The organism is Acinetobacter sp. CWB-G5, from assembly GCF_019209785.1.
Lineage (GTDB): Bacteria > Pseudomonadota > Gammaproteobacteria > Pseudomonadales > Moraxellaceae > Acinetobacter > Acinetobacter johnsonii.
In genome coordinates, this window is record NZ_JAHUTF010000016.1 from 1 (window position 1) to 54,075 (window position 54,075).

Annotated in this window: 55 protein-coding genes; 10 read left to right on the top strand and 45 right to left on the bottom strand. The window is 41.7% G+C overall.

All coding sequences use genetic code 11. The features are described from left to right. The 5 genes from KVY11_RS15645 to KVY11_RS15665 form a co-directional block, all read right to left on the bottom strand. The coding region (locus KVY11_RS15645) for a GTP-binding protein (protein ID WP_228151030.1) at nt 1-122 on the bottom strand (122 nt) is incomplete at its 3' end. A gap of 93 nt (nt 123-215) precedes the next feature. Next, nucleotides 216-2,351, bottom strand: coding sequence for an elongation factor G (gene fusA / locus KVY11_RS15650; RefSeq protein WP_010326001.1), 2,136 nt, complete (start codon nt 2,349-2,351; stop codon nt 216-218). A 130-nt stretch (nt 2,352-2,481) separates the two neighbouring features. After that, nucleotides 2,482-2,952, bottom strand: coding sequence for a 30S ribosomal protein S7 (rpsG, locus tag KVY11_RS15655; protein WP_004694929.1), 471 nt, complete (start codon nt 2,950-2,952; stop codon nt 2,482-2,484). 177 nt (nt 2,953-3,129) lie between these two features. Continuing rightward, on the bottom strand, nt 3,130-3,504 hold the full coding sequence (gene rpsL / locus KVY11_RS15660) for a 30S ribosomal protein S12 (protein ID WP_002050319.1): 375 nt from the start codon (nt 3,502-3,504) through the stop codon (nt 3,130-3,132). Nucleotides 3,505-3,658: 154 nt separating this feature from the next. Further along, entirely contained in the window at nt 3,659-5,116 is a 1,458-nt protein-coding gene (locus KVY11_RS15665; protein ID WP_218289463.1) for an EcsC family protein, read from the bottom strand. A 278-nt stretch (nt 5,117-5,394) separates the two neighbouring features. Between KVY11_RS15665 and KVY11_RS15670 the strand changes: the two genes are divergently transcribed. Beyond that, the gene (locus tag KVY11_RS15670) at nt 5,395-6,624 is read left to right on the top strand and encodes a beta-ketoacyl synthase N-terminal-like domain-containing protein (RefSeq protein WP_004694933.1); all 1,230 of its coding nucleotides are present in this window, start codon (nt 5,395-5,397) and stop codon (nt 6,622-6,624) included. A 23-nt stretch (nt 6,625-6,647) separates the two neighbouring features. Continuing rightward, nucleotides 6,648-7,100 carry a CopD family protein gene (locus tag KVY11_RS15675; protein ID WP_005011820.1) on the top strand — a complete coding sequence of 151 codons (453 nt, stop codon included), beginning with the start codon at nt 6,648-6,650 and terminating at the stop codon, nt 7,098-7,100. 81 nt (nt 7,101-7,181) lie between these two features. On the opposite strand, the gene KVY11_RS15680 is transcribed toward KVY11_RS15675, so the two are convergent. From KVY11_RS15680 to KVY11_RS15700, 5 genes are all read right to left on the bottom strand, one after another. After that, nucleotides 7,182-8,288 (bottom strand): acyltransferase, encoded by a 1,107-nt coding sequence (locus KVY11_RS15680; protein WP_218289464.1) that lies wholly within the window; start codon nt 8,286-8,288, stop codon nt 7,182-7,184. Nucleotides 8,289-8,471: 183 nt separating this feature from the next. Further along, nucleotides 8,472-9,914 carry an amino acid permease gene (locus tag KVY11_RS15685; protein ID WP_004984251.1) on the bottom strand — a complete coding sequence of 481 codons (1,443 nt, stop codon included), beginning with the start codon at nt 9,912-9,914 and terminating at the stop codon, nt 8,472-8,474. 141 nt (nt 9,915-10,055) lie between these two features. Beyond that, nucleotides 10,056-10,415 carry a RidA family protein gene (locus tag KVY11_RS15690; RefSeq protein WP_004694941.1) on the bottom strand — a complete coding sequence of 120 codons (360 nt, stop codon included), beginning with the start codon at nt 10,413-10,415 and terminating at the stop codon, nt 10,056-10,058. A gap of 37 nt (nt 10,416-10,452) precedes the next feature. Then, on the bottom strand, nt 10,453-11,550 hold the full coding sequence (alr, locus tag KVY11_RS15695; RefSeq protein WP_218289465.1) for an alanine racemase: 1,098 nt from the start codon (nt 11,548-11,550) through the stop codon (nt 10,453-10,455). A 36-nt stretch (nt 11,551-11,586) separates the two neighbouring features. Further along, a complete protein-coding gene (locus tag KVY11_RS15700; protein WP_004694945.1) occupies nt 11,587-12,846 on the bottom strand; it encodes a D-amino acid dehydrogenase in 1,260 nt (419 codons plus the stop codon). Between the two features lie 137 nt (nt 12,847-12,983). Between KVY11_RS15700 and KVY11_RS15705 the strand changes: the two genes are divergently transcribed. Together KVY11_RS15705 and KVY11_RS15710 are read left to right on the top strand one after the other, a co-directional pair. Further along, entirely contained in the window at nt 12,984-13,448 is a 465-nt protein-coding gene (locus KVY11_RS15705) for an Lrp/AsnC ligand binding domain-containing protein (RefSeq protein ID WP_004694947.1), read from the top strand. Nucleotides 13,449-13,532: 84 nt separating this feature from the next. Then, nucleotides 13,533-14,276, top strand: coding sequence for a sporulation protein (locus KVY11_RS15710; protein ID WP_218289466.1), 744 nt, complete (start codon nt 13,533-13,535; stop codon nt 14,274-14,276). A 97-nt stretch (nt 14,277-14,373) separates the two neighbouring features. Here KVY11_RS15710 and KVY11_RS15715 read toward each other — a convergent pair whose 3' ends face one another. Continuing rightward, on the bottom strand, nt 14,374-15,018 hold the full coding sequence (locus tag KVY11_RS15715) for an HAD-IA family hydrolase (RefSeq protein WP_218289467.1): 645 nt from the start codon (nt 15,016-15,018) through the stop codon (nt 14,374-14,376). Between the two features lie 93 nt (nt 15,019-15,111). Between KVY11_RS15715 and KVY11_RS15720 the strand changes: the two genes are divergently transcribed. Beyond that, nucleotides 15,112-15,879, top strand: a complete 768-nt coding sequence (locus KVY11_RS15720; protein WP_183175853.1) for a hydroxymethylpyrimidine/phosphomethylpyrimidine kinase — start codon at nt 15,112-15,114, stop codon at nt 15,877-15,879. A 21-nt stretch (nt 15,880-15,900) separates the two neighbouring features. Here the strand turns inward: KVY11_RS15720 and KVY11_RS15725 are convergent, their stop codons facing one another. The 9 genes from KVY11_RS15725 to rpe all read right to left on the bottom strand — a co-directional run bounded on the left by KVY11_RS15725 (nt 15,901) and on the right by rpe (nt 23,327). After that, nucleotides 15,901-16,986, bottom strand: coding sequence for an energy transducer TonB (locus KVY11_RS15725; protein ID WP_218289468.1), 1,086 nt, complete (start codon nt 16,984-16,986; stop codon nt 15,901-15,903). Between the two features lie 166 nt (nt 16,987-17,152). Next, a complete protein-coding gene (locus tag KVY11_RS15730) occupies nt 17,153-17,647 on the bottom strand; it encodes a methylated-DNA--[protein]-cysteine S-methyltransferase (RefSeq protein WP_218289469.1) in 495 nt (164 codons plus the stop codon). A 33-nt stretch (nt 17,648-17,680) separates the two neighbouring features. Continuing rightward, nucleotides 17,681-17,998, bottom strand: a complete 318-nt coding sequence (gene sugE, locus KVY11_RS15735; protein WP_218289470.1) for a quaternary ammonium compound efflux SMR transporter SugE — start codon at nt 17,996-17,998, stop codon at nt 17,681-17,683. A gap of 82 nt (nt 17,999-18,080) precedes the next feature. Further along, nucleotides 18,081-18,398, bottom strand: a complete 318-nt coding sequence (gene sugE, locus KVY11_RS15740; RefSeq protein WP_005400191.1) for a quaternary ammonium compound efflux SMR transporter SugE — start codon at nt 18,396-18,398, stop codon at nt 18,081-18,083. A 233-nt stretch (nt 18,399-18,631) separates the two neighbouring features. Beyond that, nucleotides 18,632-19,558 (bottom strand): copper resistance protein B, encoded by a 927-nt coding sequence (locus KVY11_RS15745; RefSeq protein ID WP_218289471.1) that lies wholly within the window; start codon nt 19,556-19,558, stop codon nt 18,632-18,634. After that, nucleotides 19,545-19,838, bottom strand: coding sequence for a hypothetical protein (locus tag KVY11_RS15750; protein ID WP_218289472.1), 294 nt, complete (start codon nt 19,836-19,838; stop codon nt 19,545-19,547). The genes KVY11_RS15745 and KVY11_RS15750 overlap by 14 nt, the downstream gene beginning before the upstream one ends. After that, nucleotides 19,825-21,693, bottom strand: coding sequence for a copper resistance system multicopper oxidase (locus KVY11_RS15755; RefSeq protein ID WP_218289473.1), 1,869 nt, complete (start codon nt 21,691-21,693; stop codon nt 19,825-19,827). The genes KVY11_RS15750 and KVY11_RS15755 overlap by 14 nt, the downstream gene beginning before the upstream one ends. 45 nt (nt 21,694-21,738) lie before the next feature. Further along, nucleotides 21,739-22,209, bottom strand: coding sequence for a hypothetical protein (locus KVY11_RS15760; RefSeq protein WP_218289474.1), 471 nt, complete (start codon nt 22,207-22,209; stop codon nt 21,739-21,741). A 431-nt stretch (nt 22,210-22,640) separates the two neighbouring features. Beyond that, complete coding sequence (gene rpe / locus KVY11_RS15765; protein ID WP_004694978.1) at nt 22,641-23,327, bottom strand: ribulose-phosphate 3-epimerase; 687 nt, start codon at nt 23,325-23,327, stop codon at nt 22,641-22,643. Nucleotides 23,328-23,505: 178 nt separating this feature from the next. Between rpe and KVY11_RS15770 the strand changes: the two genes are divergently transcribed. Further along, on the top strand, nt 23,506-23,781 hold the full coding sequence (locus KVY11_RS15770) for a DUF2218 domain-containing protein (protein WP_004984216.1): 276 nt from the start codon (nt 23,506-23,508) through the stop codon (nt 23,779-23,781). Between the two features lie 17 nt (nt 23,782-23,798). Here the strand turns inward: KVY11_RS15770 and KVY11_RS15775 are convergent, their stop codons facing one another. From KVY11_RS15775 to KVY11_RS15815, 9 genes are all read right to left on the bottom strand, one after another. Then, nucleotides 23,799-24,854, bottom strand: coding sequence for a M48 family metallopeptidase (locus KVY11_RS15775; protein ID WP_218289475.1), 1,056 nt, complete (start codon nt 24,852-24,854; stop codon nt 23,799-23,801). A gap of 10 nt (nt 24,855-24,864) precedes the next feature. Continuing rightward, on the bottom strand, nt 24,865-25,974 hold the full coding sequence (locus KVY11_RS15780; protein ID WP_218289476.1) for a YjgN family protein: 1,110 nt from the start codon (nt 25,972-25,974) through the stop codon (nt 24,865-24,867). Between the two features lie 126 nt (nt 25,975-26,100). Beyond that, the gene (fghA, locus tag KVY11_RS15785) at nt 26,101-26,937 is read right to left on the bottom strand and encodes an S-formylglutathione hydrolase (RefSeq protein WP_010325981.1); all 837 of its coding nucleotides are present in this window, start codon (nt 26,935-26,937) and stop codon (nt 26,101-26,103) included. A 23-nt stretch (nt 26,938-26,960) separates the two neighbouring features. Further along, entirely contained in the window at nt 26,961-28,337 is a 1,377-nt protein-coding gene (locus KVY11_RS15790) for a C13 family peptidase (RefSeq protein ID WP_218289477.1), read from the bottom strand. Nucleotides 28,338-28,460: 123 nt separating this feature from the next. After that, nucleotides 28,461-29,279, bottom strand: a complete 819-nt coding sequence (locus KVY11_RS15795) for a class I SAM-dependent methyltransferase (RefSeq protein ID WP_371315999.1) — start codon at nt 29,277-29,279, stop codon at nt 28,461-28,463. Then, on the bottom strand, nt 29,273-30,097 hold the full coding sequence (locus KVY11_RS15800; protein ID WP_005400203.1) for an undecaprenyl-diphosphate phosphatase: 825 nt from the start codon (nt 30,095-30,097) through the stop codon (nt 29,273-29,275). The genes KVY11_RS15795 and KVY11_RS15800 overlap by 7 nt, the downstream gene beginning before the upstream one ends. A 12-nt stretch (nt 30,098-30,109) precedes the next feature. Further along, nucleotides 30,110-30,775 (bottom strand): tRNA (adenosine(37)-N6)-threonylcarbamoyltransferase complex dimerization subunit type 1 TsaB, encoded by a 666-nt coding sequence (gene tsaB / locus KVY11_RS15805; protein ID WP_218289479.1) that lies wholly within the window; start codon nt 30,773-30,775, stop codon nt 30,110-30,112. A 129-nt stretch (nt 30,776-30,904) separates the two neighbouring features. After that, nucleotides 30,905-31,435 carry a gamma carbonic anhydrase family protein gene (locus KVY11_RS15810; protein WP_218289480.1) on the bottom strand — a complete coding sequence of 177 codons (531 nt, stop codon included), beginning with the start codon at nt 31,433-31,435 and terminating at the stop codon, nt 30,905-30,907. A gap of 23 nt (nt 31,436-31,458) precedes the next feature. Continuing rightward, the gene (locus KVY11_RS15815) at nt 31,459-32,061 is read right to left on the bottom strand and encodes a CoA pyrophosphatase (RefSeq protein ID WP_183176127.1); all 603 of its coding nucleotides are present in this window, start codon (nt 32,059-32,061) and stop codon (nt 31,459-31,461) included. Nucleotides 32,062-32,184: 123 nt separating this feature from the next. Here KVY11_RS15815 and KVY11_RS15820 point away from each other — a divergent pair, with 123 nt between their 5' ends. After that, the gene (locus KVY11_RS15820; protein ID WP_010325974.1) at nt 32,185-32,733 is read left to right on the top strand and encodes an NUDIX hydrolase; all 549 of its coding nucleotides are present in this window, start codon (nt 32,185-32,187) and stop codon (nt 32,731-32,733) included. Nucleotides 32,734-32,793: 60 nt separating this feature from the next. Here KVY11_RS15820 and KVY11_RS15825 read toward each other — a convergent pair whose 3' ends face one another. From KVY11_RS15825 to KVY11_RS15850, 6 genes are all read right to left on the bottom strand, one after another. Then, entirely contained in the window at nt 32,794-34,713 is a 1,920-nt protein-coding gene (locus KVY11_RS15825) for a flagellar protein FilF (protein ID WP_218289481.1), read from the bottom strand. 19 nt (nt 34,714-34,732) lie between these two features. Next, entirely contained in the window at nt 34,733-35,950 is a 1,218-nt protein-coding gene (gene filE, locus KVY11_RS15830; RefSeq protein WP_218289482.1) for a putative pilus assembly protein FilE, read from the bottom strand. Nucleotides 35,951-35,979: 29 nt separating this feature from the next. After that, entirely contained in the window at nt 35,980-37,644 is a 1,665-nt protein-coding gene (locus KVY11_RS15835) for an OmpP1/FadL family transporter (protein WP_004984191.1), read from the bottom strand. Between the two features lie 13 nt (nt 37,645-37,657). Beyond that, nucleotides 37,658-38,791 carry a hypothetical protein gene (locus KVY11_RS15840; protein ID WP_371316000.1) on the bottom strand — a complete coding sequence of 378 codons (1,134 nt, stop codon included), beginning with the start codon at nt 38,789-38,791 and terminating at the stop codon, nt 37,658-37,660. Nucleotides 38,792-38,851: 60 nt separating this feature from the next. Then, complete coding sequence (locus tag KVY11_RS15845) at nt 38,852-39,685, bottom strand: C39 family peptidase (protein WP_004695004.1); 834 nt, start codon at nt 39,683-39,685, stop codon at nt 38,852-38,854. A 186-nt stretch (nt 39,686-39,871) separates the two neighbouring features. After that, nucleotides 39,872-40,828, bottom strand: a complete 957-nt coding sequence (locus tag KVY11_RS15850; RefSeq protein ID WP_168159413.1) for a DUF6160 family protein — start codon at nt 40,826-40,828, stop codon at nt 39,872-39,874. Between the two features lie 254 nt (nt 40,829-41,082). Between KVY11_RS15850 and pabB the strand changes: the two genes are divergently transcribed. Beyond that, nucleotides 41,083-42,432, top strand: coding sequence for an aminodeoxychorismate synthase component I (gene pabB / locus KVY11_RS15855; protein ID WP_218289484.1), 1,350 nt, complete (start codon nt 41,083-41,085; stop codon nt 42,430-42,432). A gap of 71 nt (nt 42,433-42,503) precedes the next feature. Here pabB and hisC read toward each other — a convergent pair whose 3' ends face one another. Both hisC and hisD read right to left on the bottom strand, forming a co-directional pair. Then, nucleotides 42,504-43,595, bottom strand: coding sequence for a histidinol-phosphate transaminase (gene hisC, locus KVY11_RS15860; protein WP_218289485.1), 1,092 nt, complete (start codon nt 43,593-43,595; stop codon nt 42,504-42,506). 174 nt (nt 43,596-43,769) lie between these two features. Then, on the bottom strand, nt 43,770-45,071 hold the full coding sequence (hisD, locus tag KVY11_RS15865; RefSeq protein ID WP_218289492.1) for a histidinol dehydrogenase: 1,302 nt from the start codon (nt 45,069-45,071) through the stop codon (nt 43,770-43,772). A 175-nt stretch (nt 45,072-45,246) separates the two neighbouring features. Between hisD and KVY11_RS15870 the strand changes: the two genes are divergently transcribed. Next, nucleotides 45,247-45,591 (top strand): nuclear transport factor 2 family protein, encoded by a 345-nt coding sequence (locus KVY11_RS15870; RefSeq protein WP_218289486.1) that lies wholly within the window; start codon nt 45,247-45,249, stop codon nt 45,589-45,591. A 74-nt stretch (nt 45,592-45,665) separates the two neighbouring features. On the opposite strand, the gene hisG is transcribed toward KVY11_RS15870, so the two are convergent. The 5 genes from hisG to KVY11_RS15895 form a co-directional block, all read right to left on the bottom strand. Beyond that, on the bottom strand, nt 45,666-46,367 hold the full coding sequence (hisG, locus tag KVY11_RS15875) for an ATP phosphoribosyltransferase (protein WP_004984172.1): 702 nt from the start codon (nt 46,365-46,367) through the stop codon (nt 45,666-45,668). Then, on the bottom strand, nt 46,364-47,623 hold the full coding sequence (murA, locus tag KVY11_RS15880; RefSeq protein WP_218289487.1) for a UDP-N-acetylglucosamine 1-carboxyvinyltransferase: 1,260 nt from the start codon (nt 47,621-47,623) through the stop codon (nt 46,364-46,366). The genes hisG and murA overlap by 4 nt, the downstream gene beginning before the upstream one ends. 6 nt (nt 47,624-47,629) lie before the next feature. Next, nucleotides 47,630-47,881 carry a BolA family iron metabolism protein IbaG gene (gene ibaG / locus KVY11_RS15885; protein WP_004695019.1) on the bottom strand — a complete coding sequence of 84 codons (252 nt, stop codon included), beginning with the start codon at nt 47,879-47,881 and terminating at the stop codon, nt 47,630-47,632. Nucleotides 47,882-48,018: 137 nt separating this feature from the next. Beyond that, nucleotides 48,019-48,351, bottom strand: coding sequence for a ribosome hibernation-promoting factor, HPF/YfiA family (gene hpf / locus KVY11_RS15890; protein ID WP_004695021.1), 333 nt, complete (start codon nt 48,349-48,351; stop codon nt 48,019-48,021). Nucleotides 48,352-48,522: 171 nt separating this feature from the next. Continuing rightward, a complete protein-coding gene (locus KVY11_RS15895; RefSeq protein ID WP_005400217.1) occupies nt 48,523-49,977 on the bottom strand; it encodes an RNA polymerase factor sigma-54 in 1,455 nt (484 codons plus the stop codon). Between the two features lie 326 nt (nt 49,978-50,303). Here KVY11_RS15895 and KVY11_RS15900 point away from each other — a divergent pair, with 326 nt between their 5' ends. After that, nucleotides 50,304-50,858, top strand: coding sequence for a DJ-1/PfpI family protein (locus tag KVY11_RS15900; protein WP_218289488.1), 555 nt, complete (start codon nt 50,304-50,306; stop codon nt 50,856-50,858). A gap of 58 nt (nt 50,859-50,916) precedes the next feature. Here the strand turns inward: KVY11_RS15900 and KVY11_RS15905 are convergent, their stop codons facing one another. From KVY11_RS15905 to KVY11_RS15915, 3 genes are all read right to left on the bottom strand, one after another. Further along, on the bottom strand, nt 50,917-51,228 hold the full coding sequence (locus tag KVY11_RS15905) for an ankyrin repeat domain-containing protein (RefSeq protein WP_218289489.1): 312 nt from the start codon (nt 51,226-51,228) through the stop codon (nt 50,917-50,919). A 61-nt stretch (nt 51,229-51,289) separates the two neighbouring features. Then, a complete protein-coding gene (locus KVY11_RS15910; protein WP_218289490.1) occupies nt 51,290-52,105 on the bottom strand; it encodes a hypothetical protein in 816 nt (271 codons plus the stop codon). A gap of 84 nt (nt 52,106-52,189) precedes the next feature. Continuing rightward, complete coding sequence (locus KVY11_RS15915) at nt 52,190-53,539, bottom strand: aromatic acid/H+ symport family MFS transporter (protein WP_218289491.1); 1,350 nt, start codon at nt 53,537-53,539, stop codon at nt 52,190-52,192. Between the last annotated feature and the right edge of the window lie 536 nt (nt 53,540-54,075).

Below are 54,075 nucleotides of genomic sequence, written 5' to 3' on the forward strand. Positions count from 1 at the left end.
CCGAATTTCTTCGCACATACAGTTGCAATTGCAGCTGTTAAAGTTGTTTTACCATGGTCAACGTGACCGATTGTGCCCACGTTAACGTGTGGCTTATTACGTTCAAACTTAGCCTTAGCCATGAGATCTTCCTTTTTAAACTACTCATGCAGGATCACTGCATGAGCACTTGGTTTTTAACTATGAATTAGTTTGGGCTTATAGTAATCGAAAGATTACTCGTCGTCACCTTTTTTACCGCCAGACTGGAATTTAGAAATGATGCCTTCAGCCACGTTACGTGGAGTTTCAGCATATTTAGCAAATTCCATAGAGTATGTTGCACGGCCTTGAGACATAGAACGCATTTGAGTCGCGTAACCAAACATCTCTGCAAGTGGAACTTCAGCTTTAATTGCTTTAGTACCGCCAGGCAAGTCATCCATACCTTGAACCATACCACGACGACGGTTTAAGTCACCCATGATATCGCCCATGTAGTCTTCTGGAGTTTCTACTTCAACTTTCATGATCGGTTCAAGCAAGATAGGATCTGCTTTCATGAAACCGTCACGGAATGCGTAAGAACCTGCCATCTTGAACGATAATTCGTCCGAATCGACATCGTGGTAAGAACCGTCAAACAATGTAGCCTTGATGCCTACAACTGGGTAACCAGCAAGGACACCATTCTTCATACGCTCTTGGATACCTTTATCCACAGCACCGAAGAATTCTTTAGGAACTACACCACCAACAACTTCTTCAGCGAACTCGTAGTCTTTACCAGCATCAGCATCCATTGGCTCTAAACGTACGTATACGTGACCAAATTTACCTTTACCACCAGTTTGACGAACGAATTTACCTTCTTGTTCAACTGACTTTTTGATCGTTTCACGGTAAGAAACCATTGGTTTACCAATGTTTGCTTCAACACCGAATTCACGCTTCATACGGTCAACAATAATGTCAAGGTGAAGTTCACCCATACCAGCGATGATTGTTTGACCTGACTCTTCATCAGTACGAACGCGGAATGATGGATCTTCCTTAGCCAAACGACCTAAAGCAATTGACATTTTTTCTTGGTCAGCTTTAGTTTTTGGTTCAACAGCCAATGCAATTACTGGCTCTGGGAATTCCATACGCTCAAGTGTGATGACATTTTTCTCATCACAAAGTGTATCACCTGTAGTTACGTCTTTAAGACCTACACACGCAGCGATATCACCCGCACGAATTTCTTCAACGTCTTGACGATCGTTCGCGTGCATTTGCACGATACGGCCGATACGTTCACGTTTAGATTTAACTGGGTTATAAACAGAATCACCTTGTTTAAGAACACCAGAGTAAACACGTACGAAAGTTAAGTTACCTACGAATTTATCGTTCATGATTTTGAACGCAAGTGCAGAGAACGGAGCTTCGTCAGATGCTTCACGAATCGCTTTAGTTTCAGCTTTATCGTCAAGAACACCTTCAATCGCTTTAACTTCTGTAGGCGATGGTAAGAATTCAATTACTGCGTCCAACATACGTTGAACACCTTTGTTTTTGAATGCTGTACCACAAAGCATTGGTTGAATTTGACAAGCCAAAGTTTGAACACGTAGACCATTAACGATATCTTCTTTAGAAAGATCGCCTTCTTCTAGGTATTTGTCCATTAGCTCTTCAGAAGCTTCAGCAGCAGCTTCAACCATGTTTACACGCCATTCTTCAGCAGTAGCTTGAAGTTCAGCCGGGATTTCACCGTATTCAAACTTCATACCTTGTGAAGCTTCGTCCCAAATGATCGCTTTCATTTCGATCAAGTCGATTACGCCTTGGAAGTTTTCTTCAGCGCCAACAGGGATTACTACAGGTACTGGAGATGCACCTAAACGTGTCTTCATTTGTTCAACAACACGGAAGAAGTTGGCACCAGTACGGTCCATCTTGTTCACGAATGCTAAACGAGGCACTTGGTATTTGTTCGCTTGACGCCATACAGTTTCAGACTGAGGTTGTACACCACCTACAGCACAGTAAACCATACACGCACCATCAAGAACACGCATAGAACGTTCAACTTCAATTGTGAAGTCAACGTGTCCCGGTGTATCAATTACGTTGATACGGTGTTCAGGGAACTGTTTAGACATACCTGACCAGAATGTAGTCGTAGCAGCAGAAGTAATGGTAATACCACGTTCTTGCTCTTGCTCCATCCAGTCCATTGTTGCTGCACCATCGTGTACTTCACCAATTTTGTGAGATACACCTGTGTAGAACAAAATACGTTCTGTAGTCGTGGTTTTACCAGCATCAATGTGCGCAGAAATACCAATGTTACGATAACGAGAAATTGGGGTTTGACGAGCCATGATTTCTTGCATTCCTAAATTTTGTTGTTTAAAACAGGCGCTTTAAGCTGACGAACAGCTTAAAGCGATTCGATGACAGTTTGGCGTAAGCCAAGCTATCACCCTCCTGAATAGGGGCTGTTTTAGTCGCTTAGAAGCGGTAGTGAGAGAATGCTTTGTTGGCTTCAGCCATACGATGCACGTCATCACGTTTTTTAACCGCTGCGCCTTTACCTTCAGCTGCATCAAGCAACTCACCAGCAAGACGTAAAGCCATAGTTTTTTCAGAACGCTTAGCAGCAGCATCTACTAACCAACGCATAGCTAGAGCAGTACGACGGGATGGGCGTACTTCCATAGGTACTTGATAAGTAGCACCACCAACACGGCGTGCTTTTACTTCAACCATAGGACGAACTTTTTCAAGAGTAGTCTCGAAAAATTCAACTGGGTCTACTTTGTTTTTTTCTTGAACGCGGTCTAAAGCACCGTAAACGATACTTTCAGCAATAGATTTTTTACCATCTTGCATTACGTGGTTCATGAATTTAGCGATTGTTTGGCTGCTGAACTTAGGATCCGGAAGGATTTCACGAGCAGCAACTACGCGACGTCTTGGCATTTTAAACTACCTATATATATGACACTTCAGGTTAATCCAGCCGTAGCACAAAGTGTCATGTGCTTTCGCTGGCCTTACTACACGTCGCTTGAATTTCACAAAATTAATGCAGAAATCAGACAAGCGAGACGATAAAGGATTGCAGTTCTAGCGAACTAAGAAGTTAATCTCGAAAGATTATTTCTTAGGACGTTTAGTACCGTATTTAGAACGAGACTGGTTACGATCTTTCACACCAGCACAGTCTAAAGAACCACGAACGGTATGGTAACGTACACCTGGTAAGTCTTTAACACGACCACCACGGATAAGAACAACACTGTGCTCTTGTAGGTTGTGGCCTTCACCACCGATGTAGCTAGAAACTTCAAAGCCAGAAGTTAAACGCACACGGCAAACTTTACGCATTGCTGAGTTAGGTTTTTTAGGTGTAGTTGTGTAAACACGTGTACAAACACCACGACGTTGTGGACAAGCCTTCAACGCAGGAACTTTAGATTTTTCAACTAAAGTCGTACGACCCTTACGGATCAACTGATTTGTTGTTGCCATTTGGCAATTCTCCCGTTAATAAAAAACCCAAAAAAAGACGACTTTTTGAGGGCATGCAATTGTAAGCTAAGACGTAAAAATGGTCAACATTTCAAACTACATGTAATGTTGACCAAATCAGGGCTTTTACAAATTTCTATCTATTTTAAAGGGTTTATTTTTTACTTGGTGCATTTCGTCTTTTTGTAACCTTTTTTTCCGTCGGCTCTACCGCAGATTTTGCTGTGACTTTTGAAGCAGTATTAAGTTCATTTGGTGCTAAAGACTCATTATTATTCTGTGTAGCCTCCTCAGCCTCATCCACTGGATATAAATCTGCAAGATCTTCTTCCACGTGTAGGGCTGGTTGCTGCGGTGCGACAGCATCATGGGGTTCAACCATTTGATCTGCGAGCTGTTCCAGCCCTTGTTGAACACGTTCTTCGGTTGCGACAGGCTCTGTGACTTTGTCGGACTTTTTCTGAACTTTTACTTTAGCAATACTTTGATGACCATTTAACTCTACTTCAGCTCCAAGCTTCAAATCTGGGCTATAGGTCTCTGATGTACTGCGCTGTGACAGCAGTCTTGGCGAGGCTTTCACCAAAAGCTCAAGTGAGCGTTCATATGCAGTTAAAGCACTCAGGCTGGTATCTTTTTGTTGAATGATATATTGACGGGCTTGTGAAAAAACCAGTTGTGCTTTTTGGTGTACATCATCAACAAGGCGCCAACTATAAGCTGCACTCACCCCTGCACTGGCAATTGGTGTGAGTTTTGCTAACTTATTCAGTAGCGATAGGTTAACAATCGACTGCCCCCATTTCAGCTGACCATCGGCATTGGTCAACCATTTCTTTAAGGCTTCAATATCATTGCTTGAACCTAAAAGCTGTTGTAACTGAGAGACATCATGGGTTTGCAAGGTACTTGAAATGGCTTTTATCGCCATCAACAAAGTTTGTTTTTCCGCAATCAGCCCAAGATCAATCTGTTTAAAAATAAACTGTACGATGTCTTGATCGGATTCTTTACTTAAGTCAAAACCATAAGAACGCCCCACTTGGTAGATCATACGTAACGACATCACTAAAGAAGCAGGGACATCTACGGTTGAACCCACAAAGCCCGTTGCTCCAGTCAGTGCGCCCTGAAGAATAGCAATGATCTTATTTTGTTCAGACAATGCCTGACTAATCCGTTTTGAACGGTCGACATCTTGGGTCAACATCTCTAAATCACGCACGCCCGCTTCATCTAAAACGGCATCGACCGAGCTCATACTCGAGCTAAATTGATTAAGCTGGCTAAAAAAATAATCTGCGGCTTTATCGGAAAGTTGTGGCGACACAAAATGCGCGACTCGATTTGCGTTGACATAATGACGTCCCAATAAATGCCGTGATACTGTCGGCAGATGGTCTCTTAAGACTTGCTGCGGATTTTCATAACGCTTATTTTTCGATTTTGTTTTTGTGCTTGCACTATCACCAGTTGTAGCATTGGTCAGTGCTGAGACCGTATCTGGGCTCACTTGGTTTAATATGTTTAAACCTGTATGGCTGAGCTTTTTAGCCACTCCGAAGGCATTTGAAAAGAAACCACTGCGCTGTTTATTGTTTGAATCCGCCATTCCGTACCCCGTGCTTTATAATCTTTCATTTCTAGCTAAATACTAGGTGTAGTACGCATTTATCTCAATAAGAATATGTGTCTTTTAGTAAAGTTGAAATGCCCTGCTCCCGATTTTAAGACAAGTCAAATTGGCATAGGATTTGCCATAAGAATTAAAAATTCTTTCTGCTATTATGATCTGCATTGAAAACATAAGAGTTGCAATTGGCTTAGAAATAAATTGTTGATTCATCTTTAAGCGTAACTCTGCAAAACCACCATATAAGGGATCTTTAAATGAAACGTGTAGTAATCACTGGCATGGGTATCAACTCATGTATCGGTAATACTTTGGAAGAAGTTACTCATGCATTACAAAACGGGATTTCTGGGACACGTTTTAACCCAACCTATGCTGAACTCAATTTTAAAAGTCATATCAGCGCTGCTGCTGAACAAGACTTTGATGGTATCGACCGTAAGCTAAAACGCTTTATGGGTGTTTGTGCCATGTATGCATACAATGCTGCAGTTGCTGCGGTTGAAAATGCAGGCTTAACAGCAGAGCAAATTGGTGGCAACCCACGCTATGGTATCGCGGGCGGTTCAGGTGGTGGTTCAACTGCGTCTGTAGTTGAAATGAAAGAATTGTTAGACACCAAAGGCGCACGTAAAGTTGGTCCGTTCTTCGTACCACGTAATATGTCGAACACAATTACAGCAAACGTTGGCGTTGCTTTTAAAATGCAAGGTGTTGCACACACCATTACTAGCGCATGCGCAACGTCTGCTGATGCCATTGGTTATGCCTATAACCTGATTCAATTGGGCAAGCAAGACTTAATGCTTGCAGGCGGTGGTGAAGAAGATCACTGGTCTCAAAGCCTGTTATTTGATGCAATGGGTGCACTGTGCTCAAAATACAATGACACACCAGAAACAGCGTCTCGTCCTTACTCTGCTGACCGTGACGGTTTCGTGATTGCTGGCGGTGGCGGTTTTGTAGTGCTTGAGTCTTTAGAACATGCGCAAGCACGTGGTGCCAACATTTTGGCTGAAGTTGTAGGCTATGCTGCAAACTCTGACGGTGCAGACATGGTTGCGCCATCGGGTGAAGGGGCGACACGTTGTGTACTGATGGCACTTGAAGAAGCAAAACAACACGGCGTAGACAAAATTGACTATGTGAATACGCACGGTACGTCGACGCCTGCTGGTGACATCACTGAATTGAAAGCAATGGAACGTGCATTTGGCGAAGGTCAAGTTCCTCCACTCAGCTCGACCAAATCAATGACAGGTCATAGCTTGGGTGCTGCTGGCGTACAAGAAGCAATCTACTCTGTCCTAATGATGCAAAATGACTTTATTGCACCAAACATCAACGTGACTGAACTGGATGAAGGCGCAAAACCATTTGATATCGTGCTTGAAAAACGTGACGCAAAATTGAATACTGTGATGAGTAACAGTTTCGGTTTTGGCGGCGTAAATGCATGTCTCATTTTCAAAAAGTGGGAAGGCTAAGCCGCCCATTTTAGGGTGACTTGATGGATGCTCCTTCTGATGCTTTCTTGTGGGTAAAAGCATTACATATTATTGCCGTGGTGTGTTGGTTCGCTGCATTGTTCTACTTACCACGGCTCTATGTTTACCATGCCATGAGTGATGATGCCGTCAGTCATCAACGTTTTGAGGTCATGGAACGCAAGTTGTACCGTGGCATTATGTGGCCGTCGATGATTGCAACTCTGATCACGGCACATTTCTTGGTGGATTGGGGTGATGCAACGCGCCACTACCATGAAGCCCTGTGGTTCTACCTCAAAGTTGGTTTGGTTGGACTGTTAGTGATTTATCACTTTGTCTGCGGTTATTACCGTAAGAAATTGATTGGTCATGCGCACTACAAGTCACACAAATTTTGGCGCTTCTTTAATGAAATGCCGACCCTCATTTTATTTGCTGTGGTGATTTTAGTCGTGGTGAAACCGACATTTTAAAATCCCACACTTAAAAAGCCCCGATTGATTCGGGGCTTTTTAATGTCTGTACAAAATCAACAGCACAGTTCAAGATCAGTATTACGAACGTATCCAAGATTGACGAATTTTTAAATTGAGTGGGGTCGAATAATATTTCTCAATCACCCAACTCAAAATAAACACTGCGATAAAATAAACAGGCAACAACATCAACTTTTCAGCCGCTAAAGTGTCTTTTGGGAAATACACCACTTTCATTAAGCCGAGAATAATCAAATGAAACAGATACATTTCATAGCTACGCTGTCCAATCCAGACCAAACTGCGGGCCGTGGATGAGGTAGGTTTAACTTTCGGGTCTTGGGTAAAACACAATATGAGTAACGCCGTAAGTAAAGCAAATACGCTGATGCCCCAAGTACTCACCTCTTTGATGGGTGCATAAAAATATAAAGCGGTCATCAGCAACGCTGTTACTGCAACAATCATTTTTTGATTGTAAATGGCACCTTTAAAATGTTGCGCATACATTGCGGTGAGGCAGCCAATGGCAATTCCATCGAAACTAGAAGAATAGTGATACAGATAAGCACCACTTTCCTCACCAAAATGGAGGGCACGAAAATATGGTGCATACGCGATGACAGCGAACAGAAAAACAATAAAGCCTTTGCCTCGACCCAGTGCTAAACACAGGACAGGAAATGCTAAATAGAAGACCTCTTCAACCGATAAAGACCATAATACGCCCAAGGCATAGTTCACCCAGCCGTATTCAATAATCAATAGATTCATCCAGAAACTCAAAGCTGAAAGAACAGTCACAGCATAGGACACCTCTACGCCATTGGGCGACTGATTGAGAAAGGGTTGCAACCCTAAACTTCCGAGCACACTGACCATCGCAACCAATAACACCAGACACGGCATGATGCGGGCAATACGACGGATATAAAAATCTTTCAGCTTAATCTGCGCCAAAGACCCACTACGCTGTAAGGTATGCTGGGTAATCAAAAAACCTGAAATGACAAAAAACATGGTCACACCATAGTTGCCATTTCTTGCAATCAAGGTACTTAAGCTCTCACTCCCAATGGGGATACCGAGAAAGGTATCGTGTAATTTATAAGGGATATTGAAATGGTGAATCAGCACCAACAGGATGGACACGCCACGCAGGATGTCGATTTTATAATTACGCATAAATCATTGTTAAAATTTTAAAGTGCCTCATTTAAAGTGAAATCACCTGATTTAGACAGCTTTTATATATAAAATCATACAATGATCTAACACCTAGTTAGAACCCATTGATTCAGCTCAAGCAAAAAGAAAGCCCTGCTTTTGCAGGGCTTTCTTTCAAATATCAAGAGTACAGAATGAATTTTAGTTATCCAGTTGCTGCCCTAACAAACGTTTTTTCATACGCGGTTTGTACAGCAGTTGATACGTCACGGCTAAAATAATCACCCAGAGTGGACTGATCATTAATGCACGAAGGGTATCCGCCTCTAAACTCAAAATAATCAACGTAAAGAACAAGAAGATTAAGACCACATAAGACATCCAAACACCGCCTGGCATTTTAAAGGTCGATTTTGCATGTAGCTCAGGACGCAATTTACGGTAGCGGATATAGCACACCATAATAATGCTCCAGATACTAATGAACAGAATCACACACAATGAGCTGGCTAATGTAAAGGCTTCAACCGTGTTTGGTACAAAGTACTGTAGCGCCGCACCTGCCATGATAAAAGCACATGAGAAGAATAAGCCTTTCGCTGGTACCGCACGTTTTGACAGACGCGCTAGGCTCTGTGGTGCTTGCCCTTCTCTTGCCAAACCAAACAGCATACGTGATGTAGAGAACACACCACTATTCATTGAAGACATGACTGAAGACAGCACCACCAAGTTCATAATGATAGCTGAAGTTGGGATACCCGCATGTAAAAATAGTGAAACGAACGGACTTTGATCCGCAGGAATTTGATTCCACGGCGTCACCGACATCACCACAAATAGCGACAAGACATAGAACAAAATGATACGGGTTGGAATCGCATTCACTGCTTTCGGTAAGTTCTTTTCAGGGTCTTTGGTTTCAGCAGCCATGGTTCCAATCAGCTCTACACCGACAAAGGCAAAGAGTGCAATTTGAAAACCTGCTAAAAAGCCACTGCCACCTTGAGGGAACATACCACCATGTGACCAAACATGACTGAAGCTTGCAACTGAACCGCCCGGTGCTTGGAAATGGCTAAACACCATAAAGCCACCAATCACGATCAGCCCTAAAATGGCTAAAATTTTGATTAAAGCAAACCAAAATTCAATTTCACCAAACAGTTTCACGGTCAGCAAATTTAACCCAAGGACAAACAGCACACAGCCGACACTGATTAAAGCCTGCCCCATGGGAGTAAAGGCCATGTCTGGCGGGAGCCAAAAGCCGAGATAGTTAATAATGGCGGCCAAGTCCGCAATACCGACCAAGACCCAACCGAGCCAATAGGACCAACCGATATAGTAACCCGCACCCGGCCCAATCAGATCATGAGCCATATCGATAAACGATTTATAGTGCAAATTTGACAATAAAATTTCGCCCAATGCACGCATTAGGAAAAAGAACATGGTCCCGATAATCATATAAATGATCAGAATAGAAGGACCAGCAAGAGAGATGGTTTTGCCCGAACCCATGAACAGGCCCGTACCAATCGCGCCACCAATGGCAATCAATTGCAGATGGCGGTTGGATAATTTCCGTTGTAATTCATGCGATGATGCATTTGCACCGTCAGCTTGTGGGGTAGTCGTCATAATTTAACATCCTGTTAAAGTCCTTTTTTGCGTATAAACCATGTTCATACAGTGCTCGTTATCCTAACGGGCGGCATTTATACGCTCATCAGCACTTCGGTTGAAACCCAAGCGCTGATATACACGGGGAGAGTTTAAAAATTAGTTTTGTGCAGCCGTCACTGCAATTTCGATCAACCAGTTTGGATTAACCAAATCAGCCTGAATCGTGGCACGTGAAGGCGCCACACAACCATTCATCCAATCAATCCAAATCGCATTGACTGTAGAAAAATCAGAGAGATTTTTGATGTAAAGCTGAGCAGATAACAAACGTGATTTATCTGTATTTGCCAAAGCTAAAAGCTCATCAATAGTTGCTAAAATTTCACGGGTCTGACCTGCGACATCATTGTCGGTATTTTTTGGCACTTGCCCTGACAAATACACCACTTGATTAAACACAGTGACTGCACTCATGACTTCGTTGGTGTTGAATTTTTGAATGTCTGAATGTGACATAGGTCTTTCCTTGTATGAAACTGTATAAAAATAAAATTTAATCTTGGATAAAATTGACACGTGCAGTGACAGCACACATCAGCTCATAGCCAATCGTGCCTGAACCTGCTGCGACTTCATCAATGCTGAGCACAGTGCCCTGTTTCGATGTCCCCCAAAGCACCACTTCACTGCCGACTTGGGCATTTGGGAGGTGAGATAAATCGACTGCTAACATGTCCATGCTGACACGTCCGACTAAACTACTGCGTTGTCCATCAACTAAAATAGGCGTACCTGTTGCGGTAATCCGTTGATAACCATCGGCATAACCACAAGCCACAATACCCACACGCATGTCGCTTTCAGCAATGAACTTTGAGCCATAACCGACGCTATCGCCTGCTTTTAATTGCTGAATGGCAATCAACTCGCTGCGCAAACTCATGGCAGGTTGCAAATCCCAGTCTTGAATCGAATGGCTTGGATAATCTGGAGAACTACCATAGAGCATGATGCCGCTACGGATCACATCCGACTGCAACTGTTCATGGCGGAGAATGGCTGCACTGTTACTGACTGAACGTGCACCCGGTAGATCATGGGTGATAGCATCAAATAACTGGCATTGATGCGCAATGCCGTCACGTCCGAAACGCTCACCATCGGCATCAGAAAAATGCATCATATGGGTCAAACGTTGAACTTGAGGTAAGCTGGAAAGCTGCTGCCACACTTGACGGTACTGTTCAGGACGGAAACCCAAACGATTCATGCCGCTGTTCATTTTTAAATAAACATCGAACTGTGCCTCTAAAGGAAAACGTGCTAACCATTCGAGTTGATATTCACTATGAATACTGAAGCTTAGACCCAGCTCATGGCAATCAAATAGATCTTGCTCTGAGAAAATACCTTCGAGTAACAGAACTGGACCTGTCCAGCCCAAAGCACGGATACGTTTCGCCTCTGCCAAATCAAGCAGCGCAAAACCATCAGCAGACTTGAACGCTTGATAAACGCGTTCAATCCCATGACCATAGGCATTGGCTTTGACCACCGCATAGACTTGGCTATTCGGCATTTTCGTGCGAGCAACATTTAAATTATGCTGCAGTGATTGACTATGAATCACTGCAGTAATTGGACGTGGCATTTTCTTCTTCCTTGAATCAATATGACCTAAAACGAATTAGGCTGCTGAAGGGTAACGTTGAATCGATAGACCTTCAGTACTGATGTCTGGTTGATGATTCATCACCAAGTCACTAATAAGCTTGCCTGAACCACATGCCATGGTCCAACCTAAGGTGCCATGTCCTGTATTCAAGAATAGATTTTTAAAACGAGTCGCACCAATGATTGGCGTAGAGTCTGGTGTCATTGGACGTAAACCCGTCCAGAAGCTTGCTTCAGCTAAGTTTCCACCTGGGAATAAGTCTTGAGTCACCATTTCCAAGGTCGCACGGCGGTCTTGGTTTAAACCGTGGTTGAAACCACTCAGTTCAGCCATACCACCCACACGGATACGTTGGTCAAAACGCGTAATGGCAATTTTATAAGTTTCATCAAGAACCGTAGACTGCGGTGCAAATGCAGGATCTACAATTGGGATCGTCAGTGAGTAGCCTTTGACAGGGTACACTGGCAAATTCAAATTCAATGGTTTCAAGAAATCACGTGAATAACTACCGAAAGCAAGCACATAACGGTCTGCTGTAAGCACTTGACCATCAACCACCACACCTTTGATTTCATCACCTTCAACCACTAGTTTTTCAACATTTTGGTTAAATTTAAATTCTACGCCCATGTCTTTCGCAAGATTTGCCAAAGCATTGGTAAATAAGTAACAGTCACCTGTTTCATCATTCGGTAAATGTAAACCACCAACCAGTTTGTCTTTGGCATAGGCTAAAGCTGGCTCGACTTTGGCTAAGTCATCTTTTAATAATAATTCGTAGTCGACGCCACATTCTTTTAACACTTGGATGTCACGTTGTACGGCATCCAATTGAGCTTCATTACGGAAAACCTGCAAAGTTCCTTTCGCGCGGTTTTCATAGTGAATGCCTGTTTCTTTACGCAGTTCACGTAAGCAGTCACGGCTGTATTCAGCAACACGCGTCATACGCTCTTTGTTAATAGCATAACTTTGTGGATTGCAGTTTTTCAACATTTGCGCCATCCAGTTCAACTGCCACATGCTACCATCGATGTTAATCGCTAACGGTGCATGGTGTTGGAACATCCACTTTACGGCTTTAAACGGAATACCGGGTGCAGCCCACGGTGTAGAATAACCTGGAGAGATTTGCCCTGCGTTACCAAAGCTAGTTTCTTCAGCAGGACCAGCTTGACGGTCTAAAACCGTAACGCTTGCGCCTTGTTGTGCAAGGTAATACGCACTTGCAACACCGATGACACCACTACCTAAGACAATTACACGCATGACTGATCCCTTACACACACTAGTTTATTTCACTAGTATATTTTTAGGTTAATAGTTTTTTTCACTATTTTTACTATTATAATCTAGGTAAATCGCCATTTTTGTCGCGCTAAAATTCTAAACATAGGAAATTTATAATGCGTAAATTAGATCGGATTGATCAGCAGATTTTAGACATTTTGCAGCGCGATGGACGAATTGCGATTAGTGAATTGGCCTCTCGCGTCAACCTCTCAACCACCCCCTGTTCAGAACGTGTCAAACGCTTAGAACGCGACGGTATTATCATGGGTTACTACGCACGCCTCAACCCACAACTGGTCGATCGAAACTTATTGGTGTTTTTAGAAATTAAGCTATCGGCCAAGTCTGGCGATGTGTTTGATCAAGTGGCACGTGACTTGGTCGAAATTCCTGAAGTTTTAGAATGCCATCTGATTTCAGGTGAATTCGATTATTTGGTCAAAGCCCGTTTAAAAGAAATGAGTGCTTACCGACGCCTATTGGGTGATTTACTAAAAAAACTGCCCTCTTCAGCATCATCGCACAGTTATATTGTGATGGAAGAAGTCAAAGAAAGTTTTTATTTGGACATTCGCTAACAGCTTATTAAAAATACGCATTTTAAAAATGCATTCATTTTAAATATTTAAAACCTATCGATTCCCTATTGGAAGTTCTGCACCATGTTTAACAAACTCATGTCTAGCCTTGGCTTACAAGGCATTCAAGTCGATACTCGTTTACACACCACTGCGCCACAAGCGGGTCAAGCCATTCAGGGTGAGGTTATTTTTAAAGGTGCTGCGTCTAATAAAATTATCAACGGTATTTATTTAAAGCTCATGACCACAGCCGAGGTTGAGTCAGATGATGCTGAGTACAATAGCGCGTTAAGTATTGCCGAATGGCACATTAGCGGGGCTTTTGAGTTACAAGCCCATCAGTCACATACATTTCCTTTTTCGATTCAACTACCCTTTGAAACGCCAGTTACAGATGTGCCTTGCCGCGTCAATAAAACCCGAGTGTGGTTACATACACATTTAGATGTGGACTGGGGGCTCGATGCCACTGACAAAGACTATTTACAAATTTTACCGACACCAGCTATGCAGGCGTTTATTCAAGCCATGCAGCAATGCGGTTTTCAGTTGATGAGCGTCGATGTTGAACAAGGTCAACTACGTGGCAACGGCTTCCACTCGAGCATTGGTTGTTATCAAGAACTTGAATTTAAACCTACGCAATTGTTCAACAGTATCAATGAAGTTGAAGTGTCCTTTGTGGCAGAGCAACATCAAACCCATGTACTTTTAGAAGTGGATCGTAAATTTCGTGGTGATGGCTTCAATAGCCTTAGCATTCCGCATCAACAGGCCAATCCTGCACTGTTAGTGAATGAAATTAGACGAATGTTGGGACTTTAATTTTTAATCACTGTGCACGACTGTTTCAATATAGAAAAGTCGTGCGCAATCGAAAAAGGCGTTATTTAAACCCTGTCCGAATTAAATTCTGTCTGAGTTAAATCAAGTCCAAGATATCGGCAAAGGTTTTAATTCGTGCTTTAGGTGCGGCTTCCGTCAACTCTTGATCAGAACCATAACCGTATTCCACCGCAATGGTTTCAATGCCGTTACGACGTGCACCCAAAATGTCATGCTCACGATCACCAACCATCAGACATTCTTCTGCGTTTAACTGCTCTTTTTCTAAAATATAAGCAATCAAATCTCCCTTATTGGTCCGCTCACCGTTCAGTTCACTGCCATAAGGGTGCACAAAGTATTGCAGTAAATTGAAATGCTCTAAGATTTGACGGGCATAGACTTCTGGTTTTGCTGTCGCCAAATACAAGTGATAGCCCTGCTCGATTAGTTTTTTTAAGGTCGGTTCAACATCGGCAAATAAATGGTTTTCATATAAACCTTTCACCGCAAAGCGCTCACGATAGCCCAATAAAGCTTGCTCTGCCAAAACATCGTCCACTGCAACATTTAAAATTTTTGCCAAAGACGCTTTCAGAGGTGGCCCAATAATCCAGTCAATGTTTAGATCTTCAGCAATGGGGTGTCCGACTTTGTTTAAGCCATAACGCGCACTGGCGGTAATGCCAACTTTCGGATCTGTTAAGGTTCCATCTAAATCTAGCAAAATATGTTTAATCACAGCTGATCCTTCTTGGGCTTTAAATAAAATACTATCGAGAGTTCTGCTAAAGTTGCCTATACTATCGCAAATTTTCGCAACAAGGATATTTCTGTGCGCCCAACCGTACTGTGCTTTTCTGGTTTAGACCCTTCAGGTGGTGCTGGTTTACAGGCCGATATCGAAGCGATTGGTCAAAGTGGTGCGCATGCAGCCATTGCGTGTACAGCACTCACTGTTCAAAACTCGCAACAAGTGTTTGGCTTTGAAGCGACGTCAAAAGAATTGCTGTTAGCTCAGGCACACGCTGTTGTCGGTGATTTACCGATTAAAGCCGTAAAGTCTGGCATGTTAGGCACTACAGATAATATTGCAGCACTGGCTGAGTTTCTACGTGAACATCCTGAGTACAAGTATGTGCTCGACCCTGTTTTAGTGGCAAACAGTGGCGGTTCACTGGGTGATCAAGCCACCTTGGTCAAAGCCTTTGTTGAGCTGATCCCATTGGCGGACATTATTACCCCAAATACAGTTGAATTACGGGCGTTAACAGGTCTCGATGACTTAGCTACAGCAACACAAAAACTGTTTGAAATGGGTGCCAAAGCGGTACTGGTCAAAGGTGGTCATGAAGACACACCAGACTATATTCGTAATGCCCTGTTTGTGAATGGCGAGCTCATTTCTGAAACTCGCTGCCCGCGTTTAGCAGGCGAATATCACGGTTCAGGTTGTTCGCTGGCGAGTTTTATTGCAGGTCGTCTGGCGCAAGGTGACAGTGTTAAAGTTGCAGTACATCATGCCGAAACATGGCTCTTTGGCGTATTAAAACAGGCAGAAACACCTGTTGAAGGCGGTCAAAAAATTCCAAAGCGTTTCTAAAATAGAACATCATAAAAGCATTTATGAGTTTAGCTGAATTGGTAACTGTAACTTTGTAATTACGGGTTTACCTTTCAACATAGGTGGCTGAAATTGCCACCTTTTTACTTCTGTTAAAATAAGCCATGCAACAAAATCCTGCTGTGAAGAAATAATTCTTGGTAACTGTACAAAACCCTTTTGATCCACATAAAATTCTAGCAACACCTGATCACTACTACTTTTTTTTATTGTTTCTGCGGTAAAACGCGGTAAGGGGCGATATAAAGCTTTAGGCATGTAATCTAATTGCGATGCAGGTGTGAAATGATCTTTTTTCTTAGCAATTAAATTTAATATTTCTTTTGCAGTATGACTTAACTCTGTATCTCTATCATAATGATTAAAATTATATTCCTTTGTAATCACAGCCCAACTTGGTTGATGATCCTTATAAGCAGGTGAAAATTTCCAAGATGCTAAAGAGGCTTGTGCGGCCAAGCCAAAAGTTGGCTCTGTTGCAGAAATAACCTCTGATTCAACCACTTGCCCTTCTGGGTTAATAACAATATAAACTTTAGCAGATCCTTTCTTATTTTGTTCTAATAAATCCATAGGATAAATTACAGGGGCAACAATACGCATTTGCGGAGCTTGATCATATTGTAAATATTCGGGTAACGATTTAGACGCTTTAGGCATTATAAAAGGTGCCGCATCACTCACTGATTTTCCCTGAGGAATCCCTATAAAATTCAGCTCTTGCTGAAATGTCATGTCCTCTGGCAAAGGTTGAAGTCGACTATTTAGAATTGCCCCAACTGCGACTTGTTCTAGATCAGGATGAGCCGATTGCTCCACACGTACATGTTGAACCGTACCATTAGTACTTGCCCGAACCCTCAGTACAACCTTACCGCCATTTGCGAAGCGTTCTAAATTTTTAGGGTAAACCAACTGAGGGGCTTTTATATATTGAGGAATAAAGTTTTGATGTTTTTTATCTAATTTATTTTCAAATTCAACATCATTTTTGCTATCCACATTTACCGAATCTTTGGCATATACATAATGATGCATCCCACCTGCATAGACTATACAGAATACTAAAAATTTAATAATTTTCATTGCCCCAGAAACCTTATCTCTATTTAATAATTTTCATATTTATCAATTTAAACAAATTGATCAGCTTGACCGAACACATAATGCTCTTGAGTTATATAATTTATATTCAAGAAAAAATACTTTTATAATAAACAACTTACATCACGATTAAAAAATTAAAATACGATCAATTTATTGTATCTTTCTTCTGTTCGAATTCTAACAGCACACCTTTATTATCTAGACCGCCTGCAAAGCCAACCAATTTTCCATTCGCCCCCACAACCCGATGGCACGGCGCAATAATTGAAATCGGATTTTTACCATTAGCCGCGCCCACTGCACGAACGGCTTTGACATTACCAATCTGTAGCGCAATATCTTTATAGCTTCGGGTTTCACCAAACGGAATTTGCAGTAAAGCCTGCCAAACTTGCTTCTGAAAATCTGTCCCCGCAAAATCCAAAGGCAAATCAAAACTTTGACGTTTTGCCGCAAAATACTCGCTCAACTGTTTCTCTGTTTCCAACAAAATCGGATGCTGATTGTGTTCGATCAGCTCAGCTAAACGTACCCGTTTTGGGTTTTCATTTTCCCACAATACAGCAACCAAGGCTTGATCATGTGCCACCAGTCTCAGTACCCCGACAGGAGATGGCATATATTTAAAAAATAAGCGCATGGTTCACCACAAAAATTGTCTATGTATACAACATTATGACGATGAAAGTTTCATCAGTACAAGCCCAGAAATAATTAAAACCGCTGCGAGCATCCGCATGGCATTAGCTGGTTCACCAAAAATCAAAATACCAACCAAAAATGAACCAATCGCGCCGATCCCTGTCCAAACGGTATAGGCAGTGCCCAAAGGTAAGGTCTTCATGGCATAAGACAGCAGCGCAAAACTGGCCACCATAAATACAAGAGTCAAAATACTCGGCGTCAGTTTAGTAAAACCATCCGATACTTTCATCGCATAGGCCCAAACCACTTCGAGCAAACCTGCAACAATTAAAATCACCCATGCCATAAGCAACACACCTTTTATTCAGAGCAGAAACAACAAAGCTTCAAACGAAGGATCGTTTGAAGCTCTACATATTTGAATGAATTTAGCTTGATGAGAGTTTCATCAAAATCAGGCCCGATACAATCAGCACGGCAGCAAACATCCGCATAGCAGTTGCTGGCTCACCTAAAATAAAAATCCCCACCAAGAAAGACCCAATCGCACCAATTCCTGTCCAAATGGTATACGCGGTCCCTAGCGGCAAGGTTCGCATTGCATAGGCCAGTAAACCAAAACTTAAAATCATGAACACAATGGTAATGATGCTGGGTGTGAGTTTGCTAAACCCTTCGGACAGTTTCATTGAATATGCCCAAACGATTTCAAACAGACCCGCAAAGATCAGAAAAACCCAAGCCATGCTACTGACTCCTCTTCACTAGAGTCAGGCCGTCCTGACGAATTTTCTCAATATGAGGGAGGTCGTTCCTCCTAAATATGCCTCAAATTATAGCAAAGAGTGCACCAAAATGAATTATTTTCACACTTAGAAATCATTAAAGCGCAAAAAAGAGTGATCTGAACCAGCAGATCACTCTTTCAGCACAACCTTAGTGCAATCTTAGATATTCACTTTAAACCTAAACGTCCGACTTAAAACTTAAAGCGAATACCCATTCCATACTGCCAACCTTTCTCTTCGTCACTTTCAGCCTGCCAAGCCGTCGCTTCATTGCCTTTGCTATATTCATAGGCAATGTCCACATAAGGCATGACTTTTTTGCTGATTTCATAACGCGTCTCAAGACCGACAGCTGCATTACTAAGGCCTGATTTTTTGGCATATTTAGAGTCATCACTGAAAATAATATTCATATCTAAATAAGGTTTAAAAATTAGCTTTTGGGTCAGTAACAAGTCCCGCTCAGTTTCTAAACTAAACGCAGCATAATTGTCTGCACCAGCATATATGTAGGCATCGGTTTCAAAGAAATACGGCGCTAAACCATGTAAGCCAAGCACCCCATCCACTTTTTCTTCCGTATCCCATCCCTGCTGTTCACGCTCCACTTTTTCAGCTCGGTAACGTGCACCCGCCTGTACATCCCAAAAGTCTGAAATCATACGGCTATATAGCACTTTGGCATCATACTCAGCCTTATGCGATTCCTGCTTATCTGCATGTACCTTGATAAACAGCTTATTTTCATCTGTCCCGATACGGGTTTCAAACTCAGACTTTAAACCACCATCGCCATCTTCATTCAGCAACCACTTGTTATCGACGGTGGTGACCGCATAAATTTGCGCACCGTGCTCTTTGCGGTGATCATGCGTATGTGCTGTTGAATCATGATTCATCTGCTGTACATGTTGTGCGCTAGTCTGTGGAGTAGCTTGAGTTGGAGTGGTCATCGCCTGATGCTGTGCATGTTGTGACATCACAGACTCAGTGGTCATGGACATATTTGCATTTGCTTCAGCAGGCATATGATGCCCTTCATGCGCCATAGCCGCAGCACTCATCAACACTAAAGAACTGCTCAATATGCTTTTTGAAAAAAGATTAATGGTGCGCATGATGATCTCCTTTCTGAACATTCGGCTGCTTGCTTGGTTGAGTTTGAGCTTGCTTCTCCGATGAAGACTGACCAACCGCATTTTTCTGTTTCAGCATCTGAGCATGTTCATCGGCACTATGCTGATGATGCTCATGTGCCATTTCTTTGGACTGAACTTGACTTGTTGATTTGGCTTTTTGTTTTTCATGCTGTGCATGAGATTCGGCAGCTATAGCTAACGAACTAAATAAGACACTAACAACTAGAGCAAAACCTGAAAAAAGATTAGTGATGCGCATGTTCATCTCCTTTTGGTTCAACTTGAGCTGCTGTTTTTTGCTCTTGAATTGGGGTGGTGGACACTTGACTATCACTCACATTAGCCACAATCAGTTTATTCATCATGCCTGAGCTCATGTGGTAAAGCAGATGACAGTGAATGGCCCATTCGCCTAACTCATCTGCGGTCAGTAAAGCAGTCACTGTTTTGCCCGGTGGCACAATCAAAGTGTGCTTATTTGGCATATCAACTGCGGCTTGTCCATTTTCCAGTTGCATAAACATACCGTGTAAATGCATCGGATGCGCCATCATGCTGTCATTGATAAATTTGATCCGAATACGCTCGCCGTACTTCACTTTCAACGGTTCAGCATCGCTAAATTTTTTCCCATTGATAGTCCACAAATAGCGTTCCATAGTTCCACCCAAACGAATCACTAACTCGCTCGTCGCGTCACGGGTATCTTTTTGAGGCGCTAAGGATTTCAGATCGCTATATTGCAATGCCTTATCACCTTTAGGGGTAGAAGCATTCGCCCAACCATGCACTGGGGCATCAGTCTTTTGAGTTGCACTTGTCGGTATCTTTTCTTGAGTATGGTCCATCTTCGAATGATCCATACCTGCCATCGCCGCATGATTCATTTTTGAATGATCCATTTCAGCCATCGCCGCATGATTCATCTTCGAATGATCCATTGCAGGCATCGCTTCATGACTCATCTTTGAGTGATCCATTTCAGGCATTGTTTCATGGTTCATCTGTGAATGATCCATACCTGAATGTTCTGAGCCGTGTCCCATATCTTCCATGGTCAACAATGAGCGTGGACGTGGCGCAGGCATATGTATGCTCTGTGCCATTGTGGTCAACTCATTGTGTAAAGTTCCAATGGCGTAGCCTGAACGGTCAATCGACTCTGCTTCAATTTGATAATGCCCTGCTTTCGGTTCCACAATCACATCATAAGTTTCAGCAGTTCCAATCCGAAACTCATCCACTGGAACGGGTTTGATGGGTTGACCATCTGCACTGACCACGGTCATTTTTAAATGAGGAATACGGATATCAAAAAAAGACATGGCTGAGGCATTGATAAAACGCAACCGAACCTTCTCGTTCGGCTTAAACATACCTGTCCAGTTCTGCTCAGGCGTTTTACCATTGATCAGGAAGGTATAACCCGTAACATCCGACAGATCCGTTTTTAGCATGCGCATTTGGTTCCACATGGAACGGTCTTGCCACACGGCTTTTAAGCCATCGCGCTGTAGTTGTTTCCACACATTACCAACGGTTTCACGCTGATTTTGATAATACTCGGCAGAAATTTTCAAATTCTTCTGAATTTGTTCACTGCTCTGCTCATGGAAGTCCGACAGCATCACCACATAATCACGCTCTGCTTTTTCATGCTGAGCTATTGGCTTTTTGTCTTTGGGATAAATGACCAATGCACCATACAGCCCATCTTGTTCCTGTCCTTTAGAATGCGCATGGTACCAATAGGTGCCACTTTGACGCACTTTGAACTTATAGACAAATTCGCTCTTCGGCTGAATACCATTAAACCCGTTAAAACCTGGTACACCATCCATCAGCCCAGGCAGAAGCAAACCATGCCAGTGGATCGATGAATCTTGTTTTTTTAAGTTATTTTTAACCCGAATGACCGCATCGTCGCCCTCCTCAAATTCAAGCAAAGGAGCTGGAAACTGTCCGTTGACACTAATCCGCTTGAGCGACTTACCGGTTAAATTGACTGGACTTTCATCAATCACCAATTGGTATTCTTTGACTGCGGCAAAGCTCCAAGAAGATGACATCAGACACACCCCAAGGATGAGGCTTTGTTTAAATTGAATAGACATGACTAAATCCTAATAATTTTAAAAATAAAGTTTTAAAAATCAGGATTAGGCTTTGGGAGGGCGTAGAATTTCTTGCCAATAGCCCACTAAATGTTGAGCTTGATAGCGAAAATGGGGGGATGATTGTACTAAAGCGGCTTCAAGCTGAACCAATACAAGTGGCTCAACGTCTAAAAGTGTCAGCATTGTTTGGCAGTGATACTGTGCACACTCCTGACACTGAACTTGCTTATTGTGCAGCATATCCGACGCATGACAATTGCTCTTTGTCATGTCGCTTTGAGCCATATGCATTTGATGTCCAGAGACTGGACTCGATGACTTCGTTTGATGACAGTCGGGCATGCTTTGCATACCTGTTGCATGCGCTGAACTTTGCTCACTGGTTGCAGTCTGCATACTGAGTTGCATCATTTGATGCACCGGTGCTGCCGAAGCTTGGGCAATACCACTCCACCCCATTACCAAAATAATGAGTAAGACAAACCAAGAATGTGTCTTGAGCAATGAACGCACAATCAATCCTATTTAGTCAGTGAAGAATGATATTTCAACGCAACAAAACGCTCTGTGCATGTAAATGCCTGACTTTTTGTTGCTGATGCCAATCTACAGGATAAGCAAAGAATGCTTTATACACAAGTTTATAAATTTAAATTCAATTACTGCGACGGTTTAGCCACTACGCACACTTAAACAATAAAGTTATTTTTTAAACAGTGCTATTTTTAAGTAAAGATGAATAAAGCATCAGTAACAATCAGGCTTTCACAGTATAAAAAAGGACTCAAATGAGTCCTTTTTATACATTTAACGTCTAAATACTAAACCATTGCTGTGTAAACGTTTGAATATTAATCAAGTTATCCATATCGTTATCAACATAGATATCCACCAGTTTATCCATAAAGTTATCCACAGGATGTATAGCATTTATACCTATGAGCTTAAACCTTTACCGCACCCACTTTTGCAAGCTCTGCACGCATATCATCAATCACAGCTTTATAATCTGGTTTTCCAAAAATAGCTGAACCAGCAACAAACATATCTGCACCCGCTTCCGCAATCTCGCGAATATTTGCAGGCGACACGCCGCCATCTACTTCTAAACGAATATCACGCCCTGAAGCATCAATAATTTTGCGCGCTTCACGTAGTTTATCTAAAGTCATCGGAATAAATTTTTGACCGCCGAAACCTGGGTTCACACTCATCAACAAAATTTGATCGACTTTATCGAGCACATAATCTAAATAATGGAGCGGCGTTGCTGGGTTAAAGACCAAACCAGCTTTTGCACCTCCAGATTTAATCAACTGTAAAGAACGGTCGATATGGTCAGAGGCTTCTGGATGAAAGGTAATAATGTCCGCGCCTGCTTCTAGGAAGTCACCAATCATGCGATCGACAGGTTTTACCATCAAATGCACATCAATTGGGGCTTTGATGCCGTAGTTCTTGAGGGCTTTACAAATACCCGCACCAAAAGTCAGGTTTGGCACATAGTGGTTATCCATCACATCAAAGTGAACCACGTCTGCACCTGCTGCAAGTACATGTTCAACGTCTTCACCTAAACGGGCAAAGTCAGCAGAGAGAATAGATGGTGCAATTAAATAAGGCTTGGACATGCGTGTACCTGGCTTATACAAAAGGGAATGAACGCATTATAGCAAATTCAGCTTTTGAACTGTGACTTGTGAAAAAAGAAAGCTTTAAGCTTTCTAAATTTGCAACGTAGCGTTGCAACATTCAACTTTTCATTTGGCTTGAAACTGTTATGGTAAGTGATCAATCGACGAGGTAAATATGAAAAGTACTGCGGATATTGTCACGACAGATGCAGCTCGAATTGCAAAACGACTGGTGAATCACTGGAAACATAAGTTTGAAATCGAACAAGAACCCAGTAGTTTTACCATTATCATGCCTGAGGCACGAGTCCTGTTAAGCCCTCAAGCCGAACATTTACATGTCAGCATTGAGGCGAGTGAAGAGAAACTGAGTCACTTAGAGCACGTAGTCTTAGACCACCTGATCCGTATGGGACAAACGCCACTCACGGCAACATGGACACAAGTTTAAGTCAGCGGCTGAATGAATTAGTTTGATAACCGTTGCTGTTGGTTAAATTGGCGAATAGCCGCAATACGCTCTTGGGTCGCAGGGTGACTTTGGAAAAATGAACCAATGCCACCTTCCTCTTCCTCTTCGGACTTCCCTTGCGGCTGCTTTTCTTCCTCTTCGGCACGTGCATCGGCTTCCATACGCGCTAAAAAGTTTGCCAAATGTAAGCTGGAGATATGGTTTTTATCCAGCACTTGCATGGCATACAAGTCCGCATCACTTTCAAAATTGCGTGAATAACTGGCACCAACCAAAGCCACAGGCAAAGTTGTAAATAAGGCCGAACTGTCCCCCGTCACCGCAATCAATAGCACACTAAAACCTAAACTGGATAAGGCTTGCTGTAAGCTATGTCGCTCGACCAAGTGCCCTTGCTCATGTGCTAAAACGCCAATAATTTCATGATCATCTTTGGCTAAATTAACCAATTCATCGGTCAGAATAATGGTGTTGTTTGGCAGCGCTAAAGCATTCGTTCCAATTTGTCCGCCTGCACGAAACAGTACTTTAGCAGGTTGCCCATTGGCAACAAGGTCTTGATAGCTTTGTATGATTTGTTTTTGACGTGCAAGAGGGATAGTCGAAGGTCCCGTCAGCTTAAACACTTGTTCTTGCGCTTCATCACCGAGTTTATAGATGGTATCGGCAGGCAGTTGCATCGCGACATAATGTGCTGCGCTTGGAATACCCCATCTTAAAATGGCGAAGATAAAAGCGGCAACAAACACAACACTAAACAAGATGAGACTTGGTGAGCGTTCTAATTTCCAAATCGAATGTTGTACATGCTTTTTGTTCAACTCAAACCAGTCAGGCAATGCTTGTGGAAATTCAATCCGTGCATCATCTTTCAACTCAATCACAGGTTGAATCTGCCCCAATGCCCCAATCAACTGCATATCGGCATAGTAATAACGACGTTGCTGCTGGTTATAACAGATCAAGACCGTTTCGCTATCTATCGGTGCAATCGTGGCTGGATAAGGCTTAGAAATCTGCCCATCGTAAAAGTTGATGTTTTGTTCCTGCATTTAAGCCTCGTTACAGCGAAATATCGATGTCAAAAATATCACTCAGCTCTTCAGCTATCGCATTCGGGTCATCTTGAGCCAAATTGTACATACGATCTGGATCATTTTTTAGGGTTAAAGTTAATGACTCAATTTGATACTGATACAAACGCACCGCAGCCCATGCCGATAACAAACCGAGCGAAAGAATTTTTAAAATCCAGTTGGTCATCACGATCCATGCATAATGCATTTGACCACAGTCCGTTTGGAAAGGACTACGCCCCAACGTGGCTTTATTCCATGTGGTAATAAAAATACGCGCCATCATCAACGGCCAAACCATAAAAGCAGCAATCATATAAATCACCGCCACGATGATCCCAAACTGGGTTGGAGAACTGCTCCCAACTTGAAGAGTGAAGGCAACGAATAATCCTAAAACAAAGACGATTCCAATAAACAAAAACACAGGGATGTACATAGCACGCATATAGTCAGGCCAATCGGCATGTAGCTCAAAACGTAACTGCCCAAGTTGTAAATTATCCAGCGTGTATTTTTTAAAATACCAAAACAGCACTGGGAAAAAGATCCCGAGGGTAAAGATGTAAATCAAAATGCCTTTCAGCGCCAAGATATAGGCTTCTTTGGTTGTGCCTGTAAAATAAAAACGGCTATTGCCAAATTTACTGTTCCGCGCTCGGAAACGAATGGTTGAACGCACCAACCACGGAACCAATAAAAAGATGATGAGGAAACCAATTAAAGAAGCTTGCCAAGATACCTGAGCCAAAGCTGAAGCGCCAAAGTACACGCCCAAAGCAATAATTCGACCAATCAGGATACGTGTAGGTACACCCGTAAAATCAAACTTGCGGCGATAAAACACCGTGTTGCCATAAAAATAGCGTAAGCGTCTAACCTTCGCCCAAGGCGCATATAAACTGAAGGTAACAATGGTCAATAAGATATTCACAATCCAAATGCCAAAGTACTCTCGGGCATTACCACGGAATTGGAAACGAAAGGTCTGTCCCAAATAGGCGTTTGGCTCATCCGTGGGAACGGCTGGTGGAGGTGGCCAGCTTGCTTCAAAAGAAGCCTCTACAGGTGGCAAAGATGCCTCTGAATTTTGCATGTATACCCTATCTATTATTTTACTGTTTTATTTTTTAAGAACAAAAAATCAATCACCCAACCATGTTAATGCCAGTGCTGGATGATTTCTAGTCAAAAATTAAGAATAAATATGACAAATCAAGATTTAAGATTCGAGCTGTACGGCATGAAACTGCAAGTGATCATCGATAAAACTTTGAATAAAGTAATAACCATGGTCATAGCCTGCATGTTCGCGAAGCGTCAGTGGCTGGCCCGCAGCCTGACAGGCTTGCTGAAATAATGCAGGATTGAGCTGGCTATAAAACTGATCACTCAAACCCTGATCAATTAAAATATCGGCAAAATGAGCTGTTTTTGTTTGGACCAAAGCAGTTGCATCATGTTTCAACCACTCAGCTTGATCTGAACCTAAATAGTTTGAAAACGCTTTTTCGCCCCAAGGACATTGGCTTGGTGCACAAATCGGAGCAAATGCAGACACCGACTTAAACTTCTCAGGATATTTCAAGGCCAAGGTTAAAGCGCCATGACCGCCCATGCTGTGCCCGAAAATCCCAATACGCTCTGCTTGTACAGCAAATTGCTGAATCACTAAATCATATAACTCTTCAACGATATAGCTTTCCATCTGGAAATGCTCAGCCCACGGTGCTTGGGTGGCATTGATATAAAAACCTGCCCCTTGCCCAATATCCCAATGATCACCTTGCGCAACCTGTTCACCACGAGGAGAAGTATCAGGCGTTACCAAAACCAGACCTAACTGAGCTGCTAAACGCTGTGCGTGCGCTTTAATGGCAAAGGTTTCTTCGGTACAGGTTAAACCCGCCAAATAAAATAATGTTGGACACGCTTGCCCCGCTAACGCTTGAGCGGGTAAATAAATACCAAACCTGCTCTCGCCTTGAAGGCTGATGGAATTAAATCGGTAAATACGCTGTTCACCATCAAAACTACGGTTAGATTGTACTAATTCCATCAGGGTTCCTTTTTAGATCCAAATTAAGGGGTTGTAACAGCTTTAGGTGGAAACAAGCGCTGTTCAAGTTGTGGAAGCATCAGCTCCATATTTTTACCCATCGACCACTGAGGTTCAGAGGGTTCAAAACCTTGTGCTGTTTCCCATTGGCTCACAGTCTTTTGTGCTTGGCTAAAAGCAGTTTCTATACTGTTTTGTTCACGCATTGCTTGATCGAAAAACGCCCGACCAAAATAAGTATAATCGGCTTCATTGGTACAACCAAAAGACTGACGGTCTGCTGCCGAAGCAGTAATGATCAAGGTATTTTCATTTTGCAGTGCAGGCACAAAACTCCCAGAGAAACACGATGAAATCACAATCACACGCCAGCGAATGCCCGATGCATCTAAGGTTTCGCGTAACCATTTCGGGTCGACCTGAGTTAAGTCTAAAGGTGCATTTTCCATTTCGAACTGATTCGGTAAACCATGCGAGGTCATATATAAAAATAACACATCACTTTCACGGTTCATCTGCTGTCCCATACGACGCAGCGCCATTTCAATACTGTGTTTAGAGGCAATCGGAATTTCTGTTCGTGTAGCAGGGTTATTTACCAACATCATCGAACGGCCCAACGTACCAAAACGCGTATCGAACTGTTCTTTTATTCGCTCGACTTCCGAATGGAATACATCTTGATAACTCGCTCCCGCCACCCCAAGGAAATACCAATGTGACTGGGCAAATTCGCCATATTGCACAGACTCAAGTGCTTTATTGAGTAAGCGACTTTGTGCATAGAAAGCATCTTCTGCAAAGGTTGGTGGTGTTTCTTCTACTTTCCAAATCGGCTGACTGGTCACTGACATTTGCCAAACCACAAGGGTAAACAGCGTGGCCAAGACAATCAGGGCTCGCTCCCACCAAGGCCATTTCAGTTCACGTGAAAACACCCACACCACAGCCAAACTCTGCCAAACAAACAGTACCATGAACACATTCGGCAGGTAGTCGTAGAAGAAATACGGCAGGACATCCATCATGCCTAAATATTGGATAAAACTTTGTAATAACGCGATATGCGTATCCAACACCAACCAGAGCAGTGCTGGTACCAACATCAAACGCGGATTATTCACCCGTTGAGACAGAAAAATCCCGACAATCAGGGCAATAAAAGGCCAAAGTGCGTAACTAACCAAACCTTGTGGATTAAAGTCACCGATCTCTCCTGCGCTCAACCAGCTAAATAAAGTATTGGCTGAGCCACCTAAAATCCCCCAAAAAATGAGCTGCATAATCGAAGGATGGACAATTTGCAAAGAGCGTCGTGAACCTAGAAACAACCACATCCCCGCAGTTTGGTTGCTTTTAAAATCATGCCAAAAGTTGATGGAGGGTTTGAAGTCGATCATAAGATTCTAATTAAATTGTGACTTGCGTAGGGACACACTAAGTTTATGCTTGATCAGCATTTTATCAATGATGTTTTTAACTATATAACAAATCTTTGCATACTTTTGAAGCAGTCTTCCACTTCAGTCTAAGCGTCCATGCTGAAAATAGGCGTCAAAACGGCATGCATCCCCCAGCCACTGATGAGTGGTTTCTTGATTTGCCAAAAATACGGCCAAGCGAGGACGTTTGACCACCACCCGTTTTGCCACTTTTTGCGCTAAGCCAAGCAGATTATCCCCCAAATCCATCTCACCATCTTCAGGCAATAACATATGTAAAAGTTGCATTTGCTTTTTCACTTGTGCCTGTTTTTTCACCGCTTGCTGATTTTGATCCCGTTGCGGAAACATCGGATCTAGATAAACCACATCGACCTTATTGCCCTGCTCTGCTTGTTGCTGCAAATACTGTGCGGAATCTGAAAAAACCAAGTGAATTCGAGTCACCACAGGGTTTAAGAATGCATCCTGCAAAGCCTGTTCCTTACTTGACTCTAACAAGGTGAATAAAATGGGATGGCGTTCTACCAAAGTGACATTAGCACCCAAATGTGCCATGAGCAGTGAATCATGCCCAAGCCCTGCCGTTGCATCAATGAGCTTAGGTTTTTCAGTCAAGTGGCAAGCACGAGCAATCATTTCAGACTTTAACGACGCACGCTTTAAACGTGGAACTTCAGCTTTCCAATCCGGCTGCATTTTCATGCCATTGGCACAAAGCCATAGCCCATCGGCATCGGCACACAAACCCAGTTCAGGATGAAATCGGAAGAAACGTGCATTTAACTTTTCGGCGACTTCGATGCTGACCTCGACACCACGAGAAAAAAGCACAAAAACATAGTGCTGTGCTTTTTCTAAATGCTCTTGTTCCACATATAAGCGCATTGGGCTTACCATAACTTCCAACCCGTAAAGGCAAACAATAGAATCACTAAACCTGAAGCGATGCGATACCATGCAAAAATCATGAAATCACGCTTCGCCACATAAGCGACTAAAGCACGAATCAACAGTAAAGCCGAGATAAAAGAAACAATAATGCCTGTTGCCAATACGATCCAATCTTGTTGTCCGTCAAACACATGCGCACTTTGGTACAAATCTAACAGACCCGCACCAATAATTACTGGAATACCCAAGAAGAATGAAAACTCAGTGGCTGCTTTGCGCGATACACCTAAGAACATCGCGCCAATAATGGTTGCCCCCGAACGTGATGTCCCTGGAATTAAAGACAACACTTGAATCAGACCAATCCAAATCGCATCTTTGATACTCAGGTCTTCAACTTCATGCACGCGCTCTTGTGGTGGATGCTTTTCAATCCAAATAATAATCAAGCCACCCACAATCAAACCAATGGCAATGGCAATATCATTAAATAAAAGCTCTTTCACCGTTTGACCAAAGGTCAGACCAATCAGCACAATAGGAATCGACGCTAAAATTAGCCCAATCCCAAGACGGCGACCTTGGGGTTCACCACTAAAAATCCCCGTTGCTGCTCCCCACAAACGTGCCCAATATTCATAAATGACAGCTGCAATTGCCCCCATTTGAATGGCGATCACAAAGACATCACTTTTTTCTTTGGTCCAGAAATTCATGAGTTCTGAAGCTAAAATTAAATGTCCAGTACTCGAAATGGGTAAGAATTCAGTAATACCTTCAACAATACCCATAATTGCCGCTTTGAGCAGCAGTAAAAGATCCATAAAAAACCCTAATTATGCTTTGCCCTGTTCCGGGATTTTTTTCCAAGCGTTATCACGTAAATAGACTGGAAGTGCAAGTTCAGCACTCACCCAGTGTTGTTGCTGTGCATTCTTGCGCGCAATTGTGGCAATATCTTGCGCAGTTGCACTTAAATCTTTGTATTGTATTTGTGATGTATCAATTAAGGTTGCGCCTGAACCAACTAAAATAAACGGTGTACATTCAGTAGCCGCGGCATAGCTTAAAAGCTGTTCTTTATCGACGGCTTGCATGATGCCATCTGCATCTAATTGAAAACTTGCAATATAGACTTCACTCATACGAGCATCTAAAACTGCTGTGACTGTGGTTAGACCATGCACGCGATGCGCGGCTTGTGCGAGCGCTTGTAAGGTTGAAACAGGAACCACAGGCAAATCATTCGACCATGCCAAAGCTTGAGTCACGGCGGCATTAATACGAACGCCGCTAAAAGAACCGGGACCACGGCTAAAAGCGATACAAGACAAATCTTCTGTCTTAATATCCAACTGTAAAAACCCTTGTTCAATCATTGGTAGAATCGTTTGCGTTTGTGCTTTTGCGCGCGTATCCAATTGGAAAAAAAGTTCTTGATTTTCATCTACAATAGAGACGGAACACTGCTCATTTGCAGATTCCAATGCCAGCACTTTCATGCACAACCTTAATGATTTAATCTATAAAAACGTGGCTATGATACTCCACTCAAAAGCACTAGGCGAGATGTTCTCGGAACAGAGCTAAAAAAGCCTAGAAAAATCTAGGCTATATTTGAAAAAGCAGATTTATAAATATGCAGGTTCTAAGTCCGTAAACTGTTTAAAATGTTCGGCATAATGCAAGGCACTCATTTTCAAACGAGCCTCAGCCGTTTCATCCAAAGTTTTAACCACTTTACCCGGTGAGCCCATAACCAGAGAATTATCTGGAATGACTTTACCTTCCGGAATCAGTGCATTCGCGCCAATAATACAATTTTTCCCAATCACAGCATTGTTTAAAACGACAGCATTAATCCCAATCAGACTATTATCCCCCACTGTGCAACCATGCAACATAGCTTGATGCCCAATCGTGACATAATTGCCAATATTCATTTCAATCCCAGCATCGGTATGTAAAACCGCATTTTCCTGAATATTGGTAAAGTCACCTAATCGAATCTTGCAATTGTCTGCACGTACGACCGCCCCAAACCAAATACTGACCTGCTGCCCCAATTCGACTTGACCGATCACTGTAGCATTTTCCGCAACCCAACCATTCCATGGTTGATGCATTGCCTGTGGGGCATGACCCTTAAATTTGTACAACATATTTTTTCCTTAAAATACTCAACTTACTTGGGGAACCGAAAAGTCGGGGAATTGACTAAAAATGGCCACTCTTTATGGTAGCCCAAACCATATTGAAATAATGCAACCAACATCCGTGCTGTCAGCCCCCAAACAATTTCATTTTCCACCCGCATACTGGGAAAATAGAGAGATTGATGGGCAAAACGAACTTCATAAGGCACCGCCGGAACTTCCATCAACTGTTTGAGTGAAGCAAAGAAAATACGATCAATTTCAGTCGGCTGGGCAACCAATTCGACTTCAGGCGGAATCAGCCCGACCACAGGTTTGACTAGCATGCCATTACGGGCCTTTTGCATCGGCAAATCACCGAGCAGCTGTACATCAAAAGGATTCAATGCGGTCTCTTCATAAGCTTCACGCAAGGCAACCACGATATTACTGGTATCTTGCGGATCTCTTTTTCCGCCAGGAAAAGACACTTCACCAGCATGATTAGATAGGTAAACAGAGCGGCGGGTCAGTAAAACTTTGGGATTTTCTTCATTGGTGATCGCGATTAACACAGCTGCATCTGCCGATTTAATTTTGCTTGAAAACCGTAACTGTTGCTGCAGTATGCGTGTTAATGAATGTTCATCCATTGAACGTCGTCCCCATCATTCTTTTTTTCATCATAGCTGAATTTGATACTGAAAAAAGAGAAATGATGCCAAAATTTAATTTTTAAGTTATGCTGAGTCTGAACTTTATCATTGATGATGAATATGGACTTTTGCAGCAATTGCGGACAAAAAACAACAGAACAAATCCCTCTTGGCGACCATCAATTGCGTCGTGTTTGCACCTCTTGTAGTTCTATTCATTATGTGAACCCTAAAGTGATTTGTGGCGCACTCGCACTTTGGGAAAATAAAGTATTGTTATGCCGCCGCGCTATTGAACCGCGTTATGGGCTATGGACTTTACCAGCAGGTTACATGGAGTTGTTTGAAACCATGGAACAAGGTGCTGCACGAGAAACCCGTGAAGAAGCTGAAGCGGAAGTTGAAATTGAACAGCTATATTGCATGTACAATATTCCGCGTATTGGTCAAATTTATGTGCTCTTTAAAGCGAACTTAGTGGATGGAAAATTCGGTGCTGGCGAAGAAAGCATTGAATGTCGTTTATTTGAAGAAGATGAAATTCCTTGGTCAGAACTGGCTTTCCCTAGTGTCGAACATACCTTACGTCACTATTTTGCCGACCGTAAAAGTAATCAATTTAATCTTCATCTCGAAACCCTAGGTACACGCTTAGACCATACAGGTTAATGTTGCCTAATATCAAAAAAAGCCCATCGATGATGGGCTTTTTTTGTGTTTACAACGATATTATTTTGCTAACACTTTATAGCAATCAGCAATTTCAATTGAAACTTCGCCTTCACGGAAGTCTGCGGCTGCTTGATTGGCAATGCCATTTTTTTCATAATAGTTACTCAAATACGCCTTATAGATATTGGTCCACTTTACCCCTGCACCAGAAAAATCACTGAGGGAAATATAAGCACTTTCATTAACATTGGCAGACAATAAATTACCGAGATTAACGCGTGCCCCACCAATCACTGTAGAGGTCTGTTTTCCTTCACTATTCACATCACTCACAATATTGGTATTTGCGCCAATAACTGCACCATCAATTTTATCAAAGATAGGATTTGCCAAGAGGATACGGAAGGTTACCGCTTTATTTGAAGTATCTGTCGCACCCAGTGTCCCAATTCGGTACTGTACTTGATTGTTATCTGTCGTTAAGGTTTCACCCGTTGTTAGTAGCGGTGTACATGCCGTCGTTTTATTATTAGCGGACTGCATATCAGTACGAATATCTCCCGACTCATCAATTGCAATGCCTAAAGCCACGCTATCACTAGAGTTTTTTCCCTTAAAAATTAAGTTGGCATACAGTGGGAAAATATACTTCTGCCCAGACGCTACATTACTCTTAGACTTAAATACATCATTATCTAAATAGCCAATTGGAAAAATTTTAAAGGCATCAAATGAACCTTTGAAGGTATCTGTGCCATAATTTTGCTGCCATAAACCATAGGATGATGGGCTAGCATTTGGATCCTTGGTTAATTGCTTATAAAATTTTTCCGTCCCTGCAATTAGATAGTCATTAAACAGCTTGCCTTGGGTAATGGTGAAATCATCCGAATTTGGATCTGTCAGATTAAACTTAAATGGTTGCTGAATACTTTTAGTTAAGGGGTTAATCCAAGACGTTTGTGCTAAAGCATTCATTTTGGCAGGTTCAATATTTTTCAGTAAATCGACCGTCACACTGGTTGCCAAATCACTGCCTAATTGTTCTTTTAATGGTCCGCGCCACTGTACACCTGAACCAAAGGTATAACCTTGTCGATCCGTTAGAATAATAAAGCTTCCAATTAAATGACGAAGATTAGCAGGACTAGTCTTACAGTCTGTAGCATTACAACCATATAAGCCTTGCGGTAAACCAATCCCTGTCTTGTCCGATAGAGCATTTGCAAAAATCGGGAAGTCCGCTTGATAGGTGGCAGAGTTATTCATGAGCACCAATGTTTGGACCACTTTAAAAGCATCCTCATTGCTGACTTGACTGACATCAATCCATGGCCGGATTTTATCTACGTATGCTCCTGATGCATAATCTTCAGCACTAATTGATGCCAAGAGGAGTGATAAGTCTGCTTTTTTAGAGGCTAAAATACCAAAAGGTTGTACATCTCCAACCACCCCAGCACCACGCTCTAGACCTAAAGCTTGAAAAATTTTCGCCAAAGCCATCGCAATTTTTACGGTCTTATCGTTTGGACTCAAACTGGTTGCAGCCGTTCCACCATTTAACCCTTTTGCCATATCTAAAATACTAAGGCGTGGCAGTGAGGCTGAAACCGTACTCACATTGCCAATTTCAGACAAAGGAACTGTACCGAGTTCGACTTGTTTATCCGAACTTCCAGTCAACAAGAAGTGAATTTTGTCCCCTTCAGAGCATCGGCCTGTTGCCGCATTGGTTTTCGGCTCCATCAGAGTCATATAAGTATTATCGGGGTCGCTACTACAGACAAAGTTAATCCCATCAACTGGATAATCCAAGGCAAACTCAACACAGTTTTTATCTTTCAGCAAACAGCTTCCGTTGACAGAATTCACTTGATTCGGCTCCGGATTCACATTGGCACTTTCTCCACCACAACCAGCTAAGGCAACAACCAATGTCGACAAGGTAAATGGCCATAAAATTTGTTTTTTCATTTTCATACTCTATTTATTTTTAGCGAATTGCGATTAATTTTAACTGACCGTGATTGGTTAGAACTTTATGTTCGACATCTACAGCAGAAGATAGTGGTGTCAACAATAAATAATGACTTTGTTCAGGTACATGTAAAATACCTGCGATCATTTCATGCGATAGCATAGAAGGTGAGTTTTCATCATTTTTAAATCCACCTACCCCTTCAAGTACACAGGCATTTTGGTCTAAGAACACAGCAAAAGGCCAATAAAATGTCGGATCATTTTGTGTAGATGCATACGAATTTAATTGAATATTTTGAATATTGCTGTCCACTTTGATAATTTCAAATTCAAAATTTTCTTTGATCGGCTTTTTCGGCCAAACATTAATATCGTGATTGACTTGTAAGCTTTTTGCTTTTTTCAGCTTTTTATCCTTAAAACAGCTTTGTCCTAAGCTATCGATCGTGTCTTGTTGTGACATTCGGTAATAGGTCGATGCTAAAGCAATCGGTGCCAAATTTTCTTTTTGCTTTGGTTTAAAAATAGCGTTAAGGACAGATTTACTCACCCCTTTTTCTCGCTCAATGACCTGAAAACGAGTCGCTCCAGTTTTATGATCAATCACTCCTTCAGGCATGGTATAAAAACGACGTTTGCCTTCTAAGTTAAATTCACGGTCTTCTAGATATTCGTTGCGAACGTAATCAGTTCCATCCATTTGATTAAACATGCTTGAGGATGCAGTTGATTTCTCTGCACTTACCGAATCCGTATGAGTTATGCTTTGGGGCGTTGATGCAGGCTTAATGGTTTGAGTACTACTCACTGGGGCTTGCGGGATCTGCTGAGTGGTTTCAATCACTTTTTGTTGAACCAGCACTTTGGTTTCAGTTTTGCTTAATGGACGCTCAGCCTGAATCACTGTAGAAGAAGTGACTTGCTTCTCAGCAGAAAGCTTCTTTTTTGGCGCAGGCTTTGTATCTGGTAAATGAGCCTTTATTTCGGTTACAGGCTGTATCGGCTGTGGTGCAGACTCCCGTGCGGACATCAGTACTGGTACTTTGACCTCAGAGACTTCACGCGTTCCCTTTTCTTCCTGCTTACGGCCCTGTTTCACTTGCTTTTCTGGGGGGTCACTGGCTTTGCCTTGTACCACCATCGGTCTACCATCTGGACCAATAATCGTAAAAAATTCTCCCGCAACACTTGCATTCGAAATCCAACCCAATAAGCATAGTGATGAGGGCAATAAAATCCTTTTTATTGTATTCAATGTGCTTACCACCGTGTTCTATAGTTCAACCCTAAAATCGTAATGGTTGTATCTGTTTTTACATTTAAACCTGCATATGGGTTTAATAAAATATTATTTACCCCAGTTTGGTTCGCTAAGCTACTAGAATTTGCAGGAATTTTATCTCGGCTTTGCAAAAAACCAATGGATAGATCTAAATCAGTATCTGCATCAAAACGATAACCAACACCTAAACCAAACAAGCGTGCATTGTTAATTGGTACCATGGTATTCCGTTTATCATCAGGGATCGCACTAGTGCGTGGCTCATAGCCTGCACGGAGTTTTAAACGATCTGTTGCTGAATATTCAATCCCAATACCGTAGTTCCACGGTGACTCAAAAGCCAAAGGTAGGGCCAAACTACTATCGGAGATATTGGCTGAAAGCAATTTTGCAATTTTGAGCGCCGAAACTTGACGGTCAAATTCAAATTTAAATTTGTCCCATGCTTTATAGTCGGTCCATCCCACATCAACATTGACTTGTAAATCGGGTAAAAGTTTATATTTAATCCCCGCTTGGAAATGTGCCGGATATTCTAAATCCATCGATACCAGCCCCGACTCACTGGCTGGTACAGAACTTGGAAAACCTAAAACTGCAGCCAGAATCTGCCCTGTTGGTGAAGACATCAGCCCCTTAATGAGTTCTTGTGGTGCTTTAGCATTGTCTATGTGATATTTACCTTTCATCCGCATTTTTGCGGCACTTTGGTAGACCACACCAAAACTAAAATCTTCTGTCGGCTCCCACAGCACACCCAAGTTATAACTTGGGCTTAGAGACTGTTCTGCTGACAGTTCGAGTTGACCAAAACGCCCAAAAGGATTCATCCCCTCTTCTGCATTACACATGCCCAGCAAGAGAATATCGGTAATCACATCTGAGTTTTCTTTGAACGGGGTACAAACGACATCATCAATCATCCGCAGCATCCCAATCAACTCATTGGGAAAACGTAGATCATTTTTTAATGCCAAAGCTTGATAAGACATCCCAATTGAACCACCAATGGAAAGTTGATCATTGATTTGGTAGGCCATAGACGGTGATAAATAGGTGATCCGTTCTAGCGCAACTTGTTGACCCATAAAGTTGCCAGGATTGCCATCTTCCGCACCGAACCCTGCAATTAATGGCGCATACATGGCAGTTGCAAATGTCATTTTAGAGCCCGGCGGATTATATGCTATACCCGCAGTCGGGGCAGCCACAGGCATACCTTTACCCAAGTCCACCATTTTCTTCAAACCAGGTACATATAAGCTCGGGTATTCAACATCACCGCGGACGGGCCCTTTAAAGTCGGTACAGATATCGGCATCAACTTCAGGCCCATCATTACAAACAATTGGGTCATCTGAATAGCCAAACACGTTATAACCTGCGGGAACAGAGAACTCACGCTCGATATTAAAATCAGCGAGAATACCTTGCACATCCGTTTGCAAACCTTCAATTTTGGTTAGTGCTGCTGGGTTAAAGTGAATAGCACTAATCCCAGGTGGATCAGCAGTGACCGCATTTCCCATTGCCAAAGAGCGAATATCAACTGATAAGTTTTGTCCTAAAGCAGCAAAGGTAACACTAGAATAGCCCGTTAATAATATGGCAGACACCAAAGGGCTAAGTCGGATATTTTTCATACGACTCCCCCTATTATTTAAGCTTTTTTCCAAAACCAAGAATATCTAACGGGAAAGACAACCCTAATGAAACATCAGGCGCATCTTCTGTTAAACCAAGGCCAACCGTCCCATTCACAATCGTTTCAGGTGAAACACGTACACCTAAAGAAATCGCAAAAGTTGAACTGGTTTGATCTGCTGGAGAGTAGCTTTCCCCTGAACTGTAAGTAAATTCAGCCCCAGTATTGAAACTTTGTTGGTATGACATCGTCATTGAGACATCATAGTTAAAGGAATAGGCAAAACCGAAGGCAAAACCACCACTAATCCCTGGTTCAAACGCGTCAATCACACGACTACCACGGCGCTGATCTAAGCCCGATTCTTTGAAACCATAGTTTGCAGAGACCGATGCAAACAGCACCACGGGATCAATATATTTACGCGTACTTGCCCCAACACCTGCTGAATAATACCCCTTGCCTGTTGCTAAGTCTGAAGTAGCATTAATTTCATAAGGACTATCGCCAGTTTTAGTAGATACGTTACCAAATAAAATTAAAGGCAAACGGCCAGCTTTGAGTGGAAACGGTTCCCAACGTGCACCAAAGGAAATGTCCCCAAGACCCGCTGTAGAGGTGTCTTTTAATAAGTCAGTTTTGGCAACCAAAGGCAATGATGCCGTTAACGTTAAGTTATCTCTTAAACCATATTGTGCCGTAAAAGTATTGGTTAGACTGTGTGTTGCATTTTCTTGTACCCGCAGTTGATAGAGCTGACCTTGTGCCATCTCTAAATCAAGTTGAGTATCTCGGTAATAGGTATAATCGATGTCGTAATAAGATGAAATCTCACCTTGTTTAATCAATGAATACTGACGTTCATTTGAGGTAAAAACTTCTTCTAAGTTGGTCTCTTTAGTTGCATCACCCTCTTGCTGTTGCAACGCAGAAGACGCTGCTTGCTCAACACTTCCAGTGTTTACAGATGCTGGCTTTTCTGGTTGTGCGGGCGCAGTGGTTTGATCCGACCCAACTTGATCTTGTGCTTGCTCAGTAGTTTGTTCTACCTCAACGGTTTCATATCCTCCTAAGCTCGGTTCTTCCGCAGCATAGGCCACCCCAAGAATCATCTGCACACTCACTGCGAGCAGTGTTTTATTCATCCATGTCTTCATCATTGTCCCTTAGCTACACCTTTGTTCTTGTTTTATTTTTTTCACACTTTATTTGTTTTTATAATAAAGCCTGAGAAAATTGTACGTCGGCTGCCCATAGTATTCCGACTCTTTATTTTTATTACGCTCTAGGCGAATTGTAGATGCACGATCGGCTATTTTTTCCATATAGTGTTGCGGATATTGAATATCGACGAGTGCATAGCGATTGACCGTAGCATCATCTACATGTCGTAGATCGGCTTCCTGTAAAGCCAACATATTTTTACGCATTTCAGTCGGAACATTAATTAAAAACAACGTGTTATTTTCCCAAACATCCTTGAAACGTTGTTCATCAAAACTAATATTTCCTAAGGCAGGATCGGCAACATAGACCCGTCCATCTTTATAGCCCTTATACACCACAAAATGTTTAAAACCAGCATAGGAGATTGGAACAATGGCAGGTTGACCTTGCTTGACCAAATCTTCAAATTCCCCCTTGTAGCCTCCACTTTCTAAACCAAGTGCAGTCACAAAGCGTTTCATGTCCAATAAAGAAAAACTACGACGCTCAATAATTCGCTCATATTCGCCATAGCGAAGCAAGCCATCCATGGTTTGTTGTTCTGTAAGTTGAGCACCGACATAGCCATTGATTAAGGTGGTCAGTGCTGCTGAACCACAACTATAGTCATAAGCTTGACGGACAATGCCTCGAAATTGATCTTCTACAGCAGGGTTAATTAGGACAGGTTCATGATGCATTCTGGTAAAAGATGCATTCCGAGAGTCTAAAACTTCAGTATAGTAAACTGCTTCCGCTGGTTTTTTCTTAATATCAAAGGCTTCGGTGGCAAAGTAATACATCATTGCTGAGCCTAATGCGATCTCTAACATAGCTTTTTACTTTTTTTAATAATATAGGCATCCCGCCCATTTTTTGTTTTTAGAGTTAATACTCTATATCCATACATTCAAGAAGATACTGTGTTTTATCTAAAAAAAATAGTCTTTTTTGCATTTTTTATGAATAAATTTTAGAAAAAAAGCGCGTGAATTCACGCGCTTTTTTAAAGGCTAATTTTAGTGACCAGAAATAGTAATCACAGCACCTGGTGTATACACTCCTGCAGCAGGACTAAAGTATGTTTGCATACCTTGAACTTCTACATCACCAATAGATGCAGCATTACGGCTACCCAAATGTACACCTTTAACATAAGTATCGTGCGCGCCACTTGTGCTAATCATACGAATATAGCCCTTATTCGCACCCTCTTCACCAATCACACTAATTTTTTGATTCAGTGTTAAGTCTAGAGAATTTGCATCTGCAACCTTAATGCTTTCAACAAAGATTTCACCTGCAGCACGCGTTGCTGTTTTAGTTGAATTATCTAAAATACCTAAGTTTTTAATTTCTAAACCACCAACCATCGTCGCATTTAATTGGATCATTGCGCCTTGCGGTGCAGCACCTAGTTGGATGTTTGCAGACATTGGACCTGTTTTCAGTGATAAACCACTTAAAATCGGATTCACCGTACCTGTACCACCACGACGGATAGAGGTTGCTCCTGTTGTAGGAACATCAGCCGAAGCAACTACACCAATTTGACCAATTTTAATATCTAAACCTGAAACTTGAGCTGCAATGTTAATAAATGCATTACCACCGTTTGCATCTGTGTCAATTTGCAAATCAGCTAAGTTACGAGATGGAAGTAAATATGCTCCTGCATTATCATAGTTCGCACCAATAACAATACCGTGATTTTCCAGCGTATCACCCGCTATACCATTACCTTGGATAACGATAGCACCAGCAGTTGAAGTACCACCTAGAGATGTAGTCGCTAAACCATCATTATCATGAACAAAAACCTTACCAATTTCGATTTTAGAAATACCGATACCGATATTTAGACCATCTTGACCTGTAGCGGCACTGAGCGAAGCGTCATCCATTGCTTGCATTGCCATCGCATTTGCACTGATTGCCATTGAAGAAACTAAAGCAAGTTTAGTAATAATTTTCATCTTGTTCCTCTCCTAAGAGCTTTATTTTTGTGATACCAATCACTCGATGTTAACTACTGCTTTTTTTATTTTGACCCAGTATTAACATCTATCCTTGAGTGACTTCATTGCCTGAACTAAGTTATATGCGAGTGATTTTTTGATCAACTGCTGTTGGTCGCAATCCATAGCTTACCGATAAACGGTATTTCCTCTATGCGTACACGTACAATGAGGTAAAATAGCCTGAATTTTTTAATCCTATTTGCGTCAGCATGACTCTAAGCCAATCATTTAAAAAGATAATTTGTGATTCAAGCCTCTCTGTATCTCATATACTACAGGCATTGAATGAGCTCACACAGTTAGTCTATTTACAAAATGTCGATGCACCTGTCATTGCTTTTTTACCCGAGCGTTATCAAGTTTTTCAAAAAAACCAGCACTTTTTCTTTCAACGCACTCAGGATTTTTGTTACATCCACGATGATAAAGAAATAGACATTTCCAGTAATATTCAGCCAAGCTCAGAACAAAAAGAAGCATCTTTTAGTGGCGGACTTATTGGGTTCATCAGTTATGATTATGCCGCTCAGCAGCACGTTCAAGTTCAAATTAAGTCACAGCCAAGCCTATTTTTAGGTTTATACAGTAGTTATCTACAATGGACTGATGCAGGCTGGCTATTTTGCAGTAGCGACTCACAAGCCGAACGCATTTATCGCAAAATTGAATCGTATTTATTCCAGCCATCGGCCTTAAGCCATCCACTCCAACTCGCATCGATCTGCCAAGCACGCTGGACTAAAACCGAATACAAACAAGCCTTTCAGCAAGTACAGGAATACATCAAAGCTGGGGATTGCTATCAAATCAATCTGACACAAGAGTTCACAGCCAAGGCACATGGTCGACTCCTAAGTGCAGTCGAAGCATTTTGGCAATTGACCGATGCACCTTACTCGGGGTATCTCCGTATCGATGATTTTGAACTCTTAAGTTGTTCACCCGAGTTGTTTATTGATTTTCAAGCTCATCGAAAAATCATTACCAAGCCGATTAAAGGCACCATGCCGCGCTTTGCAGATCCAGTCTTAGATGAACAATCTAAACAACGCTTAATGGCTTCGGAAAAAGACCAAGCTGAAAATGTGATGATTGTCGATCTACTGCGTAATGACTTGAGTGTTTATGCAGAAACAGGCTCCGTCAAAACACCTAAACTGTTTAATATTGAAAGCTTTAATCAAGTCCATCATATGGTCAGCGAAGTCGAAGCAACACTTAAAGCAGAAGTTCATCCCTTTCATGTGCTGCTCTCTGCGCTACCTGGCGGGTCTATTACAGGTGCACCTAAAATTCGAGCGATGCAGATTATTGAAGAACTCGAAGGTGCACCACGTGGAGCCTACTGTGGCTCAATGGGTTATTTTAATTTCGATGGCACTGGTTCTTGGAACATTCTGATTCGTTCCATTCAAAAATTCCAAGATGAGGTTTCACTTTGGGCTGGCGGTGGAATTACCATTGCATCAGAGTGTGAAGCTGAATACCAAGAATGTTTTGACAAGGTCTCAGCACTGCTTAATTTACTCAATACTTTTGTGCAAACGGACGCTGAATAGCAACCAAAATAAAAAAGTGAACCTTCACATCAATGAAGGTTCACTTTTCAAAGATCAAAACTGTTGAAAGTTTATTTTAAAATATCATTTTTCAATGTATCGACTAAACGTTGATTTTGTTCATCAGTTCCAACTGTGATACGTAAAAACTGGTTAATACGCGGTTTATTGAAATAACGCACAATAATGCCTTGTTCACGTAATTCAGCCGCTAATTCACCTGCATCTTTGCTAGGCAATGATGCAAAGATAAAGTTGGCACTCGATGGCAAAACGTTAAAGCCCAGTGCGGTCAATTGTTCAACCAAATGTTCACGGCTTTGAATCACTTTTTGATTTTGCGCTTCGAAATAAGCTTGATCTTCAAATGAAGCGACCGCAGCGGCTATCGCAAAACGGTCCATCGGATAAGAGTTAAAACTATTCTTCACCGCTTCAAGTGCCGCAATCAAATGCGGTTGAGCAATCGCAAAACCAACACGTAAACCCGCCAGTGAGCGAGACTTAGACGTGGTTTGGCACACCACCAAGTTCTCGTATTTTTCCACCAAACTGACTGCCGATTCAGCACCAAAGTCCACATAAGCTTCATCAATCACCACCACTGAATTTGGATTGGCTTGAAGTACTTCCTCAATTGCTGCCAAACCAATATCTATACTAGTTGGCGCATTTGGATTGGTGATAATTATGCCGCCATTGGCTTGTTTATAGTCATCCACCACAATTTCAAAGTCATCATTGAGTGGTAAAATTTTGGTTTTGACCCCAAAGAATTGGCTATAAACAGGATAGAAGCTATAGGTAATATCAGGGTAAAGTAAAGGCAGCTTTTGCACAAAAAAAGCTTTAAAAATATGCGCTAAGACCTCATCTGAACCATTGCCAACAAAGACATTTTCAACAGCAACATTTTGTTGTTTCGCAATCGCCTGCTTTAACGCAGAAGCATCTGGATCTGGATATAAACGCAGTACATCTGCTGAGTTTGCCAAGACTGCTTGAACAGCTTCCACCACTTTTGGTGAGGGTGGATATGGGTTTTCGTTGGTATTGAGCTTCAATAAATTTTGAATTTTCGGTTGTTCGCCTGGCACATACGGTTCTAATGCACGTACTTCAGGACTCCAAAAACGCATTTGTTCTGTAGTAATGTTAAACATTGTCTATCTCATTTATGCACTCAACTTACTTTTATATAAGCCCTCTCCTTCTAGGAGAGGGTTTGGGAGAGGTTTATGATGTCCCAAACTGAATTCAATATTTTCCCCTCTCCTAACCTCTCCCATAGGGAGAGGAACATTCATTTCTGAACAAATGAGGGATCTAAATTTATATTATTGATAACGATAACGTGCCGAACGCGCATGGGCATCTAAGTTTTCTTGTTGCGCTAAGATATCCGCGGTTTTCGCCAAAGTTTTCACACCTTGCTCAGAGCACATAATCAAACTTGAACGCTTTTGGAAATCATATACACCCAGCGGTGAGGAAAAGCGTGCTGTACCTGAAGTTGGCAAAACGTGGTTGGGCCCTGCACAATAGTCACCAATCGCTTCTGGGGTATAACGCCCCATGAAGATTGCGCCTGCATGACGAATATCTTCAGCCATTTCCTGTGCTTCATCTAGGCAAAGCTCTAAATGCTCAGGCGCGACTTGATTAATCAGTTCAACTGCTTCAGCGCGGTCTTTCACAAGCACTAACGCGCCACGATTCGCTATTGAAGTACGCGCAATCTCCGCCTTAGGTAAAGCTTGTAAATGCGCTTCAATAGCCAGTTCTACTTCATTTAACAACTGCTCATCTGGTGTAATAAACACTGCTTGTGCCACAGTATCGTGTTCAGCTTGGGACAATAAATCCATTGCCAGCCACTGCGCATTATTCGCGCCTTCGGCATAAACTAAAATTTCAGACGGCCCTGCAATCATGTCGATACCGACTTGTCCGAATACTGCACGTTTCGCAGCCGCGACAAAACGGTTGCCCGGCCCTGTAATCTTATCTACCGCTGGAATCGTTTCTGTACCATAGGCTAAAGCCGCAACCGCTTGTGCCCCACCAATGGTAAAGACACGGCTGACACCAGCCAAATAAGCGGCTGCTAATACCAAAGGATTCAACTCACCATTCGGTGCAGGCACGACCATAATAATTTCAGGTACACCCGCCACATGCGCAGGTACAGCATTCATCAGTACAGAAGACGGATAAGATGCCAAACCACCAGGTACATAAATACCAACGCGATCTAAAGGCGTTACTTTTTGCCCAAGTGTGTTCCCCAAGGCATCCACATAGATCCAGCCTTCTTGTTTTTGCGCTTGGTGAAACTCACGAATGCGGTTTGCAGCAAGCTCTAACGCCTCGCGGACTTCGGTACTCAAACCCTCAAAAGCGGTTTTTAATTGTTCTTGAGTCAGTTCTAAATCGGAGAATTGATGCGCGGGATGTCGATCGAACTGTTGAGTGAGTTTAAGAACATGAGCATTACCATGCTGACGAACATCAGCGATGATTTGATCTACGGTTTTTAAAAGTTCTGGGTCACTCACGGTTTCAAAAGCCAACAAATCAGCAAAGACTTGTTTAAAGTTCTGATCTTGAGTCGATAAACGTCGCATCAATTTATCCACAATGAAAATAAAGGGAAGCTTTAGTTTACCTTGTTTCCTGTATTTTGTGGGCAACAATCCTCCAGCTAAACACGGAGTGTAATGAAAAATTACTTTTAACTTCATCGGGAAATGAATCTGATTCAATATTTTTAAACTAGAATTACCAAACATGACTAAAAACAGGCAAAACGAGATGACCCTCACGGACATAGCCACCTACTTTTCAACGGGACAATTTAGCCGAATCCAACAGTATTTTTCAGAAACCATTACATGGGAAATTGTGGGTGAACAACGGCTTTCAGGTTTTGATCAAGTGCTGAAGCATTGCCAGTCTATCGAACATTATTTTTCGACCGTCGCACATGAGTTCCATATTCAAGCAATTCATCAAACGGGTCATCATGTGATTGTTCAAGGTGAAGCGCAATTTCATGACACCCAGCAGACATCGCGAATTTCTGCTTGTGATGTCTATAATTTTAACAATTTGAATCAACTGGCCCAAATTCAATCCTATTGTATTTCAATCCAATAAAAATATTAAAAAATGAGCAGGTACAAAAAAACCGCCATCATCGATAGCGGTTTCTTTTAAAAAAAAAGATCAACTTATTTGTTTTTTAACGCTTCACGTTCAGCGACTGCTGTTTCTAACTGTGCAAGAATTGGGTTTAACAATGCTTGCTTACGTTTGAAACTTGCCTTGTTCACGATCAGACGTGAAGACACTTTACAAATTTCTTCCAAAGGTTCTAAACCATTGGCACGTAAAGTATTCCCAGTATCGACCACGTCAACAATGTAATCGCCCAAACCCACCAACGGTGCAAGCTCCATTGAACCGTACAACTTAATCACATCGACTTGCTCACCTAAGCTTGCATAGTACTGACGGGTTAAGTTTACGTATTTTGTGGCAATTTTTAAACGCCCTTTGGGACGCTCCATGCCAACTTTGCCCGCGGTCATCAGTTTACATACTGCGATTTTTAGATCGAGTGGTTCATAAACGTTTTGCGCGCCATGTTCCATAAGCACGTCTTTGCCCGCAACACCGATATCAGCCGCACCATTTTCCACATAGGTAGGTACATCAGAAGCACGTAAAATTAAAATACGGACTTGTTTATGGGTGGTTGGGAAAATTAACTTTCGTGACTTATCAGGATCTTCCAGTAAGTTAATTCCAGCCGTTTCAAGTAAAGGCAGGGTTTCTTTTAAAATACGACCTTTACTCAATGCCAATGTTAAACCATGATCAAAATTGCCCATTACGTCAAAATTTGGATCATCGTTTCTCATATCGCTCATGAACTTACTCGCTTAATTTGGGCGCCTATACCTTGTAATTTCGCTTCGACATCTTCATAACCGCGGTCAATATGATAGATACGATCAATCAGCGTCTCACCATCCGCAGCAAGTGCAGCTAACACCAGTGAGAAAGAAGCACGTAAATCTGTTGCCATCACAGGTGCTGCAGAAAGTTTCTCTACACCCGTCACGACAGCATCATTACCTTCGACCTGAATATTGGCACCCATACGTGACAATTCAGGTACGTGCATAAAACGGTTTTCAAAAATCGTTTCAGAAATAGTAGCAAAACCACGACCAATGGCATTAACCGCCATAATCTGTGCTTGCATATCAGTTGGAAAGTCTGGATGTGGAAGCGTTTGGAAACTCACTGCTTTCGGGCGTTTACCCATCATATCAAGCTCGATCCAATCATCACCACGGGTCACTTCCGCGCCCATTTCTTCAAACTTTTCTAAGACCGATTCCATCAAAGTTGGATCAGTATGTGTAGTTTTTACACGACCACCGGTAATGGCCGCAGCAGCCAAATACGAACCCGTTTCAATACGGTCAGCAACCACAGCATATTCACAGCCATGTAGTTTTTCAACACCTGTGACCACTAAGGTATCTGTGTCTAATCCTTCAATTTTTGCACCCATCGCGATCAACATTTTCGCAAGGTCCGTAATTTCAGGTTCACGTGCCGCATTACGAATCGTAGTCACGCCTTCTGCCAATGCCGCAGCCATTAAGATATTTTCGGTACCACCCACGGTCACCATATCAAAAACGACTTCACCACCTTTCAGACGGCCATCGACTTTAGCGTGTACATAACCCGCTTCAACTTCAATCTCTGCACCTAAAGCTTCTAAAGCTTTTAAATGTTGATCGACTGGGCGCGAGCCAATCGCACATCCACCCGGCAAAGACACTTTTGCACTACCATAGCGCGCCACCAATGGGCCTAGCACTAAAATAGATGCACGCATAGTTTTCACCAGCTCATACGGTGCAAACTGATTGTTCAGTGTTGAGGTATCCGCAGTAACCGTGTCGCCTTCGTAGGTCATGGTAATGCCTAGACCACCAATCAACTGCACCAAGGTATTTACATCTTTTAAATGCGGTACGTTGGTGAGCTTGGTTGGGGTTTCAGGCAAAATCATTGCTGCAAGCAACGGCAAGGCAGCATTTTTAGCACCCGAAATACGAACTTCGCCTTCGAGCTTAGTGCCACCTTGAATTAAAAATTTATCCATCTAATTTTAAGCTCCGAATAAGCTTGCTTTACGCCATTCTTCTTTAGTCATTGCACGAATAGTCACCGCATGCACTTCGCCACTTGCGATATAAGAATTTAATGGTGCATAAACAGCTTGCTGACGTGCAACAGGGCGTTTGCCTTCGAATTGGTCGTCGACAATACGTAAGTCAAACTTTCCGCCTTGCCCACTAACTGCAACTTCAGCTTCAGGAAAAGCAGCTTTTAAAATTTCAGTGAGCTGTTCACTATTCATCACAAAGACCTCTTATAGGACCAACGGTGTAAAAACCTGCCATTTTACTATAAATCTGAAAAATAAATCATAAACCCACACACTTTATATATAAAAAAAAGAGGTTTTAAAAAACCTCTTTTTGCATAAAAATCAAACTAAATGGCAATCGGTTGGTAAACCTGCTGCATTTTACGGTGCTTATCGAGCTGTCTTTTTAGTTTTTCTGATAATTTTTTAATCGACGTATACATATCATCTGCTGAAGCCTGAGCAAAAAATTCAATGCCTGGTAAACGGATAATTGCTTCTGCAATATGATTGCTACTGCCTTTTTTAGTATGTTTATCGACCTGATGATCCTTGGTTAATTTCACCTGCATACTGTTCACCTGATCAATATGCTTGGTCATTTCTGCAAATTTGCAGCGAATGGTATCTTCAATAGCTGGGGTAATGCTCAAATGATGTCCACGAATTGTTATTTGCATATATCTATCCCTCACCTTCATTAGGATTAATGAGGAAAAGCCAAGACGATTTAATGACTGCAAAATAACCAGCACGCATAGAAACATCAAATCATTTTAGCCATTCCTTAAAGAAAAAAGAGGTTCATTATGTTGTCATAATGAACCTCTAGAATAGTCAGATTTTAAATTTTAGATCAAGACTTTTCGTTCAGAAGATGACGGAATATGTAACGATTCGCGATACTTTGCCACTGTCCGACGCGCTACATCAATTCCATCGTCCTTTAACAGATTGGCAATTGCGTTATCAGACAAAGGCTTACGTGCATTCTCTTCAGCAATCAATTTTTTAATCTTGGCGCGAATTGCAGTTGAAGATGCCTCACCGCCTGACGTTGTACCCACATGGCTTGAAAAGAAATATTTCAACTCGAACAAGCCGCGTGGCGTCAGCATATATTTGTTGGTGGTCACCCGAGAAACGGTCGACTCATGCAATTCAACTTCTTCTGCAATATCCCGAAGTACCAAAGGCTTCATCCCTTCAGCACCAATTTCTAAAAAGGCACGCTGATGTTCAATGATACACGTCGCCACTTTCAGTAAAGTTTTATGGCGTTCATCGACACTTTTAATAAAGTTTTTCGCATCCAACATTTGATTACGTAAGTATTGATTATCTTCACTTTGATCAGCACGCTTAATCATATTGGCATAAAACGAGTTCACACGAAGTTTTGGCATCACATCAGGATTTAAAGCCACTTGCCATTGTTCGTTTTTCTTCATTACGACGACATCAGGAATTTGATAATCTGAGTCTTTATCTTCAAACTCAAGCCCTGGATGCGCTTTTAGGGTTTTCAATAAATCAACCGCGCACTTGAGCTGCTCTTGATTTAAACCCGTTTGTTTAATCAGTTTCGCTAGTTCATTGCTGATCAATAGTTCATAGTTTTTCAGCAGATTCATGGCATCATTTCGACACGCGGTCTGCATCGGCAAGGCTTCCAACTGTACCATTAAGCACTCTGCAAGATTCCGCGCCCCAACGCCAAGTGGGTCTAAACGCTGAATATGCTTGAGCACCACAACCACTTCGTCATCTTCGACTTCGTCGTCATAGTCCATGCTGGTTAAAAGATGTTGAACTGAAGTCGTTATTTCTGAAATATCACTGTCTAAAAAACCTTTATCGTCCAACGAGTCAATAATGCAATAAGCAATCAACATATCTACTTGCGAAAAATGCAACAGATTGATTTGCTCCAACATATGCTCTTTTAAGCCCAAATGACCTTGGCGATTATCTTCTCGCTCTTCAAATTCTGCCGCGCCCAAACTGGTTGGTTGATGCGTATAGACATCATCCCAGTCGGTATCGACGGGTAAATCATCGGGTAAATGGTCGGCGTTGAGTTCGTTGGTCAAATCTTTCTTATCCTGTTCTTGCTCTTGCACACTGGATAAGCTTTCGATAGATGACTGTTCTTCTACTTTTTCTAAGAGTGGATTGCTGTCGAGTTGAATCTGAATTTCTTGTTCAAGTTCAAGGCTCGACAATTGAAGCAATCGAATAGCTTGTTGTAATTGGGGGGTTAACGACAAAGAGTTCGAAACTTTCAATCCAACCGATAACTTCATAAAACCCTACTCATCAATACAACTATTTTTAAAGCACGCTTTATAAGCAATTTTTGTGCCGTTTTATTTTTTATAGCATAGAAAATTCAAAAAACCTACATTTTTTGAGCAGATTGTTTTTCATTTCCTATCCAGTTTCGAACTTTATGAATGTCTTAATGCATATCAATTATTGAAAAGGATCATTAATACCTTCACACAGTCCCAGAATTACACGAAAGATTGCTTCAGCTACTTTCACTTACTTACAAGAGTCTGTTAAATCAAAACATCAGGATTATTCTGCTTTGTTAGGCTAAAGCATAGACATTTTTTAGGTGATTTACATGACTCAAAAAGTATTGTTCATAACCTCAAATGTAGCTGTAGAGCATGATGAGCTAATTCAGCCTCTCCATTTTCTACAGTCCAAAGGCATAGAATGTATTCATGCCGCGATTGAAGCTCAAGATGTTCGAACTGTCAAAATGGACTCGGAATCGGCAGCAAGCTATCCTCCAGACGTCGATTTGGATCATGTTCATTATGAAGACTACGACTTGCTGATTATCCCCGGCGGTGCAGTTAATGTAGATCTATTACGCCACCATCCTAAAGCGCTCGAAATTATCCAAAGTTTTAGCAACCAAGCCAAACCAATAGCTGTGATTAGTCATGCGCCTTGGGTTTTGATTAATGCTGAGCGGATTCAAGCTAAACATCTGACTTCGCATCAAAGTATACGACTCGATCTGGAAAATGCAGGTGCTGTATGGGTCGATGAAGCCGTTCACAAATGTAAAGTAGGTGGCTGGACGCTCATCAGCTTACGTAGTCCAGAGGATCTTCCCGCTTTTAATCAAGCGATATTGAAAGAAATTGAATCCAATTCGTCCATTTAAGATGCCATAAAATAAAAAGAGCCTGATATTGAGCAGGCTCTTTTATTCATTATAAAAGTTACAGACTTTTTAAATATTCAATAATTTCTACTTGTTCTGCCATTTCAGCCAGTTGAAGCGCTGTGTATTCACCTTTGTAGTGGACATTCGCACCGTTTTCAACCAGTAGTTTCACTACATCTAGATAGCCATTTTCAGCCGCCGCTTGAAGTGCGCTATAGCCTTCATCATCTGTCGAGTTCACATCTACACCATTGGCGAGACTTTTTTCTACTTCAGCGAGTTCACCTAAAGATGCCCAATACACCAGTTCAGGTAAATGCAGTTCATCATCGTTTTCAGGAATTGGGGAGAATGAGTTGAGTTTCATATATTTTATTCCAAAGCTTTGGATTTATTAAATGCATAAAGTACTCTGTGGTCAACAAATATTAAAGCTCTCCATTTTTTTCAATATTATTTTTCACAATATTAAATGCATCTTTAAAGTTCTTATCATACTTACCATGATGCCGATAACGATATCTTTGGTTATAAATATCAGTAAAATCATCATGCCAATGTTCAAATTTACCCTTACGTGCCATTAACGCAACTTTCGGATGAATTTCCCCTTTATACAACTTTTTAAAGTTTTGATCTGAAACAATCACACCTTTAGTTATATATTTACGTACTAAAATTAACTCCATCACTAATTTCCTAAATGCTACCAGCTCACAACTTCCACCAAATCCAACCTGTTCACTAAAATGGATATAGCTATTCAGAACAATAAAATGATGCTCTCTAACTTCTAATAGAATACAAGTTTCACCACGCAAACTTTGGGATCTTACAAAATAAATAATAAATGGTTTTATTTGATCAATGCGTTCTAAGCAATCGTAAATACTTCTATAAATTTGTTGATCGCACTTAAACGGATGTCCTTTTCCTTCTGTTAACCACTCATAATTAATTGCAAATGTTTGGGAAAAAATTTCTAAAAATTCTAACTCTGGTTCTTCAATATTTATAAAGTACTTCTCTAAATCACCTACTTTTTTTAATTCTAAAATTTTACTAAACTGAGCTACAGTAAATTTTTCATCTCGTCCTTCATTCATTAATGACAAAACTAAATTTAAGCGATCAGCGATTTTATCTACATCAGTCCTGTTCATCTTAAACTTGAGTTTTTTCTTTAAAAGGTCACTCAGAAAATTTGTTAAAAGTCCCAACCCAATCGTTTCAAAAAAACTCATTTTTTAAATTTCTTTTAATTTATTAAGATTAAAAGAATATAACAAAAAGCCCCCACAATTTGGAGGCTTTCAATTAAATGACTCTTAAGCTTTCGAAATCGCAGGCTGACTTGCACCAATCTTTTCAGATTCATCCTCATGCATAATCAGTGCAACCGCAATAGCAGTAATCAACACAGGTAAACCCACTGCAATAAAATTAAAGTGAGCAGGTAAATTCATACCTAACAAACTTCCGATTAAAATTGGTCCAATGATTGCCCCCATACGACCAATCGCAGACGACCACCCAATCCCAGTTGAACGAACAGCAAGCGGATAGTACTGAGCGACATAGCTATAAAGCAGCATTTGCGAACCAATGGATGCAGCACCCGCCAAGAATACTAAAATATATAAAAGGAATTGATTCGATTGGAAGCCCATCAAGCTCATTACAACAGCACCCATCATGCCCAAGCACATCAGCACAGGTTTCAAATGGAAGCGATCAGCCAAGATCCCTCCACCCACAATACCAATCACAGCACCAATGTTCATCACCATCATAAACATCAAGCTATTATCCATTGAGTAGCCTGCTGCCATCATTAACTTCGGCAACCAACTGCTTAAAGCATACATTGTCAGTAAGCAGGTGAAGAACGCCACCCAAAACAATAAGGTATTTACCGCACGCCCACGTTTAAATAAGCTCACAACATTTGCAGACTCTGGCACATCAAGCTGATGCAACTCAAAAGTTGTATCTTCTTTTACCGTTACTGTTGGTGCTAAACGACGAACAATTTTACGTGCTTCCACTTGACGGTTTTGTTGCACAATAAAAGTCAAAGACTCGGGCAAAAACTTCCAAATAACTGGTAACAACAACAAAGGAATACCCGCAATAAAGAACATAATTTGCCAACCAAAACTTGGAGTAAACCACGCACCTAGTAATGCAGCCATTACACCACCCACAGCATAACCACTAAACATTGTGGTTACTAAGGTACTACGCATTTTTTGTGGTGCATACTCAGATGTCAGCGCAACAAGGTTTGGCATTACTCCACCAATTCCTAGTCCCGCAAGGAAACGGAGAATTGCAAATTCCGTTGGGTTTGATGCAAAACCACCTGCACAGGTAAGCCCGCTAAAAAGTACAATACAGATCATAATGACTTTTTTACGACCAATTTTATCCGCCAAAGAGCCAAATATCATTGCACCAAACATCATGCCTGCTAAAGCAGTACTTGCAAGCATACCCGCCTGTACAGCACTTAAGCCCCAGTCTTCCATTAATAATGGCAATACCACACCATTAATTGCCAAATCATAACCATCAAATAAAATAATTAGCAGACACCAAGCAACAACTTGAAAATGGAAACCCGAAAATTTTGCACGATCAATAATATCATTCACATTAACTGCTTTAGCTGACATTATTCACCTCCTATGAGCTATTGTTTCATTGCACTTTAACTAGCGCCCTTCAGTTTTTATAATGTGCTAATTCAGCCCAAACAGAAGTCATTCACCAAAGTAATTTGGTGTTATATTCACACAATTTATAGTGATATAAAAATTCAACATTAGTCTAAATAAGTGATTTAATTCGCATTAAAAATAAATAAAACCAACCATTAACACTTGTCTTTCTGATATGAAATAAAATAATAATTAACAATAAAGGCCTAATTTAAATTAGATAAAAATATAGTATTTAGTTGATAGTAAAAATTAACTGATAGTAAAAAAGAAAAATAAGTATAGAAAGGTTCATTTAAATAATAATTATGACTATTTAGGATGTTTTATTTAATTACGATAAATCTCAATTAGACGATTGATTCGTATATTATTTTAATATTTTCCGCATAAAAAAATCCCCCTATCTCATTTGAGTTAGGGGGATTTGAATTAATGAGCTGGCGATGACTTACTCTCACATGGATAACTCCACACTACCATCAGCGCTA

Excerpts from the sequence above, each read along its gene's own strand:
- fusA (WP_010326001.1), bottom strand. The coding sequence starts at position 2,351 with ATGGCTCGTCAAACCCCAATTTCTCGTTATCGTAACATTGGTATTTCT.
- rpsG (WP_004694929.1), bottom strand. The coding sequence starts at position 2,952 with ATGCCAAGACGTCGCGTAGTTGCTGCTCGTGAAATCCTTCCGGATCCT.
- rpsL (WP_002050319.1), bottom strand. The coding sequence starts at position 3,504 with ATGGCAACAACAAATCAGTTGATCCGTAAGGGTCGTACGACTTTAGTT.
- KVY11_RS15665 (WP_218289463.1), bottom strand. The coding sequence starts at position 5,116 with ATGGCGGATTCAAACAATAAACAGCGCAGTGGTTTCTTTTCAAATGCC.
- KVY11_RS15670 (WP_004694933.1), top strand. The coding sequence starts at position 5,395 with ATGAAACGTGTAGTAATCACTGGCATGGGTATCAACTCATGTATCGGT.
- KVY11_RS15675 (WP_005011820.1), top strand. The coding sequence starts at position 6,648 with ATGGATGCTCCTTCTGATGCTTTCTTGTGGGTAAAAGCATTACATATT.
- KVY11_RS15680 (WP_218289464.1), bottom strand. The coding sequence starts at position 8,288 with ATGCGTAATTATAAAATCGACATCCTGCGTGGCGTGTCCATCCTGTTG.
- KVY11_RS15685 (WP_004984251.1), bottom strand. The coding sequence starts at position 9,914 with ATGACGACTACCCCACAAGCTGACGGTGCAAATGCATCATCGCATGAA.
- KVY11_RS15690 (WP_004694941.1), bottom strand. The coding sequence starts at position 10,415 with ATGTCACATTCAGACATTCAAAAATTCAACACCAACGAAGTCATGAGT.
- alr (WP_218289465.1), bottom strand. The coding sequence starts at position 11,550 with ATGCCACGTCCAATTACTGCAGTGATTCATAGTCAATCACTGCAGCAT.
- KVY11_RS15700 (WP_004694945.1), bottom strand. The coding sequence starts at position 12,846 with ATGCGTGTAATTGTCTTAGGTAGTGGTGTCATCGGTGTTGCAAGTGCG.
- KVY11_RS15705 (WP_004694947.1), top strand. The coding sequence starts at position 12,984 with ATGCGTAAATTAGATCGGATTGATCAGCAGATTTTAGACATTTTGCAG.
- KVY11_RS15710 (WP_218289466.1), top strand. The coding sequence starts at position 13,533 with ATGTTTAACAAACTCATGTCTAGCCTTGGCTTACAAGGCATTCAAGTC.
- KVY11_RS15725 (WP_218289468.1), bottom strand. The coding sequence starts at position 16,986 with ATGAAAATTATTAAATTTTTAGTATTCTGTATAGTCTATGCAGGTGGG.
- KVY11_RS15730 (WP_218289469.1), bottom strand. The coding sequence starts at position 17,647 with ATGCGCTTATTTTTTAAATATATGCCATCTCCTGTCGGGGTACTGAGA.
- sugE (WP_218289470.1), bottom strand. The coding sequence starts at position 17,998 with ATGGCATGGGTGATTTTAATTGTTGCAGGTTTGCTCGAAGTGGTTTGG.
- sugE (WP_005400191.1), bottom strand. The coding sequence starts at position 18,398 with ATGGCTTGGGTTTTTCTGATCTTTGCGGGTCTGTTTGAAATCGTTTGG.
- KVY11_RS15745 (WP_218289471.1), bottom strand. The coding sequence starts at position 19,558 with ATGCGCACCATTAATCTTTTTTCAAAAAGCATATTGAGCAGTTCTTTA.
- KVY11_RS15750 (WP_218289472.1), bottom strand. The coding sequence starts at position 19,838 with ATGCGCATCACTAATCTTTTTTCAGGTTTTGCTCTAGTTGTTAGTGTC.
- KVY11_RS15755 (WP_218289473.1), bottom strand. The coding sequence starts at position 21,693 with ATGTCTATTCAATTTAAACAAAGCCTCATCCTTGGGGTGTGTCTGATG.
- rpe (WP_004694978.1), bottom strand. The coding sequence starts at position 23,327 with ATGTCCAAGCCTTATTTAATTGCACCATCTATTCTCTCTGCTGACTTT.
- KVY11_RS15770 (WP_004984216.1), top strand. The coding sequence starts at position 23,506 with ATGAAAAGTACTGCGGATATTGTCACGACAGATGCAGCTCGAATTGCA.
- KVY11_RS15775 (WP_218289475.1), bottom strand. The coding sequence starts at position 24,854 with ATGCAGGAACAAAACATCAACTTTTACGATGGGCAGATTTCTAAGCCT.
- KVY11_RS15780 (WP_218289476.1), bottom strand. The coding sequence starts at position 25,974 with ATGCAAAATTCAGAGGCATCTTTGCCACCTGTAGAGGCTTCTTTTGAA.
- fghA (WP_010325981.1), bottom strand. The coding sequence starts at position 26,937 with ATGGAATTAGTACAATCTAACCGTAGTTTTGATGGTGAACAGCGTATT.
- KVY11_RS15790 (WP_218289477.1), bottom strand. The coding sequence starts at position 28,337 with ATGATCGACTTCAAACCCTCCATCAACTTTTGGCATGATTTTAAAAGC.
- KVY11_RS15795 (WP_371315999.1), bottom strand. The coding sequence starts at position 29,279 with ATGGTAAGCCCAATGCGCTTATATGTGGAACAAGAGCATTTAGAAAAA.
- KVY11_RS15800 (WP_005400203.1), bottom strand. The coding sequence starts at position 30,097 with ATGGATCTTTTACTGCTGCTCAAAGCGGCAATTATGGGTATTGTTGAA.
- tsaB (WP_218289479.1), bottom strand. The coding sequence starts at position 30,775 with ATGAAAGTGCTGGCATTGGAATCTGCAAATGAGCAGTGTTCCGTCTCT.
- KVY11_RS15810 (WP_218289480.1), bottom strand. The coding sequence starts at position 31,435 with ATGTTGTACAAATTTAAGGGTCATGCCCCACAGGCAATGCATCAACCA.
- KVY11_RS15815 (WP_183176127.1), bottom strand. The coding sequence starts at position 32,061 with ATGGATGAACATTCATTAACACGCATACTGCAGCAACAGTTACGGTTT.
- KVY11_RS15820 (WP_010325974.1), top strand. The coding sequence starts at position 32,185 with ATGGACTTTTGCAGCAATTGCGGACAAAAAACAACAGAACAAATCCCT.
- KVY11_RS15825 (WP_218289481.1), bottom strand. The coding sequence starts at position 34,713 with ATGAAAAAACAAATTTTATGGCCATTTACCTTGTCGACATTGGTTGTT.
- KVY11_RS15835 (WP_004984191.1), bottom strand. The coding sequence starts at position 37,644 with ATGAAAAATATCCGACTTAGCCCTTTGGTGTCTGCCATATTATTAACG.
- KVY11_RS15840 (WP_371316000.1), bottom strand. The coding sequence starts at position 38,791 with ATGAATAAAACACTGCTCGCAGTGAGTGTGCAGATGATTCTTGGGGTG.
- KVY11_RS15845 (WP_004695004.1), bottom strand. The coding sequence starts at position 39,685 with ATGTTAGAGATCGCATTAGGCTCAGCAATGATGTATTACTTTGCCACC.
- KVY11_RS15850 (WP_168159413.1), bottom strand. The coding sequence starts at position 40,828 with ATGAAAATTATTACTAAACTTGCTTTAGTTTCTTCAATGGCAATCAGT.
- pabB (WP_218289484.1), top strand. The coding sequence starts at position 41,083 with ATGACTCTAAGCCAATCATTTAAAAAGATAATTTGTGATTCAAGCCTC.
- hisC (WP_218289485.1), bottom strand. The coding sequence starts at position 43,595 with ATGTTTAACATTACTACAGAACAAATGCGTTTTTGGAGTCCTGAAGTA.
- KVY11_RS15870 (WP_218289486.1), top strand. The coding sequence starts at position 45,247 with ATGACCCTCACGGACATAGCCACCTACTTTTCAACGGGACAATTTAGC.
- hisG (WP_004984172.1), bottom strand. The coding sequence starts at position 46,367 with ATGAGCGATATGAGAAACGATGATCCAAATTTTGACGTAATGGGCAAT.
- murA (WP_218289487.1), bottom strand. The coding sequence starts at position 47,623 with ATGGATAAATTTTTAATTCAAGGTGGCACTAAGCTCGAAGGCGAAGTT.
- ibaG (WP_004695019.1), bottom strand. The coding sequence starts at position 47,881 with ATGAATAGTGAACAGCTCACTGAAATTTTAAAAGCTGCTTTTCCTGAA.
- hpf (WP_004695021.1), bottom strand. The coding sequence starts at position 48,351 with ATGCAAATAACAATTCGTGGACATCATTTGAGCATTACCCCAGCTATT.
- KVY11_RS15895 (WP_005400217.1), bottom strand. The coding sequence starts at position 49,977 with ATGAAGTTATCGGTTGGATTGAAAGTTTCGAACTCTTTGTCGTTAACC.
- KVY11_RS15900 (WP_218289488.1), top strand. The coding sequence starts at position 50,304 with ATGACTCAAAAAGTATTGTTCATAACCTCAAATGTAGCTGTAGAGCAT.
- KVY11_RS15905 (WP_218289489.1), bottom strand. The coding sequence starts at position 51,228 with ATGAAACTCAACTCATTCTCCCCAATTCCTGAAAACGATGATGAACTG.
- KVY11_RS15910 (WP_218289490.1), bottom strand. The coding sequence starts at position 52,105 with ATGAGTTTTTTTGAAACGATTGGGTTGGGACTTTTAACAAATTTTCTG.
- KVY11_RS15915 (WP_218289491.1), bottom strand. The coding sequence starts at position 53,539 with ATGTCAGCTAAAGCAGTTAATGTGAATGATATTATTGATCGTGCAAAA.